This is a genomic window from Streptomyces sp. NPDC046860, from assembly GCF_040645115.1.
Lineage (GTDB): Bacteria > Actinomycetota > Actinomycetes > Streptomycetales > Streptomycetaceae > Streptomyces.
On record NZ_JBEYXQ010000021.1, the window covers coordinates 56,346 to 102,595 of the forward strand.

48 protein-coding genes, 2 tRNA genes and 4 pseudogenes (1 of these 54 only partly in view) are annotated in these 46,250 nt (G+C 73.7%); 34 read left to right on the forward strand and 20 right to left on the reverse strand.

What is annotated here, in order from left to right:
* The 7 genes from ABZ898_RS25130 to ABZ898_RS25160 all read left to right on the forward strand — a co-directional run.
* On the forward strand, positions 1-963 hold the 3' portion of the coding sequence (locus ABZ898_RS25130) for an alkaline phosphatase D family protein (protein ID WP_361663082.1). It extends 669 nt beyond the left edge of the window; 963 of the gene's 1,632 nt are visible here — the last part of the coding sequence; its start codon lies beyond the left edge, outside the window; its stop codon occupies positions 961-963.
* Between the two features lie 102 nt (positions 964-1,065).
* The gene (locus ABZ898_RS25135; RefSeq protein WP_361663085.1) at positions 1,066-1,605 is read left to right on the forward strand and encodes a winged helix-turn-helix domain-containing protein; all 540 of its coding nucleotides are present in this window, start codon (positions 1,066-1,068) and stop codon (positions 1,603-1,605) included.
* A complete protein-coding gene (locus tag ABZ898_RS25140; protein WP_361663088.1) occupies positions 1,602-2,930 on the forward strand; it encodes an MFS transporter in 1,329 nt (442 codons plus the stop codon). Before ABZ898_RS25135 ends, ABZ898_RS25140 begins: the two co-directional genes overlap by 4 nt.
* 324 nt (positions 2,931-3,254) lie before the next feature.
* The gene (locus ABZ898_RS25145; protein WP_361663091.1) at positions 3,255-3,656 is read left to right on the forward strand and encodes a hypothetical protein; all 402 of its coding nucleotides are present in this window, start codon (positions 3,255-3,257) and stop codon (positions 3,654-3,656) included.
* Positions 3,657-3,748: 92 nt separating this feature from the next.
* Complete coding sequence (locus ABZ898_RS25150) at positions 3,749-4,117, forward strand: DUF3040 domain-containing protein (protein WP_361663094.1); 369 nt, start codon at positions 3,749-3,751, stop codon at positions 4,115-4,117.
* Between the two features lie 102 nt (positions 4,118-4,219).
* The gene (locus ABZ898_RS25155) at positions 4,220-4,540 is read left to right on the forward strand and encodes a hypothetical protein (protein ID WP_361663096.1); all 321 of its coding nucleotides are present in this window, start codon (positions 4,220-4,222) and stop codon (positions 4,538-4,540) included.
* A 23-nt stretch (positions 4,541-4,563) separates the two neighbouring features.
* The gene (locus tag ABZ898_RS25160; protein ID WP_361663099.1) at positions 4,564-4,851 is read left to right on the forward strand and encodes a hypothetical protein; all 288 of its coding nucleotides are present in this window, start codon (positions 4,564-4,566) and stop codon (positions 4,849-4,851) included.
* An 18-nt stretch (positions 4,852-4,869) separates the two neighbouring features.
* Here the strand turns inward: ABZ898_RS25160 and ABZ898_RS25165 are convergent, their stop codons facing one another.
* Positions 4,870-5,631 carry an IclR family transcriptional regulator gene (locus ABZ898_RS25165; RefSeq protein WP_361663102.1) on the reverse strand — a complete coding sequence of 254 codons (762 nt, stop codon included), beginning with the start codon at positions 5,629-5,631 and terminating at the stop codon, positions 4,870-4,872.
* 100 nt (positions 5,632-5,731) lie between these two features.
* On the reverse strand, positions 5,732-7,060 hold the full coding sequence (locus tag ABZ898_RS25170) for an MFS transporter (protein ID WP_361663105.1): 1,329 nt from the start codon (positions 7,058-7,060) through the stop codon (positions 5,732-5,734).
* A 74-nt stretch (positions 7,061-7,134) separates the two neighbouring features.
* Between ABZ898_RS25170 and ABZ898_RS25175 the strand changes: the two genes are divergently transcribed.
* The gene (locus tag ABZ898_RS25175; RefSeq protein ID WP_361663108.1) at positions 7,135-8,085 is read left to right on the forward strand and encodes a 2-hydroxyacid dehydrogenase; all 951 of its coding nucleotides are present in this window, start codon (positions 7,135-7,137) and stop codon (positions 8,083-8,085) included.
* Between the two features lie 73 nt (positions 8,086-8,158).
* Here ABZ898_RS25175 and ABZ898_RS25180 read toward each other — a convergent pair.
* Positions 8,159-8,860, reverse strand: a pseudogene (locus ABZ898_RS25180) (DUF1684 domain-containing protein); the annotation flags it as partial.
* A 125-nt stretch (positions 8,861-8,985) separates the two neighbouring features.
* Here ABZ898_RS25180 and ABZ898_RS25185 point away from each other — a divergent pair.
* On the forward strand, positions 8,986-9,453 hold the full coding sequence (locus tag ABZ898_RS25185; RefSeq protein ID WP_361663111.1) for a hypothetical protein: 468 nt from the start codon (positions 8,986-8,988) through the stop codon (positions 9,451-9,453).
* 179 nt (positions 9,454-9,632) lie between these two features.
* Positions 9,633-9,947, forward strand: a complete 315-nt coding sequence (locus ABZ898_RS25190) for a hypothetical protein (RefSeq protein ID WP_361663114.1) — start codon at positions 9,633-9,635, stop codon at positions 9,945-9,947.
* 40 nt (positions 9,948-9,987) lie between these two features.
* Here the strand turns inward: ABZ898_RS25190 and ABZ898_RS25195 are convergent, their stop codons facing one another.
* From ABZ898_RS25195 to ABZ898_RS25215, 5 genes are all read right to left on the reverse strand, one after another.
* Positions 9,988-11,052, reverse strand: coding sequence for a zinc-dependent alcohol dehydrogenase family protein (locus ABZ898_RS25195; protein ID WP_361663117.1), 1,065 nt, complete (start codon positions 11,050-11,052; stop codon positions 9,988-9,990).
* Between the two features lie 164 nt (positions 11,053-11,216).
* On the reverse strand, positions 11,217-12,074 hold the full coding sequence (locus ABZ898_RS25200) for a universal stress protein (protein ID WP_361663120.1): 858 nt from the start codon (positions 12,072-12,074) through the stop codon (positions 11,217-11,219).
* A 17-nt stretch (positions 12,075-12,091) separates the two neighbouring features.
* The gene (locus ABZ898_RS25205; RefSeq protein WP_361663123.1) at positions 12,092-13,018 is read right to left on the reverse strand and encodes a universal stress protein; all 927 of its coding nucleotides are present in this window, start codon (positions 13,016-13,018) and stop codon (positions 12,092-12,094) included.
* Between the two features lie 146 nt (positions 13,019-13,164).
* Positions 13,165-13,701 (reverse strand): NUDIX hydrolase family protein, encoded by a 537-nt coding sequence (locus ABZ898_RS25210; protein ID WP_361663126.1) that lies wholly within the window; start codon positions 13,699-13,701, stop codon positions 13,165-13,167.
* Positions 13,702-13,779: 78 nt separating this feature from the next.
* Positions 13,780-14,592 carry an SAM-dependent methyltransferase gene (locus ABZ898_RS25215; RefSeq protein WP_361663129.1) on the reverse strand — a complete coding sequence of 271 codons (813 nt, stop codon included), beginning with the start codon at positions 14,590-14,592 and terminating at the stop codon, positions 13,780-13,782.
* 214 nt (positions 14,593-14,806) lie between these two features.
* Here ABZ898_RS25215 and ABZ898_RS25220 point away from each other — a divergent pair, with 214 nt between their 5' ends.
* Positions 14,807-15,667 (forward strand): Cof-type HAD-IIB family hydrolase, encoded by an 861-nt coding sequence (locus ABZ898_RS25220; RefSeq protein ID WP_361663132.1) that lies wholly within the window; start codon positions 14,807-14,809, stop codon positions 15,665-15,667.
* 14 nt (positions 15,668-15,681) lie between these two features.
* Here ABZ898_RS25220 and ABZ898_RS25225 read toward each other — a convergent pair whose 3' ends face one another.
* Complete coding sequence (locus tag ABZ898_RS25225; RefSeq protein WP_361663135.1) at positions 15,682-16,491, reverse strand: lysophospholipase; 810 nt, start codon at positions 16,489-16,491, stop codon at positions 15,682-15,684.
* Between the two features lie 176 nt (positions 16,492-16,667).
* Here ABZ898_RS25225 and ABZ898_RS25230 point away from each other — a divergent pair, with 176 nt between their 5' ends.
* The 4 genes from ABZ898_RS25230 to ABZ898_RS25245 all read left to right on the forward strand — a co-directional run bounded on the left by ABZ898_RS25230 (position 16,668) and on the right by ABZ898_RS25245 (position 21,044).
* Positions 16,668-17,855 carry a thiolase family protein gene (locus ABZ898_RS25230; protein WP_361663138.1) on the forward strand — a complete coding sequence of 396 codons (1,188 nt, stop codon included), beginning with the start codon at positions 16,668-16,670 and terminating at the stop codon, positions 17,853-17,855.
* A gap of 74 nt (positions 17,856-17,929) precedes the next feature.
* Positions 17,930-19,441, forward strand: a complete 1,512-nt coding sequence (locus tag ABZ898_RS25235; protein ID WP_361663141.1) for a long-chain fatty acid--CoA ligase — start codon at positions 17,930-17,932, stop codon at positions 19,439-19,441.
* Between the two features lie 47 nt (positions 19,442-19,488).
* The gene (locus ABZ898_RS25240) at positions 19,489-20,250 is read left to right on the forward strand and encodes a sulfite exporter TauE/SafE family protein (RefSeq protein ID WP_361663144.1); all 762 of its coding nucleotides are present in this window, start codon (positions 19,489-19,491) and stop codon (positions 20,248-20,250) included.
* A 20-nt stretch (positions 20,251-20,270) separates the two neighbouring features.
* On the forward strand, positions 20,271-21,044 hold the full coding sequence (locus tag ABZ898_RS25245; protein WP_361663147.1) for a cobalt-precorrin-6A reductase: 774 nt from the start codon (positions 20,271-20,273) through the stop codon (positions 21,042-21,044).
* Here ABZ898_RS25245 and cobF read toward each other — a convergent pair.
* The gene (gene cobF / locus ABZ898_RS25250; protein ID WP_361663150.1) at positions 21,001-21,774 is read right to left on the reverse strand and encodes a precorrin-6A synthase (deacetylating); all 774 of its coding nucleotides are present in this window, start codon (positions 21,772-21,774) and stop codon (positions 21,001-21,003) included. The genes ABZ898_RS25245 and cobF overlap by 44 nt on opposite strands.
* 118 nt (positions 21,775-21,892) lie before the next feature.
* Between cobF and ABZ898_RS25255 the strand changes: the two genes are divergently transcribed.
* On the forward strand, positions 21,893-22,771 hold the full coding sequence (locus ABZ898_RS25255) for an SDR family oxidoreductase (RefSeq protein ID WP_361663153.1): 879 nt from the start codon (positions 21,893-21,895) through the stop codon (positions 22,769-22,771).
* 4 nt (positions 22,772-22,775) lie between these two features.
* On the opposite strand, the gene ABZ898_RS25260 is transcribed toward ABZ898_RS25255, so the two are convergent.
* Positions 22,776-23,318 (reverse strand): DUF309 domain-containing protein, encoded by a 543-nt coding sequence (locus ABZ898_RS25260; RefSeq protein WP_361663156.1) that lies wholly within the window; start codon positions 23,316-23,318, stop codon positions 22,776-22,778.
* 106 nt (positions 23,319-23,424) lie between these two features.
* Here ABZ898_RS25260 and ABZ898_RS25265 point away from each other — a divergent pair.
* A tRNA-Pro gene (locus ABZ898_RS25265) sits at positions 23,425-23,498 on the forward strand.
* An 83-nt stretch (positions 23,499-23,581) separates the two neighbouring features.
* Here ABZ898_RS25265 and ABZ898_RS25270 read toward each other — a convergent pair.
* Positions 23,582-24,835 carry an acyl-CoA dehydrogenase family protein gene (locus ABZ898_RS25270; protein WP_361663159.1) on the reverse strand — a complete coding sequence of 418 codons (1,254 nt, stop codon included), beginning with the start codon at positions 24,833-24,835 and terminating at the stop codon, positions 23,582-23,584.
* A gap of 297 nt (positions 24,836-25,132) precedes the next feature.
* Positions 25,133-25,507, reverse strand: a complete 375-nt coding sequence (locus ABZ898_RS25275; RefSeq protein WP_361663161.1) for a VOC family protein — start codon at positions 25,505-25,507, stop codon at positions 25,133-25,135.
* Between the two features lie 194 nt (positions 25,508-25,701).
* Here ABZ898_RS25275 and ABZ898_RS25280 point away from each other — a divergent pair.
* The 6 genes and pseudogenes from ABZ898_RS25280 to ABZ898_RS25305 all read left to right on the forward strand — a co-directional run.
* Positions 25,702-25,938, forward strand: a pseudogene (locus ABZ898_RS25280) (LysR substrate-binding domain-containing protein); the annotation flags it as partial.
* A gap of 88 nt (positions 25,939-26,026) precedes the next feature.
* On the forward strand, positions 26,027-28,099 hold the full coding sequence (locus ABZ898_RS25285) for a SpoIIE family protein phosphatase (protein WP_361663164.1): 2,073 nt from the start codon (positions 26,027-26,029) through the stop codon (positions 28,097-28,099).
* 194 nt (positions 28,100-28,293) lie between these two features.
* Positions 28,294-28,653: a PRC-barrel domain containing protein gene (locus tag ABZ898_RS25290; protein WP_361663167.1), complete on the forward strand. Its 360-nt coding sequence runs from the start codon at positions 28,294-28,296 to the stop codon at positions 28,651-28,653.
* A 142-nt stretch (positions 28,654-28,795) separates the two neighbouring features.
* The gene (locus ABZ898_RS25295; RefSeq protein ID WP_361663170.1) at positions 28,796-29,020 is read left to right on the forward strand and encodes a twin-arginine translocase TatA/TatE family subunit; all 225 of its coding nucleotides are present in this window, start codon (positions 28,796-28,798) and stop codon (positions 29,018-29,020) included.
* Positions 29,021-29,063: 43 nt separating this feature from the next.
* Positions 29,064-29,450: a BlaI/MecI/CopY family transcriptional regulator gene (locus tag ABZ898_RS25300; RefSeq protein WP_361663173.1), complete on the forward strand. Its 387-nt coding sequence runs from the start codon at positions 29,064-29,066 to the stop codon at positions 29,448-29,450.
* 6 nt (positions 29,451-29,456) lie between these two features.
* On the forward strand, positions 29,457-30,395 hold the full coding sequence (locus tag ABZ898_RS25305) for a M56 family metallopeptidase (protein ID WP_361663176.1): 939 nt from the start codon (positions 29,457-29,459) through the stop codon (positions 30,393-30,395).
* A 19-nt stretch (positions 30,396-30,414) separates the two neighbouring features.
* Here the strand turns inward: ABZ898_RS25305 and ABZ898_RS25310 are convergent, their stop codons facing one another.
* Together ABZ898_RS25310 and ABZ898_RS25315 are read right to left on the reverse strand one after the other, a co-directional pair.
* Complete coding sequence (locus ABZ898_RS25310) at positions 30,415-30,870, reverse strand: TerB family tellurite resistance protein (protein WP_361663179.1); 456 nt, start codon at positions 30,868-30,870, stop codon at positions 30,415-30,417.
* Positions 30,871-30,945: 75 nt separating this feature from the next.
* A complete protein-coding gene (locus ABZ898_RS25315; protein ID WP_361663182.1) occupies positions 30,946-31,917 on the reverse strand; it encodes a sporulation protein in 972 nt (323 codons plus the stop codon).
* A 124-nt stretch (positions 31,918-32,041) separates the two neighbouring features.
* Between ABZ898_RS25315 and ABZ898_RS25320 the strand changes: the two genes are divergently transcribed.
* The 7 genes and pseudogenes from ABZ898_RS25320 to ABZ898_RS25350 form a co-directional block, all read left to right on the forward strand.
* Positions 32,042-32,419 (forward strand): (2Fe-2S) ferredoxin domain-containing protein, encoded by a 378-nt coding sequence (locus tag ABZ898_RS25320; protein ID WP_361663185.1) that lies wholly within the window; start codon positions 32,042-32,044, stop codon positions 32,417-32,419.
* A gap of 163 nt (positions 32,420-32,582) precedes the next feature.
* Complete coding sequence (locus ABZ898_RS25325; protein ID WP_361663188.1) at positions 32,583-34,370, forward strand: FAD-binding dehydrogenase; 1,788 nt, start codon at positions 32,583-32,585, stop codon at positions 34,368-34,370.
* Positions 34,371-34,624: 254 nt separating this feature from the next.
* On the forward strand, positions 34,625-36,022 hold the full coding sequence (locus ABZ898_RS25330; protein WP_361663190.1) for an amino acid permease: 1,398 nt from the start codon (positions 34,625-34,627) through the stop codon (positions 36,020-36,022).
* A 160-nt stretch (positions 36,023-36,182) separates the two neighbouring features.
* Positions 36,183-37,037: an alpha/beta hydrolase gene (locus ABZ898_RS25335; protein ID WP_361663192.1), complete on the forward strand. Its 855-nt coding sequence runs from the start codon at positions 36,183-36,185 to the stop codon at positions 37,035-37,037.
* A 147-nt stretch (positions 37,038-37,184) separates the two neighbouring features.
* Entirely contained in the window at positions 37,185-38,198 is a 1,014-nt protein-coding gene (locus ABZ898_RS25340; protein WP_361663195.1) for a sugar ABC transporter substrate-binding protein, read from the forward strand.
* Entirely contained in the window at positions 38,198-39,274 is a 1,077-nt protein-coding gene (locus tag ABZ898_RS25345) for an ABC transporter permease (RefSeq protein WP_361663198.1), read from the forward strand. Before ABZ898_RS25340 ends, ABZ898_RS25345 begins: the two co-directional genes overlap by 1 nt.
* Positions 39,275-39,279: 5 nt before the next feature.
* Positions 39,280-40,092, forward strand: a pseudogene (locus tag ABZ898_RS25350) (ATP-binding cassette domain-containing protein); the annotation flags it as partial.
* A 35-nt stretch (positions 40,093-40,127) separates the two neighbouring features.
* Here ABZ898_RS25350 and ABZ898_RS25355 read toward each other — a convergent pair.
* Positions 40,128-40,274, reverse strand: a pseudogene (locus tag ABZ898_RS25355) (IMP dehydrogenase); the annotation flags it as partial.
* A gap of 125 nt (positions 40,275-40,399) precedes the next feature.
* On the opposite strand from ABZ898_RS25355, the gene ABZ898_RS25360 reads away from it, so the two are divergent.
* A complete protein-coding gene (locus ABZ898_RS25360; RefSeq protein WP_361663230.1) occupies positions 40,400-40,945 on the forward strand; it encodes an AAA family ATPase in 546 nt (181 codons plus the stop codon).
* Between the two features lie 9 nt (positions 40,946-40,954).
* On the opposite strand, the gene ABZ898_RS25365 is transcribed toward ABZ898_RS25360, so the two are convergent.
* Positions 40,955-41,980, reverse strand: a complete 1,026-nt coding sequence (locus ABZ898_RS25365; protein WP_361663200.1) for an NAD-dependent epimerase/dehydratase family protein — start codon at positions 41,978-41,980, stop codon at positions 40,955-40,957.
* Between the two features lie 163 nt (positions 41,981-42,143).
* Between ABZ898_RS25365 and ABZ898_RS25370 the strand changes: the two genes are divergently transcribed.
* The gene (locus tag ABZ898_RS25370; protein WP_361663203.1) at positions 42,144-42,692 is read left to right on the forward strand and encodes a TetR/AcrR family transcriptional regulator; all 549 of its coding nucleotides are present in this window, start codon (positions 42,144-42,146) and stop codon (positions 42,690-42,692) included.
* Between the two features lie 4 nt (positions 42,693-42,696).
* On the opposite strand, the gene ABZ898_RS25375 is transcribed toward ABZ898_RS25370, so the two are convergent.
* Both ABZ898_RS25375 and ABZ898_RS25380 read right to left on the reverse strand, forming a co-directional pair.
* Entirely contained in the window at positions 42,697-43,701 is a 1,005-nt protein-coding gene (locus tag ABZ898_RS25375; protein WP_361663206.1) for a Gfo/Idh/MocA family oxidoreductase, read from the reverse strand.
* 44 nt (positions 43,702-43,745) lie between these two features.
* Positions 43,746-44,906: a Gfo/Idh/MocA family oxidoreductase gene (locus ABZ898_RS25380; RefSeq protein WP_361663209.1), complete on the reverse strand. Its 1,161-nt coding sequence runs from the start codon at positions 44,904-44,906 to the stop codon at positions 43,746-43,748.
* 139 nt (positions 44,907-45,045) lie between these two features.
* On the opposite strand from ABZ898_RS25380, the gene ABZ898_RS25385 reads away from it, so the two are divergent.
* Positions 45,046-45,564: a hypothetical protein gene (locus ABZ898_RS25385; protein ID WP_361663212.1), complete on the forward strand. Its 519-nt coding sequence runs from the start codon at positions 45,046-45,048 to the stop codon at positions 45,562-45,564.
* A gap of 77 nt (positions 45,565-45,641) precedes the next feature.
* Positions 45,642-45,715 (forward strand) — tRNA-Pro (locus tag ABZ898_RS25390).
* Positions 45,716-45,870: 155 nt separating this feature from the next.
* On the opposite strand, the gene ABZ898_RS25395 is transcribed toward ABZ898_RS25390, so the two are convergent.
* Positions 45,871-46,250 (reverse strand): sortase (locus tag ABZ898_RS25395; RefSeq protein ID WP_361663215.1); only part of this gene is annotated, 380 nt, incomplete at its 5' end.

Consider the following 46,250-nt stretch of genomic DNA (forward strand, 5'->3'; position numbering starts at 1 on the left):
CTCGCCGAGATGCGGGCGCTGCCCTGGTGGCGCGAGCGCCTGCTGAGCGGCCTGATGTCCTACTGGGTCCACCAGCACATCGGAAACCTCAGCCCCGCCGAGCTGGCCGCCGACCCGCTGTACGCCGAGGTCACCGCCGCCGCCGACGGCACCGACGCCCTGCGCGCCTTCGCCGCCGGGGCCGACGCGGACCCCGCCTCGACCCGCTGGAGCTACCGCCGCGACTTCGGCCGGGTGCGGGTGCTGATCGTGGACTCGAGAGCGGCGCGGGTGCTGGCGGAGGACGAGCGGGCGATGCTCGACCCGCAGGAGGAGCGGTGGCTGCGGGAACAGGTACTGGAGGACCGCGACGCCTGCGACCACCTGCTGATCGGGACCTCGCTGCCCTGGCTGATGCCCCACCTCGTGCACGACGCCGAGGCGTGGGACGCGGCCCTGTGCCGGGGTGAACGGGGCCCGCGCTGGGCCCGGTTCGGGGAGTGGCTGCGCCGGGCCGCCGACCTGGAGCACTGGGCGGCGTTCCCGGAGTCGTTCACCGCGCTGGCGGATCTGATCGCCGAGGCGGGGACCGGCCCCGACGCCCCGGCGACGATCGGCGTCCTGTCCGGAGACGTCCACCACGCCTATGTCGCCGAGCCCGCGTGGCGCTCCGCGCCGGTCGACTCCCGCGTGGTCCAGCTGACCTGCTCGCCGGTCCACAACTCGGTGCCGCGCTCGATGCGGTTCGGGTTCCGCTTCGGCTGGAGCGGTACGGCACGCGCACTGGGCCGCGTGCTCGCCCGGCACGGCCGGTCGGCCCGACTCCCGCTGACCTGGCGGCGTACGGGAGGCCCGTGGTTCGGCAACCAGCTCATGACCCTGACCCTGCGGGGCCGTTCGAGCCGGCTCCGGCTGGAACAGGCGCGGTCGACGGAAGGCGGGCGGGCCCGCCTGGAGACGGTGACGGAGCGCGAACTCTCGTAGCGCTTCCTGGCAATCCCCCTGCTGCACAAGCCCCTTGTCGGACAAGCCCTTGGCCGAACAAACCCCTTGTCCAATGGTCAAGAAGTGTTGACCATTGGGGGCATGCCTGAAGACGAGCTCCCCGAGACCTTCCACGTCACCACCGACGACCAGTTGCGCGCCGTCTCCAACCTCACGCGTCACCGGATCATGGCCGTGCTCCGCTTCGAGCCCGCCACGATCACGCAGATCGCCGAGCGGGTGGGCCTCGCGAAGGGAAGTTCCAGCTACCACGTGCGGCTGCTGGAGCGGGCCGGCCTGGTGAAGGTGGTCCGGACGCGGAAGGTGCGGGGCGTCACCGAGCGGTACTACGCGATGGCCGCGCGGGCGATCGTGCTGCCGGACCCCGGCGAGGGAGGGCCCGATGTGCTGATGCGCCATGCCGTGGCCGACCTGGAGGCGTCGCCGGTGGACGCCGAACGACACGTACGGATGGCCCATCTGCGGCTCACCGAGGAGCAGTTCGCGGAGCTGGGGGCCCGGCTGGAGGCGCTGGCGGACGAGTACCGGGAGCTGTCCGACCCGGCGCTGCCGGACGCGTCCCTGGTCTTCGCGCTGTTCCACCCGGCACCGCGCCGTCAGGCGGAGGGGGATGCGAAGTGAGCACAGACAGAGTCAAGTTGCCGACCGGCTTCGGGCGGCTGTGGACCGCGCAGACGGTGTCCTCGCTCGGGGACGGGGTGTCGCACGCCGCCCTCCCGCTGCTCGCGCTGACGTTGACGCGGGACCCGATGGCGCTCGCCGTCGTCACGGCCGCCGGAACGCTGCCGTGGCTGCTCTTCGGGGTGCTCGGCGGTGCGCTGGTGGACCGCTGGGACCGCCGCCGCACGATGTGGGTCATGGACGCGGCGCGTGCGGCGCTGCTCGCCGCGCCGGCGGCCGCGGCCGCGCTCGACGCGCTGAGCATCCCCCTGCTCGCGGCCGTCGCCTTCCTGCTCGGCCTCGGCGGCCTCTTCTTCGACACCGCCGCCACGGCCTACCTGCCGGACCTGCTCGGCCGCGACCCCGCGCTCCTGGAGCGGGCCAACTCCCGCCTGCGTGGCGCCCAGACCGCGATGTCCGGCTTCGCGGGACCTCCCGCGGGCAGTGCGCTGCTCGCGCTCGGGCGGGCGGTTCCGCTGCTCGCCGACGCGGTGTCGTTCCTGATCTCGGCCCTGCTCGTGCGGTCGCTCCCCGCCATGCCCCGCCCCGTGCCGGAGGTCCGCGAGTCGCTGCTCCGGCAGGCGCGGGCCGGAGCCTCGTACGTCTTCCGGGACCGGCTGCTGCTCGGGCTCGCGCTCCGCCCGGCGGTCGGGAACGTCGCCTTCATCGCCGTGGAGACCGTCCTCGCCCTCTTCGCGCACGACCGTCTCGGCATCGACACCTACGGCTTCGGCCTGCTCCTCACGGCGGAGGCGACCGGCGGCCTGCTCGGCGCGGGCATCGCGTCCTTCCTCGGCCGACGGCTCGGCACCGGCACCGCTCTGACCTGCACGGCAGCCGTCGAAGGGCTGGCCGTCCTGGGCCTGGCCGCCGCCCCGGACCCGTACGTGGCCGGGCTGGCGCTCGCCGTCTGCGGGGCGGGCATGGGCGCCACGATGGTGCTCGGGCCCTCCCTCAGGCAGGCGATCGTCCCGGCCCGCCTCATGGGCCGGGTCGCCTCCACCTCCCGCATGCTCGCCATGTGTGCCGCCCCCTTCGGAGCCTTCCTCGGCGGCTGGCTGGCCACCGCCTATGACGTACGCACCCCGCTCTACGCGGCCGCCGGCCTCCTCCTGGCGATGACGGCCGTCACGGCGTCCATGACCGGCAACCGCCGCGTCGAGGCGGCGCTGCGGGCGGCCGCCCCGGCCGCCGCTCCGCCCCACGCCCCGGATCGCCCGGCTTCGCGGGCGCCGGTCCAGGAGGGCGCCATCCAGGACGGCGCCATCCAGGACGGCGCCGTCTAGGGCGGTGCCGTCCAGGGCCCCGCGATCGCCCTCGGATTCGGCCATTCCGTATCTCTCCCCGCCTCGCACGACGCGAGCGTGCCCGGAGCCGGGGCGGCACTGTCGACCCCGGATGCCGAGCCGGGCGTACCGGTGGCGAGCAGGTGCGACGGATGCCTCGGAGGGCGTCGCGCGCAGCCGCACCCCCCTTGCCCGAACGGGTGGCCGATTAGCTGCGCCGCCGCTGGGACCGGAGTGGTTACGGAAGGACTGCGGGTACTCGCGCCGCATCCCAAGTCCCGTACCTCGTGCGGGGCTTCACGTCCTACCCGAGGGAGATGAACGATGAACCGCAAGCTCTTCAGGACCGGGCTGCCGCTGCTGGGCGCCGTGGCGCTCGCCGCGGTCCCGGCCGTGACGGCGCAGGCCGCGCCCGCGCAGGCCGCGCCCTGTGTCCAGAAGGTCGCGGTGGTGAACAACTCGGGGTTCGTGCTCTCCTGGGCCGCGAGCACCCGCACCGGCGAGCAGTCCCCGTCGACGGACGCGTACCCCGTGAACCAGACCCGGACCATCGACCTGACGACGACGTCCTTCCCGGAGGGCACCGACCTGCGCCCGGTGGTCGACGCCGTCGCCGGGACCACGGCCTACGGCAACCGGTACGTCTCGTACTGCGACAACGGCCAGACCGCGACGTACACCGTCACCGGTACCACGCTCGACTACTCGGTCACCCTGCTCGACTAGCGGGCGGTGCGTACCGCGAGGGGCCGCGCCCGACCGGCGCGGCCCCTCGCGCGGGAGCTGCATCCGGGGACGTGCGGACGGCGGAAGGACAGGTGACGGCTTCCGCGTGTCTGGTGGGGGAGGTGCTCACCGTGAAGGAAGTCCGCCTGTCCGCGCGAGAGAGGCGCGTACTGGCCGAGATGGAGCGCACCCTCAGCCGTGACCGCGCGCTCGCCCGGCGATTCGCCGCGGCCCGCGCCGTCCGCCCCGACCCGTCGGCCGGCCGCCCCCGCGCGCTCCCCGTCGCCGTGGCCGCCTTCGCCGCCGTCTCCCTCACCCTGCTCGCCGTCGCCGTCGCCTACGGGCACCCGGTCCTGCTCTGGATCTTCGCGGCCACCTGGCTGCTCACCCTGGCCGGCCTCATCCGCCTGACGCTCCGCTGGAGCCGGGGGTGGAGATCGGCTCCGCCGCCCATTCGGTGAAGCGGCACGCGAGCCGCACGCGATCTGTTGCGGGCATGTCAAACAGGGCTACGGTTTACCCGCGTCAACCTGCACCTTCCCCCACGAAGGAGTCGATGCGCCGTGCCCGTCTCCGGACGAGTCCTCGCTCTCGCCGCGCCCGCGCTGGCGGTCGCCGCGCTGCTTCAGGTTCCGGCCCCGGCTCATGCCGCGGTCGTGCCGGAGCACGCGGTCATCGTGTGCCAGAGCGCCAGCTTCTACGCCAACTACGACAGCTCCTCCGGGCCCACCGGCCTGGTGCGGACGCTGTACAAGGGCGACAAGGTCGGCCACACCCGGGGCGCGCACCCCGTCTACAACGGCTGGGCCGCCACCTTCGACTTCGGCCCCAACGACTGGGGTTACGTGCGCGACGAATGCATCGGCGGCTACGGCTCATGGTGAGCCGGGACCAGGGAGGCAAGGACATGTCCGTACCCCGTATCGTCCGCGGCGCCGCGCTCGCGGCGGCCGTCGGCGCCATGCTGCTGGCGGGCTCCGGTTCCGCCCAGGCCGCCGACGGGACCGTCGGTACCCGCGAGACCGTCTGCGCCCAGGACCTCTTCGTGCGGACCGAGCCGCTGGGCGCCTGGATGGGCACGCTCAGCAAGGGCCAGACGTTCCTGGTGGAGAGCAAGCGGTCCGGCTGGGCCTACGGGTTCGCCTACGGCGACATCAACCGCCGGGGCTGGGTCCAGGACGGCTGGTTCTGCTGACGCAGGGAAGGGCGGTGCTCAGGGTGACATCCGTGCCGCCACCTCCTCCGCGCACTCCCGCAACGCGGGCGCGTATGCGCGGAGTTGGTCCGCGTCCGTCAGGATGACGGTCGCGGCGAGGGACAGGGCGAGCGGCGGGGTTCCCGCGGGGGTGCCGGGCAGCGCCACCGCGATCGAGCGGACGCCGATCTCGTTCTCCTCGTCGACCTCCGCCCAGCCCCGCTCCCGTACGAGGACCGACTCGGCGCGCAGCAGGCCGGGTTCGGTCACCGTGCGCGGGGTCACCGCCGGGAGCGGGCCGGCGAGCAGGCGTTCGCGTTCCTCCTCCGGGAGCCAGGCGGCCAGCACCTTGCCCAGAGAGGTGGCGTGCCAGGGGTTGCGGGTGCCCTCGGCGTTGCGCAGTTGCAGGTGCTGGGTGCCCTGCGCGGAGAGGACGAGCAGCACCTCGGCGTCGTCCAGAATGCCCGCGATGACGGGCAGCCCGGTGCGCGCGGCGAGCCGGTGCATCGGGGCCGCGGCGGCGGAGTAGCCCGCGGGGGAGCGCTGGAAGCCGCGGGACAGCTCCAGCACGCGGGAGCCCAGGGCGTAGCGCCGGGTCTCCTCGTCGTAGGTGGCGAACCGTTCCTCGATCAGCCGGCCCAGGATGCGGTGGGCGCTGCTCACCGGCAGCCGGGCGGCGCGGGCGGCGGCGCTGACGCCGAGACCGGCGGGATGCTCGGCCAGCACGGTGAGCAGCCGCAGCCCCCGGCCCAGCATGTCGTCGCCGGATGAGGTGGTCACCGTGCGCGCCTCCGTCGTTCGCCGCGGCTGGATCGGCCTGCGTGGGGATGGGGTGCGGCGGCGGCCCGTACGTATGCCGGGCCGCCCGCCGCTTCGGTGATCACCGTACCGGGACCGGGCCGGCGTTCTCCGCGGGCTCGGGCGCCGCGAGGGTCAGCGCCGCCGCGACCAGGGTGCAGACCGCCATCAGCCCGAAGGCGCCCGCGTCGCCCAGCTCGGTGCCGCGCACCCAGCCGACCAGGTAGGTCCCGGCGAACGAGCCGAGCGCGCCGAAGGAGTTGACCAGCGCGACGGCCGCGCCCGCGATCCCGGGCGGCGCCAGGGTGGTGACGAGGGCGAAGTAGGGGCCGTACGGCGCGTACAGGCAGACCGCCGCCACCACGAGCAGGGCGAGGGCCAGCGGGAAGTGAGAGCCGGCCAGGTAGGAGCCGAGCAGGGCGAGACCGCCGCACGCCAGCCACGGCCACACCGCCACCCGGCGGCGCCCGCTGCGGTCGGACAGGCGGGAGTTGAACAGCATCGCCACGGCCGCGCAGGCGTACGGGATGGCGGTGAGCAGTCCGGTGGCGCCGATGCCCTCGCCGGAGCCCTTCTTGATGATGGCCGGCAGCCAGAACACGAATCCGTACATGCCGAAGGACCAGAAGAAGTACTGCGCGGCCATGGTGAGCACCGCAGGGGAGCGCAGTACGCGGCCGTACCGCTCGCGCAGGGTGCCGGTCACCGGCGGCGCGGCAGCGCGCTCGGCCGCCAAGTCGTCCTGAAGAAAAGCGAGTTCGGGCGCCGGGAGGTTGCGTGCCTGCTCCGGGCGGTCCTTGATGAGCCACAGGCAGCACACGCCCCACACCACCGAGGGCACACCTTCGGCGATGAACATCACCCGCCAGTCGGACACCGACACCAGCCAGCCGGAGACCGCCGACAGCCACATCACGGTGACCGGATTGCCCAGAATGAGCAGGGTGTTGGCGCGGCCGCGCTCGCCGCGCGTGAACCAGCGGCCGAGCAGCATGACCATCGACGGCAGTACCGCGCCCTCGACGACCCCCAGCGCGAAGCGGACCGCGATGAGCTGGCCGGGGCTGCTGAGCAGGCCCTGCAGCACGGCGAGCAGGCCCCAGGTGACGGTCGACCAGGCGACCAGTCTGCGCGCGCTGCGCTGCTCGGCGTAGATCGTGCCGGGGATCTGGAAGAAGAAGTAGCCGAGGAAGAACGACGCGGCGATGAGGGAGTCGGCCCCGGCGGACAGCCGCAGGTCCTCGGCCATGCCCCCGGCGGACGCGATCGCGTAGTTGGACTTGTCGAGATAGGCGAGCGAGTACGTGACGAACGCGACCGGCATCAGATACCGGGCGCGCGAGGACCGCCAGAAGCCTGGCTGTTCGGGTGCCGCCGCTGCCGTGTCGGTGGCGGGTGACGTCGCTGTCATCCCGGACCCCCTGTTTTCCGTGTGGTGGAAAGTGTTTCACTGGACGGAAAGCACGGTACGAGACGGAGGGTCCGATGACCAGAGATCTGCACCACACCCCCACGGGCGTCCTGCTGCCCTGGCCCGGTCTGGACCGGCAGCACGGCCCCTTCCCCGAGGGCGTGGAAGTCCTGGTGTGGGACGGCGTCACCCCCGGCAGCGAGCCCTCCGACGACGCGCTCGCCCGCGTCGGCCTGTGGGTGATGCCCTACGCCGTGCCCGACGCCGTACGCCTGCTGCCGAAGCTGCCGAATCTGCGCGCGGTGCAGTCGCTCAGCGCCGGGGTCGAGAAGCTCGTCGCCCACATGCCCGCCGGGGCCACCCTGCACAACGGCCGCGGCCTGCACGACGCCTCCACCGCCGAACACGCCCTCGGGCTGATCCTCGCCGCCCAGCGCGACCTCCCGCAGTGGGTCGCCGACCAGGGCGCCGGGCGCTGGGAGCCGCACTTCACCCGCTCCCTCGCCGACGCCCGCGTCACGATCGTCGGCTACGGCTCCATCGGCGCGGCACTGGAGCGACGGCTGCTGGCCTGCGAGGCGGACGTCGTGCGCGTGGCGCGGCGCGCCCGGCCCGAGGAGGGCGTGCACGCCGTGGCCGGCCTGCCCGGCCTGCTGCCCCGGACGGACATCGTCGTGCTGGTGCTGCCCGAGAACCCGGACACCGTCGGCCTGTTCGGCGCGAAGGAGCTGGCCGCGCTGCCCGACGGCGCGCTCGTCGTCAACGTCGGCCGCGGCCGCACGCTGGACACCGAGGCCCTGCTCGCCGAGACCCGCGCGGGCAGGCTGCGGGCGGCGCTCGACGTCACCGACCCCGAGCCGCTGCCCGCCGACCACCCCCTGCGGCACGCCCCCGGTGTGCTGCTCACCCCGCACGTGGCGGGCGGTTCGGCGGCCTTCCGGCCCCGTGCGGAGCGCCTGGTCGTCGAGCAGGTACGACGGTTCGCCGCCGGGGAGCCCCTCCACCACCTCTTCCCGCGCGACTGACCTGGCGCGCTATACCGAACCGGCGCGCGTCAAGGGCCTTACCGCGGAGGGCTTTTGACGCGCGCGTGTCCGGTCAGGCCCCGCCGCGCTCGCGCGGGATCCTCAGGCCCGCCTCGACCGGCAGCGGGAGCCGGTTCTCCGCCGGGGGCAGCGGGCAGGTGGCCAGGTCGGTGTAGGCGCACGGCAGGTTCGCCGCCCGGTTGAAGTCGAGCACCACCGTGCCGTCGGCGGCGGGCGGCGCCAGGGAGAGGACCCGGTTCGCGGCGTACGTGGTGCGGCCGGAGGTCCCGTCGGTGAACAGCACCGTCAGCCCGCCGGGCGCACTGCCGGGGAACGCGGTCAGGGACAGTGTGCGACCCTCCAGCTCGAACGTGATCCGGCCGGGCGCGTCGTACACGTGCTCAAGACCCTCCACGGCGGCCCCCACGGTGGTCGGACGGGGCTCGGGGAAGGGCTCGTAGCGGCCCGTCACCACCCAGCGCGGGTCCGGCACGTAGGCCGGGGTGCCGGCGAAGGCGGTGCGCAGCGGGGCCTCGGGGTGGCGCGGACGCACGATGTCGTGCCCGCCGCGCCGGGCCACCTCGATCACGGCGTCCCCCCCCCACACCGCCTCGACACCGCCGCGCTCCGGGATGACGCCGAAGCGGTGTTCACCCCGCACCGGCGTCCCGGCCACGGTCAGTTCCTCGTCGTCCGCCAGGGCGACGCTGACGCCGCCGGGGCCGGTGCGCCAGGTGCCCGGGGCGTCGGGGAAGCGGCGCGGGCGCTCGTCGAGCGGCCGCGGCCGGAGGGCGCATTCCGGTCCCTGTGCGACAGGTTCGTCGCGGGTGTGTGGAGACCGGTCACCCGGTGCCGCGCCCTGAACGGTTCGCGTGCGGGGTTCAGGGAACTCGGGGGCGCATGATGCACAGCATTCTGCGAGGGGGAGCGGCGGGCGCCGCCGGTACCACGGCCCTCGACATCGCCAGTTACGCCGACATGGCCCTGCGCGGCAGGTCCGCCAGTGACGTGCCCGCCGAGGCCGCCGACCGGCTCACCGAGGACGTGGGACTCCATGTCGGCGGGAACGGGGAGCGGCGGGAGAACCGGCTGGCCGCGATCGGGGCGCTGAGCGGCATCGGCGTCGGCGTGGCCACCGGTGTGGCCGTCTCCGTGGCGCACCGCGCCGGCCTCCGTATGCCGTGGTGGCTGGGGAGCGTGGTGACCGGTGTCCTCGCCATGGCGGCCACCGACGCCTCCATGACGGCCCTCGGCGTCACCGACCCCCGGATGTGGTCGGCCACGGACTGGGTGTCGGACCTGGTGCCCCACCTGGTCTTCGGCGCCGTCGCCTACGGCGTGGTGGTCGGCGCGGACCCTCGCCGCTGACCCCCGCCGCTGACCCGGCTCCGCCCCGGCGCGCGCCGCCGGGCCGGTCGTTCGCGCATGTGCAGAACGGCCGTGCGGCAGGCATGACCCGCAACCTCTCCCCAGGGCCTCGCTGTTAGGCAGGCAAAGGCCCTGGCTTTCGCAACCTGACGCGGTGGCCCCCGCGCTCACGGAGTGACATGAGAGACGACCGGGACGACCAGGACGACCGGCACGGCAGGAACAACCGGCACGAGCGGCACGGCAGGGAAGGCAGCGACGACCGGGACGCGAGCCGCCCCCGCCGCCCGCCGCCCCCTCGCGCGGAGATCCACTGGCTGCCGCCGCACCGGCGGGACGACGAATGCCCCTGGTGCCGGCTGCTCATCGCACCGCCGGGCCCGCCGCCCGCGCCCGGCCCCGCCCGATGGCCCGCCCGCCTCAGAACGCTGATGGTGGCCTTCTCCGCCCTCGTCACCCTCGTCGCCGCCGCGGTCACCCTCTGGCGCGCCTGACCGGGAGCCACGCCCGCCCGGACGCGCCCGGGCGGCCTCGTCACATCGGGATCGCCACCTCGTGCCGGTCCGCGCCCAGCACCACCTTCAGCGCGCCGGTCTCGGCCGCGTGGGCGAAGACGTCGTACGCCTCCGCCATGTGGTTCAACGGGAAGGTGTGGGTGACCAGTTCCGCCGTCGGCAGGCGGCCCGCCGCGGCCATCCGCAGCAGGGTCGAGGTGGAGTACGTGTCCACCAGGCCCGTCGTGATGGTGACGTCCCTGATCCACAGGTTCTCCAGGTGCAGCACCGCCGGGGCGCCGTGCACACCGATGTTGGCCACATGCCCGCAGGGCCGCACCACACGGGTGCACAGCTCGAAGCTCTCCGGAGCGCCGACCGCCTCCACGGCCACGTCCGCCCCGAGCCCGCCGGTGAGATCGTCCACCAGCGACCGCGGGTCCTCCCCGGCCAGGGCGACGACGTCCGCGCCCAGCCGCCGGGCCGCCTGCAGCCGGGTCCGGGCCAGATCCACCACCATGATCCGCTCGGGCGCGAACAGCCGCGCCGCGACCACCGCCGCCAGACCGATCGGCCCGGCGCCCACGATCACCACCGTGTCGCCCGCCCTGACCCGGCCGTTGAGCACGCCCACCTCGTAGGCGGTCGGGAAGATGTCGGCCAGCAGGACCGCGACCTCGCTCGGGACGGACGCGGGCAGCGGGTGCACGGACAGGTCGGCGTGCGGGACCCGGACGTACTCGGCCTGCGTGCCGTCCACGAGATGACCGAGAATCCAGCCGCCCCCGCCCAGGCACTGCCCGTACCGCCCCTCCCGGCAGAAGCGGCACCGGCCGCACGACGTGATGCACGAGACGAGCACCCGGTCGCCCGGCCGCACGTTGCGCACGGCGCTGCCCACGTCGACGATCTCGCCGACCGCCTCGTGGCCGAGCACCGTGCCGGGCGGCACCTCGGGCACATCGCCCTTGAGTATGTGCAGGTCGGTCCCGCAGACGGACACCATGCCGACCTTCACGATCGCGTCGGTCGGCTCCCCGATCTCGGGGTCCGGGACCTTGTCCCAGGACGCCCGGCCCGGTCCGTGAAAGACGAAGCCCTTCATGACGCTCCTCACCTCGTCGGCCGGCCCGCCGCCCGCCCCGCGTCCGCCGTGACGGCGGGAACCGGTACCTGTCTCCAGCTTGGCCGCCGAACCGCTCCGCCGCACGGGCCGCCGGGACGGGACACCCCCCAGGGCCGTCTCCCCGCTCCTCGCGGCGGCGGACGTCACGCCTGTTCCGGGACCACCGCCACCGGGCAGGGGGCGCGGTGCAGCACGCCGTGGGCCACCCGGCCGAGCTGGAGGCCGAAGCCGCCGTGCCGGTGCCGGGCGCCCACCACGAGAAGGGTGGCGCCACGCGCCGCCTCGACCAGGGCGTCCCGGGTGTGTCCCTCCAGTGTCCGGACGACCGTCGCCACCCGTTCCGGCACGTCCCGCAGCGCCGCGGCCACCGCCTCCCCGGCCGCCTCCTCCGGATCGCCGTCGTGCGGCTCGTGGCCGGTGAACAGGCCCGAGGGGCGCCGCCAGACCCGTACCGCCTCCAGGGGCAGTCCGCGCAGCTCGGCCTCCCCGGCGGCGAACCGGGCGGCGGCCATGTCCTCGGGTCTCTCGCCGACCCCCAGCACGATCCTCGGGGTGCCGACGGCCTCCTCCCCGGCCGGGTCGTCGCGCAGCACGAACACCGGGCAGTGCGCGTGCCCGGCCACCGTCAGGCTCACGGAACCGAGCAGTGCCTCGGCCACCCCGCCGCGGCCCCGGCTGCCGAGCACCACCACCCGAGCGGAACGGCTCTCCCGGACGAGCGCGTACTCCGCTTCGCCGGGCAGCACGTCCGTGCTCACCTCCACCTCGGGGCGCCGCTGCCGGGCCCGCGCCTCGGCGGTGCCCACCACGTCCCTCGCCATGACCTCCTCGACGGGACGGTTCAGCTCCTGGGCGATCAGCTCACCCTCGTAGCGTTCCCAGAGCGAGGCGTACACGAGGCGCAGCGGGGCGCCGCGCAGGGCCGCCTCCTCCACACCCCAGTCCACGGCGCGCAGGCTGGGCGCGGAACCGTCCACGCCGACCACGACCGGCTCGTCCATCGGCTTCTCCACTTCGGTCAGGGGTGCGGGACGACGGCGACGGGGGCGGGGGAGTGGTGCAGCACGGCGTGCGCCGCGTGCCCGATGCGCGTGCCGAGCCGCCCGCTGCGCGCCCGCCGGCCGACCACGACGAGGCAGGCGTCGCGCGAGGCGTCCACCAGGACCGACGCCGCTCCGCCCTCGACGGCCGCCTCGGCCACGTCCACCTCGGGGAACGACTTCCGCCACGGCTCCAGCGCCCGGGCGAGCATGAAGGCGTCGCGCGGTTCGAGCGCGTCGGCCGCCGCCGGGGGCGTCTCGGGGTCGAAGGAGTAGCCGGGCGTGTCGTACGGGGGCGGGGGCTGCGGCACCCAGGCGTGCACCACCCGCAGCGGGGCGCCGCGCAGCGCGGCGGTGCGGAAGGCGAACTCCAGCAGGGCCGCGTGCGGCGCGGTGATGTCCAGGCCCAGGACGACCGGCCGGAACGGTGTCGCGGCCGACGGGATGCCCGTCGGGTCGGCCCGGTGCTCGTCGGCCGCCTGCTCGCCCGCCCGCACCAGCACCACCGGGCACCCGGCGCGGCCGGCGACCGCCATGCCGACCGAGCCGACGAGGAACCCGTGGAGCCCGCCCAGACCGCGCGAGCCCAGTGCCAGCAGTTCGGCGTCCCCGGCGACCTCGCAGAGCACGTCCACGGGGTCGCCGGACCGCTGCCCGGCGATCACCTCGACGCCGGGGTGGCGCAGCCGGAGCCCCTCGGCGCTGTCGCGCGGCACCCGCTCGGTCCACTCCCGCTGGGCCTCGGCGCCCAGGAGCGGGGCCTGGGCCAGCGGGTCGGGCAGCGGCTCGCGCACGTGCAGGAGCCGCAGCGGCAGCCCGCGCAGCCCCGCCTCGCGCGCCGCCCACTCGGCGGCGGCCCGGCTCTCTGCGGAGCCGTCCAGTCCCACGGTCACGGTCCGGGGCATCACGTCCACCTCCCTGGCGCCGTACAGGCCCACCTACTAGCCTGACCGCAAAGGCCCGCCCGGGCCACGGCCACGGGTCCCTCCGGGGGACCGCGGGCCGAGGCCTCCGGTCCCTCCAGGGGACCGGAGGGGCGGACCGGAGGGGGCTAGAACACGATGCCGACGTGCGCCAGCGCCTGCTTCAGCAGCGCGCCGTGGCCGCCGGGCATCTCGCCGTGCAGCGCGGCGGAGGCCGCTTCCTGGGGGGTGAACCAGACCAGGTCCAGCGCGTCCTGCCGGGGGCGGCAGTCACCGGTCACCGGCACGATGTAGGCGAGCGACACCGCGTGCTGGCGGGGGTCGTGGTACGGGGTGACCCCGGCGGTGGGGAAGTACTCCGCGACCGTGAAGGGCTGCGTGGACGCCGGGACCCGGGGCAGCGCGACCGGCCCGAGGTCCTTCTCCAGGTGCCGCAGCAGCGCGTCGCGCACCCGCTCGTGGTGCAGGACGCGGCCGGAGACCAGGGTGCGGCTGACCGTCCCGTCCGGCCCGATGCGCAACAGCAGCCCGATGCTGGTGACTTCGCCGCTGTCGTCCACCCGCACGGGCACGGCCTCGACGTACAGGATCGGCATCCGGGCCCTGGCCATCTCCAGCTCGTCCGTGGTCAGCCAGCCGGGCGTGGTCTCGGTGATGTCAGACATTGCTTGATCATACTTTCCGGGTGGGGACCCGCCGCGGGTGCGCACGGGCTCGGGCAGATGCGGTCGCGGCCGGCCGTCTCACGGCTTGACCGCGACGGCACCGAACTGCGGTACGGGGGCCGCCGCCCCGGCGTCCGGGCGCCACTGCGAGCACGGCACCAGGCCCGGCCCGACCAGCTCCATACCGTCCAGGAACGCGGCGATCCGGGCGCGGCCGCGGGCGGTGACCGGCGGGGTGGCGTTGGCGTTCCAGAACTCCATCGCGGCCACGTTTCCCTCGCCGCCCACGTCGGCGTCGAAGGTCGGGTGGGTCAGCACCAGCGCGCTGCCGGAGGGGACGGCGGCCATGATCCGCCGGACGACGTCCCGCGCCTCCTCGTCGTCCGGGACGAAGTTGAGGACGCCCAGCATCATCACCGCGACGGGTTCGGACGTGTCCAGGGTCCGTCCGGCGCGCGCGAGCACGGTGTCCGGGTCGCGGACATCGGCGTCGACGTAGTCCGTGAGGCCCTCCGGGGAGCCGGCGAGCAGGGCACGGGCGTGCGCCAGGACGGCCGGGTCGTTGTCGACGTACACGACTCTCGCCCCGGGGAGCACGCGCCGGGCGATCTCATGGGTGTTGTCCGCGGCCGGCAGGCCGCTGCCCAGGTCGAGGAACTGCCGGATGCCGTGCCCGGCGGCCAGGTGACGCACCGCGCGCGCCAGGAACTCCCGGTCCGCGCGGGCCACGTCCCGGATCACCGGGAACATCCCGGCCACGTGGTCACCCACCCGCCGGTCGGCCTCGTGGTTGTCCGTGCCGCCGAGCCAGTGGTTCCAGACCCGCGCGTTGTGCGCCACGGAGGTGTCCGGCCGTGCCGCCCCGGCCGTGGCGGAGCCGTCGTCCCTCAACTCGCCGCCTTCCCGCGTGCGGCCGTGCGCCGCCCCTTGATCACGCCTTCCCGCGTCATTGTGCCGCCCGGCGATCGCGCTGTCCCGGGAATCGCGCACGGTACGCGAACGGGCACCGAACGGGCATCCCCGGACCGCGTACCCCACCGCCGCGGACCCCGTCCGGGGCATGAGGAACACTGGGGGCGTCCCGCGAACCGACCGGAAGCAGCACATGTCAGCCACGCCCGCGCCCCTGCTCGACGTCCCCGGCGAGCCCTCCGGCCCCGCCGACATCCGCCTGGTAGTGACCGACATGGACGGCACCCTGCTGGACGACGACAAGCGCCCGCCCGTCACCCTGCGGCCGCTGCTCGCCGAACTCCGGCGCCGGGGCGTGCTGTTCAGCCCGGCGAGCGGCCGCCAGTACGCCACGCTGGCCCAGGAGTTCGCCGACGTGGCCGACGGCATGGTGTTCATAGCGGAGAACGGCACCTACGTGGTCCGCGACGGGGTGGAGCTCAGCTCCGACCCGCTGGACCGGGAGTCCGCCGCCGAACTGGCCCGCACGGTACGGGGACTGGCCGCGCGGGGCGTGGACGCGGGCGCCGTGGTCTGCGGCAAGCGGGCCGCGTACGTGGAGCGGACCGACGAGGCGTTCCTCGCGGAGGTGCGCAAGTACTACGTCTCGCACCGCGTGGTCGAGGACGTGACCGCGGTGGACGACGAGATCATCAAGGTCGCCGTCTACGACTTCGGCTCCGCCGAGACCGGCGCCGCCCCCGCCCTGGCGCCCTTCGCCGCGACCCATCAGGTGGTGGTGTCCGGGGAGCACTGGGTGGACGTGATGAACCGCACCGCCAACAAGGGCGCCGCCCTGCGCGGCCTCCAGCGCGAACTGGGCATCACGCCCGCCCAGACCATGGTCTTCGGCGACTACCTCAACGACCTGGAGATGCTGGACGCCGCCGACTGGTCCTTCGCCATGGCCAACGCCCACCCGGACGTCATCCGCCGCGCCCGCCACCTGGCGCCGTCCAACAACGACCACGGGGTGCCGCGCACGGTCGCCCGGATTCTCGGCATAGAGCTGTAGGGAGAAGCCGCCTCCTAGGGGGCGAGCACCGAGTCCAGGAAGGCCGTCAGCTCGGCGAAGGCCTTGACGCGGTCGGTCTCGTGGAACACCTCGTGGCGGGCGCCGGGGAAGATCCGCTCGGTGGCGCGGCCGGCGCCCAGGTGCGCCACGCCGGTACGGCTGCCCCCGACGGGCACCAGCCGGTCGTCGTCGCCGTGCAGCCAGAGCAGGGGCAGGTCCCCGGTGCCGTCTCCCGCGGCCACGGCCGCGAGCCCGCGTTCGAAGGCCAGCAGGGTCGGCCGCTTCATCCGGCCGTGCCAGACCAGCGGGTCGGCGGCGTAGGCCGCGCCCACGGCCGGGTCGCGGGAGAGCGCGGCCGGGCTGATGGGGAGGTCCGGGATCTCGTCCAGCGCGAGCAGCCGGCCGGGCAGGTCCCACTCGCCGATCACCGGCCCCGACAGCACCAGCGCGCTCAGCTCGGACCCGTACCGCTGGGCGTACCGCGCCGCGATCAGGCCGCCCATGGAGTGGCCGACGATGACCAGCGGCAGGCCGGGGTGTTCGGCGCGGGCCAGGTCCGCCGCCGTGCGTACGTCGGTGACCACGTCCTCGAAGTCCTCGATCAGCACCCGCTCGCCGGCCGACCTGCCGTGCCCTTGGTGGTCGGGCGCGTACACCGCCGCGCCGTGGCCGGTGAGCACGCCGGCGACCTCGTCGTACCGGCCCGCGTGCTCGCCGTAGCCGTGCACCAGCAGCGCGAGGTACCGGGGCGCGGGGTGCGGCCAGGCGCGGATGTTCAGGGCGCCGTGGACGCCCTGGCGGGTGTGTTCGCGTACGGGGGTCATGCGCGCTCTCCTCCGGCCGGGTGACGTGGCTCGCTCCGGGGGATCTTCCCAGCGGACCGGTGCGCGGTCTATAGTCCGGTAGAGCCCAAAACTAGCAGTGCTAATTAAGTTGGCCCCGTCCCGGCGGGGCGTAGGTTCGTGCTGATCAACAGCGTCGTCGGTCAGGAGTCCTCACGTTGCGTCCCGTCCACTTCGCGGCCGCCCGCCGCACCCCCATCGGCAAGCTGCGCGGCTCCCTGTCCTCCGTACGGCCCGACGACCTCGCCGCGGCCGTGGTCCGTGACCTGGTGGGCCGGGTGCCCGCCCTCGACCCGGCCCGCGTCGACGACGTCTACTGGGGCGCCGCCAACCAGGCCGGCGAGGACAACCGCAACATCGCCCGCATGGCCGCGCTGCTCGCCGGGCTCCCCGACTCCGTACCCGGCGCCACCGTCAACCGGCTGTGCGCCTCCGGTCTCGAAGCGGTCACCACCGCCGCCCGCGCCATCGCGGCGGGCGAGGCCGACATCGTGATCGCGGGCGGCTCGGAGTCCATGAGCCGCGCCCCCTTCGTGCTGCCCCGCCCCGACGAGGCCCTCCCGCAGCGCATGGAGACCTACGACACCCGCCTCGGCTGGCGTCTGACCAACCCGGCGATGAAGGACCTGCACGGTGTCCTCGCCATGGGCGAGACCGCCGAGGAGGTCGCCCGGAAGTACGGCATCTCCCGTGACCGGCAGGACGAGTTCGCCCTGCGCAGCCACCGACTCGCCGCCGAGGCGCGGAAGAACGGCCACTTCGACGCCGAACTCCTGCCCGTGGAACGCCCGGACGGCGTCACCGTCGACCGCGACGAGTGCGTGCGCGAGGACACCTCCCTGGAGAAACTCGCCCGCCTCAAGCCGGTGTTCCGTAAGGACGGCACGGTCACCGCGGGCAACGCCTCCCCCATGAACGACGGCGCCGCCGGACTCCTCCTGGTCAGCGAGGACGCGCTGGCGGAACTGGGCCTCGAATCCCTCGGCCGGTACGCAGCCGGAGCCTCGGCGGGCGTCCACCCCGACGTGATGGGCATCGGCCCGGTACCCGCCACCCGCAAGGCGCTCGCCCGCGTCGGCTGGAGCGTGGACGACCTCCAGGAGGCCGAGTTCAACGAGGCGTTCGCCGCCCAGGCCCTCGCCTCCGTCGACCAGTTGGGCATCGACCCCGCCCTGGTGAACCCCACCGGCGGCGCCATCGCCCTCGGCCACCCCCTCGGCTGCTCCGGCGCCCGCATCCTCACCACCCTGCTGCACCGCATGCGCCGCACCGGCGCCGGACGCGGCCTCGCCACCATGTGCGTCGGCGTCGGGCAGGGCAGCGCGGTCCTGGTGGAGCGCCCCTGAACCATCCCGGCGGAACCTCCCCACACGTGAGTTCCGCAGCACGACTCGCACCACAGGAAACGGAGCCGCACCTCATGGCAACCCTGTCCGTCGCCGCCATCCTGGCCGAGAACGCCCGCCGCCGCCCCGACCGGACGGCCCTCGTCGAGGGCGATCTGCGCCTCACCTTCGCCGAGGCGTGGCGGCGCTCCCTCGCCCAGGCCGGCGCGCTGACCGGCCTCGGCGTGCGGCCGGGGGACCGGGTCGCCCTGATGGCCCCGAACACCACCGAGTTCCCCCTCGCCTACTTCGCGGCCATGGCGGTGGGCGGGGTCGTCGTCCCGGTCCACCTGCTGCTCTCGGCGGCCGAGGTCGGACATGTGCTCAAGGACAGCGGCGCCACCCTCCTGCTCGCCCACCCCGCCCAGGAGGCCACCGCCCGCGCGGCCGCCGACCCGCTGGGCGTCCGCGTGGTCCTGCTCGGCGAGGAGCTGGAGAAGCTCGCGGTGGACGCCGAGCCGCCGCAGTCGTACGTCACCCGGTCCGCCGACGACCCGGCCGTCGTCTTCTACACCAGCGGCACCACCGGCGTCCCGAAGGGCGCCGTGCTCAGCCACTTCAACATTGTGATGAACGCGACCGTCAACGCCTTCGACGCCAACGACATCCGCCCCGACGACATCGTCCTCGGCGCGCTCCCGCTCTTCCACGCCTTCGGACAGACGGTCTCCCTCAACTCCACCTGGCGTGCGGGCGCGACGCTCGTCCTGATGCCCCGCTTCGACGCCGCACGCGCCATCGAGATCATGGTCGCCGAGCACGTCAACACCTTCCACGGCGTCCCCACCATGTTCGTCTCCCTGGCCGCCGCCGCGGCCGGCGCCGACGCCCTGCCCGGGCTGCGGCTGTGCGTCTCCGGCGGCGCCTCGCTGCCGGTGGCGGTGCTGGAGAGGTTCGAGTCGGCGTTCGGCGCGCGGATCTACGAGGGCTACGGCCTCTCGGAGACCTCCCCGGCCGCCACCGTCAACCAGCCGGTCTTCGGCACCCGCGCCGGCACCATCGGCCACCCGCTGTGGGGAGTGGACGCCGAGATCGCCCGCGCGGACGCCGAGGACCGCGTCGAACTCCTCCCGCCCGGCGAGCTGGGCGAGGTCGTCATCCGGGGGCACAACGTCTTCTCCGGATACCTGAACCGCCCCGATGCCACCGCCGAGGCGCTCGTCGACGGCTGGTTCCGCACCGGCGACCTCGGCACCAAGGACGAGGAGGGGTTCCTGCGGATCGTCGACCGCAAGAAGGACGTCGTCATCCGGGGCGGCTACAACGTCTACCCCCGCGAGGTCGAGGAGGTCCTCGCCCGGCACCCGGCCGTCGCCCAGGTCGCCGTCGTCGGCCTGCCCGACGACCTGCACGGCGAGGAGATCTGCGCGGTCGTCGTGCCCGCACCGGGCGCCGCGCCCGACGCCGAGGCGATCACCGAGTGGTCCAAGGAGCACCTCGGCAGGCACAAGTACCCGCGCCGCGTGGAGTTCACGGACGCGCTGCCCCTCGGCCCCAGCATGAAGGTGCTCAAGCGGGAACTGCGCGCCCGGTACGCCGGGCGCTGAGCCCCCGGGCGCCCGGCCGGACGTGTGCACATAGCATCGGTCTCCGCATGAACATGATGACGCTCTGGCACATATCCGGCTGGGAGTTCGCCGCCCTGGCCCTCGCCGCCCTCCTGGTCGGCTTCTCCAAGACCGCGGTCAGCGGGGCCAACACGGTCAGCCTCGCCGTCTTCGCGGCCGTCCTGCCCGCCCGCGCCTCCACCGGCGTCCTGCTGCCGCTCCTCATCGCGGGCGACACCTTCGCCGTCCTCACCTACCGGCGGCACGCGCACTGGCCCACCCTGTGGCGGCTCTTCCCCGCCGTCGCGGCCGGGGTGGTGGCGGGCACGCTCTTCCTCGTCCGCGCCGGGGACGGGATCGTACGGATCTCCATCGGCGTGATCCTGCTGCTGATGACCGGGATCACGCTGTGGCGCAGGCGCCAGGAGGCCGCGGAGGACACCGGCCCGCGCACCGGCCGCGCGACGGCGGGCGCGTACGGCGTGATCGGCGGCTTCACCACCATGGTCGCCAACGCGGGCGGCCCGGTGATGTCGATGTACCTGCTCTCCGCGGGCTTCAGGAAGATGGGCTTCCTCGGCACCTCCGCCTTCTTCTTCCTCATCGTCAACGTGGCCAAGATCCCCTTCAGCGCGGCACTCGGCCTGATCGACGGCAAGTCGCTGCTGCTCGACGCGGCGCTGCTCGCGTTCGTCATCCCCGGCGGGTTCCTCGGCAAATGGGCCGTCCACAAGATCAACCAGCGGCTCTTCGACCGCATCGTCATCGTGGCGACCCTCGTCGGGGCGGTCGAACTCCTGCTGACCTGACCGGTGCGTACGCTCACCCCATGCCCGCGCACGTCCTGATCCTCGGCGGCACCACCGAGGCCCGCCGCCTCGCCACCGCCCTCGCCGCCCGTACCGGCATCCGGGTCACCACCTCGCTCGCGGGGCGGGTGAGCCGGCCGGGAGCGGTCGACGGGGAGGTACGGACCGGCGGGTTCGGCGGCCCGGAAGGGCTGGCCGGGTGGCTGCGCGCCCACCGGGTGACCGCGCTCGTGGACGCCACCCATCCCTTCGCCGAGCGCATCACGGCGAACGCGGCGGAGGCGGCACGGCTGACCGGTGTTCCGCACGCGGTCCTGCGCCGCCCCGGCTGGGACCTCGACGACGACTGGCACCCGGTGGCCTCCCTGGAGGAGGCCGCGCGGGCCCTGCCCCGCCTGGGCCGACGGGTGTTCCTCAGCACGGGACGGCTCGGCCTTGCCGCCTTCGCCCACCTGACGGACACCCGGTTCGTGATCCGCTCGGTTCAACCACCGGAGCCCCCGATGCCCCCGCACTGCGAACTGATTCTGGCGCGCGGCCCGTTCAGCCTCGCCGACGAGCTGGACCTGCTCCGGGCGCACCGCATCGACGTACTCGTCACGAAGGACAGCGGGGGAGCGGCGACGGCCCCGAAACTGGCCGCCGCCCGCCGGCTGTCCCTGCCGGTCGTGGTGGTACGCCGCCCTGGACTTCCCCCCGGCGTACGGGAGTCGCGCGACGTCGACGGCGTACTGGACTGGCTGGCCGGGGTCATTCCCCCCGGGGGTGCCTGCGCAGCAGATACGTGTCCATGATCCAGCCCTTGCGCTCCCGCGCCTCCGCGCGCACCCGCTCGATGCGCGGCCCGGCCTCCGCCAGCGGCCCCGACACCAGGATCTCGTCCGGGGTGCCTATGTACGCGCCCCAGTAGATGTCGATGTCGTCGCCGGTGTACTCCCGGAACGCCTGGTGCGCGTCGAGCATCACCACGACGTCGTCCACCCCCTCCGGGAACCCCTCCGCCAGCCGCCGCCCCGTGGTGATCTGCACCGGCCGCGCCACCCGGTTCAGCCCCGTGCGATGCCGGGCCACCAGCGCGGAGACGCTGCTGATGCCGGGCACCACGTCGTACGAGAACTCCACCGCGCCCGTGGCCAGCACCTCTTCCAGGATGCCGAGCGTGCTGTCGTACAGCGACGGGTCGCCCCACACCAGGAACGCGCCCGTGCCGTCCTCGGCCACCTCCTCGGCGATCAGCCGCTCGTAGATCCCCGCGCGGGCCGACCGCCAGTCCCCGACGGCCGGGGAGTAGGCCGCGCCGCCCGCCCGCCGGTCCCGCTCCGGGTCACGGGCCGCCACCACCCGGTACGACCCCTCGGGCAGATGCGCGTCCAGGATGTCCCGGCGCAGCCGCGTCAGATCACTCTTCACCTCGCCCTTCTCGAGCAGGAAGAACACGTCCGTGCCGCGCAGCGCCTTGACCGCCTGCAAGGTGAGCTGGTCGGGGTCGCCCGCGCCGATACCGATGACATGAATCTTTCGCACGCGCCGAGTCTGCCGCACGCCTCAGCGGCGGCGCCGAGGGGGGAGGCGCCCGGCTGGGTACTCGGCCGTTCCGGTGCGCCCGGCACGGGCCGGGTCCGGCGAACGGAGGCAGCCCGCCATGTACGACAGCCCCCTCGCAGGCCGTACCGTCGTCGTGACGGGAGCCGCGCGCGGACTGGGCGCGGCCCTCGCCCGCGCCTTCGCAGAGCGCGGCGCGCGGCTCGCCCTGCTCGGCCTGGAGAGAGCGGAACTGGAGAAAGTGGCCGCGTCCCTCCCTCCGCCGGTGATCGCCCTGGAGGTCGACGTCACCGACTTCGGGGCCCTGGAGCGCGCCGCCGCCGAGGTACGGGAACGGCTGGGCCGGCCGTCCGTCGTCGTCGCCAACGCGGGGATCGCCGAGGGCGGCCCGTTCGCGGAGGCCGCCCCCGAGTCCTGGCGGCGGGTGATCGAGGTCAACCTGATCGGCAGCGCCCTCACGGCACGGGCGTTCCTGGCCGACCTGCGGGCGACATCCGGCTACTTCCTCCAGATCGCCTCCCTGGCCGCCTTCGGCACGTCACCGATGATGAGCGCCTACTGCGCCTCCAAGGCGGGCGTCGAGTCCTTCGCCCACGCCCTGCAGGCCGAGGTCGCGCACGAGCACGTCGGCGTGGGCATCGCCTACATCAACTGGACCGACACCGACATGGTCCGCGACGCCGACCGCTACCCCGTGCTGCGCGAACTCCGCGCCCACATGCCGGCCCCGGCCCGCAGGGTGTACCCGGCCGGCCTGGTCGCCGAGCGGCTGGTCCGCGCGGTGGAGGGGCGGCGCGACGCCGTCTACGTGCCCCGGTGGCTGCGGCTGGTGCAGGTGGTGCGTGCCGCGCTGCCGCCGGTCGTGCTGCGGGTGTCCCGCCGGGTGCTGCCCCGCCTGGAGGCGGAGCGGGCACTTCCGGCGACCGGCCTGCTCGGGGCCGGGGGCGAGGCCGACGAGGAGCTGCGGGGCAGGGCGTGAGCGGTCACGGGTGCCGGAGGCGGGGAGCCTCGGCGCCCGCCTCCACCGGGCCGGACGCCGTCTCCACCCGGTCGGCGAGGTCCGTGGCCCAGGCCGCCAGTCCGGCCAGGTCGAGACCGTGGGGGCGCGGGCTGTCCTGCCGCAGCGACCACTGCGACACCGCCGCCGCGCCGCGCCGCAGCAGGCGGGCACCGCCGGTGGCGTTGCCGCGCGCGGAGTGGGTGAGCCCCACCGCGAGCTGGGCCAGGCCGCGCCACAGCTCCCGCTCGGCCTCGGGGCCCGACTTCCAGGCGTCCTCGAACACCTCGTGCGCGTGGAAGGGCTTCCCGCCGTCCAGCAGCTCCTGCGCCTCCGCCAGCGTCTCGGCCGGGCTGCGTACAATTCCCTCCGGCTGCCGTTCGACCCCGTCGGACCCGTAGGGCAGCGGCCGCCCCAGGCCGTCCCGAGGCCGCGCGTTGCGAGCCCGCCCCTCCTGGTCCCGGTCCCGCCCGCCGGCCGTCCCGTCCGGCCCCGCGCCGATCTCTCCACCCGCGTCCGTGTCTGCCATGGGGCCGATTCTCCCCCTCCCGGCCCACAACCCGCTTCGGAGGAGTCCCCTACGTGGGGTAAAGTGCTGTTCGCGCGATCACGCGGGTCACCGCGAGTGAGCGCATCGGGACGTGGCGCAGCTTGGTAGCGCACTTGACTGGGGGTCAAGGGGTCGCAGGTTCAAATCCTGTCGTCCCGACTTTGCGAAGTCGCAGATCAGGGCCGGTTACGGAGAAATCCGCAACCGGCCCTTGATCATGGTGGGAATCAGGTACGGGCCTCTCAGACGAACGCGCTGATCCCGGTCGCCGCCCGGCCGACGATGAGGGAGTTCATGTCGCGGGTGCCCTCGTAGGAGTACAGGGCCTCGGCGTCGGCCCAGAAGCGGGCCACCTCGTGGTCCAGCAGAATGCCGTTGCCGCCCAGCAGCTCACGGGCATGCGCGACGACCTCGCGGGTCCGGGTGGTGCTGAACATCTTCGCCATGGACGCCTGCTGGTCGGTGAGGTGGCCGGCGTCCTGGAGCTGTGCCGCGCGCACGTTCATGGTCTGGCAGGCGGTGATGTCGGCCAGCATCCGGGCCAGTTGGTCCTGCACCAGCTGGAAGGCGGCGATGGGCTTGCCGAACTGCTCGCGCTCCAGGGTGTAGGCACGGGCGGCCTCGTACGCGCCCATGGCGCAGCCCACCGCGTTCCAGGAGACACCGAGCCGGGTGGCGCGCAGCACCTTCGCGGTGTCCTTGAAGGAGTTCGCCTCCTGGAGCCGGTCCGCCTCCGGAACCCGTACGTCGCGCAGTTCGATCTCGGCGTTCTGCACGGTGCGCAGCGAGACCTTGCCCTCGATGCGGTGAGGTGTGAAACCCTCGGCGCCCTGCTGCACCACGAAACCCTTGACCTCGCCGTCGGCCTCGTCCTTCGCCCAGACGATCACCAGGTCGGCGAAAGTGGCGTTGCCGATCCACTTCTTGCGCCCGTTCAGCACCCAGGTGTCGCCCTCCCGCCGGGCGGTGGTCGTCAGACCGCGAGAGGTGCCGGAGCCGACGCCGGGCTCGGTCAGGGCGAACGCGGCCAGCCGCTCCCAGCGCAGCATCTCCGGTATCCAGCGCCGCTTCTGCTCCTCGGAGCCGCATTCCATGACCGAGGCGATGCCGAGTCCGCTGTGCACGCCGTGGAAGGTGGCGAACGAGGGGTCGACGCGGGCGAGTTCCATGCTCACGAGACCGGCCACCAGCGCACCCCGGCCCGGTGCGCCGTGACCGCTGAACTGAAGTCCCGCGATGCCGAGTCCGGGCATGTGCGGGATCAGCTCGTGCGGGAACTCGCCGCGCTCCCAGTAGTCGTCCGCGACGGGGGCGAGATGCTTGAGCGCCCAGTCGCGCACCGTGGCCAGCAGCTCCTGGTCCTCGGGGCCGACCGTCGCGCGTACGTGGTAGAAATCCGCCTCCACGGCCGCCGGGTCCGCTTCGTGCACCGTGACGCCGGGCCACCCGTGCTCGTGGCCCGGCCCGGTGTGGTCGGGCTGCTGCTGTCCGGTCATGACGACCCCTCTTTCTCCTCAAGTGGCCCACGGCGCACAGGTGGTACGGGTCCACCCGGCCGCCGCGCCCGTCCCGCCGCCCAGTCGGTGCAGCGGCGTGCTGCTCACCGGTGCCCGCGATTCCGTGCGCGTAGACCTTGCCGGAGATCTTGAGTGAGGGAGCCCACAGGGAGACCCCGGCGCGGTGAGGGGGTGGTGCGCCGGGGGAGGCGGATCGGTCCGCCGTCCGGCCCGGGCGGCACGCCACCGGTGACGAGCCCTCCGGCTCCGAGCCCGCGGGGCAGCGCCCGGCGCCGCTCAGGCGCCGGAGAGGAAGAGGCAGAACAGGTGGCCGTGGGGGTCGCGCAGTACGCGGACGTCGCCCTGGGGCTGGTGCTCCTCCAGCGTCGCGCCCAGGGCGCACGCGCGCTCGGTCTCGGCGTCGAGGTTGTCGACCTGGAGGTCGAGGTGGGCCTGCATCTGCTGGTCACCGGGGCCGGCCGGCCACTTCGGCGGGCGGTGGTCCCGCTCCAGCTGGAAGCTGAGGCCGGGGCGTTCGCGCTCCGGGGCCCTCAGGCGGACCCAGTCGGGCTCCCGGTCGACCTCGACCCAGCCCAGCAGCGCACGGTAGAAGTCGGCCAGCGCGGGCGGATCGGGGGTGCCGAGCACGAAGGCGGCGAGCAGCGTCGTCATGGCCCGTCCCTGCCCGGGAGCGGTTGGTCCTACGCGTCCGCGGAGCCGCCCGGAGGCGGGAGCCGGGCGCGACCGGAAGTCACGACATCCCGGCCTCCGCGGGGTCCCGCACCCCGCTGACCACCGGGTGCCCCCGCTGCCGTGACGGGTCCCGCCGCCCGGCGCCGAGGGGCGAAGGAGGCCAGTGCCACCCCGCCGACGAGAACCCGACCCTGGTCGCCCTGATCGCCGCCGGGCTCGGCATCGGCCTCGTCCCCCGCCTGGGCCGCGGCCCGCTGCCGCCCGGCGCGGTGGAGGTGCCGCTCGACCCCGTCCCCGTACGCCGCCTCTACGCCCTGTGGCGCACCGGCGCGACCCGCCGCCCGGCGATCATGGAGACGGTGCGGGCGCTGAAGGAGGGGTGGGCCACGCTGGAGGGGGAGACGGTGTGAGGGCGTGGCGGAGATGGGCGCCGCGGCCCGCCGACGCCCCCGGAGTGCGTACCGTCGGCGGCGTGCGCATGCTGGTTGGGGAGGTGCCATGGAAGGCGACGCCCGACGCGAGCGGACCCTTGAGACCTGCCCCGAGGCCATGCGCGTGGCCTGTGAGGCCCTCGCGGCCTCACCCCTGGCGATCTGCCTCCTCGACGACGATCTGCGCGTCACCGACTGCAACGAGTCCGCGCACCGCCTGCTGTCCGGCACCGACCCCACCGGCCGGGCGCTCACCGACGTGCTCCCGCTGCGCGACCCCGAGGCCGAGACGGCCCACGCGCACGAGGTCCGTACGACCGGCGTCGCCTCCCTGAACCGCCTGGTGCGCACCCGCCGGACCCCGCGGTGGGGCCCCCGGACCCTGTCCCTCTCCCTCTTCCCCGCGCCCCCCGGCCATGAGGGTTCCGGGCTCGTCTGCACCATCGCCGACATCACCCCCGACGAGGCGGACGAGACCGGCCCCGACCCGCTGCGGCGCCTCGCGGACATCCAGGGCGAGGTGGGGGACACCCTCGACCACGACACCACCTGCACCGAACTGGCCGAGGCGCTCGTCCCCTCCGCAGCCGACACCGTCGTCATCGCCCTGGCCGAACACCTCACCCAGGGCGAACCCCCGCCCCTGACCCGGCACCACCCCGAGCCGCTCTGCCCGATCGCGTGCGGCGGGGCCGTCGCCGAGGACAGCGGCGTCTGGCCCGTGGACCAGAGCCCCTTCGCCCCGCTGCTCGCCGCCCGCACCCCGCGGGCCACCGACATCGACGCCGACCCCCGCTGGCTGGACGCCGAGCCCGCCCTGAAGCGCCTGCTGCACGCGGCCGGGGCGCACGCGCTGCTCGCGGCGCCGATCACGCGCGAGGGCGTCGTGCTCGGCCTGCTGCTGCTCTACCGGGGCGAGACGCCCGCCCCCTTCTCCCGCGAGGACATCGCCCTGGTGGAGAAGGTCTGCGCGCACACCGCGCGATGCCTGGACCACGCCCGGCGCTTCCACCGGGAGCACACCATCGCGCTGGCCATCCAGCACTCGCTGCTGCCGAGGCACCCGCCGACCGGAGCCGCCCTCGACATCGCCGACCTGCGGCTGCCCGGCGAGGAGAGCGGCGGGGGCTGGTTCGACGTGATGCCGCTCTCGGGAGCCCGCACGGGCCTCGCCGTCGGGCAGGTCACCGGGTTCGGGGTGCGTACGGCCACCACCATGGGCGAGCTGAGAACGGCCGGCCGCTCCCTCGCCACGCTCGACCTCCAGCCCGGGGAACTGCTGGCGCGGCTGAGCCGTACGACCGCCACCCTCGCGCGCGACCGCAGCGAGGCACGACCGGACTCCGGGCCCCTGCGCGCGGGATGCACCTACGCGGAGTGGGACCCGCTGTCGTGCGAGGTGACCGTCGCCCGCGCGGGCGGGCCCGAGGTCGTGCTCGTCCGCCCCGACGGCACCGTCGACACCGTCGCCACGCCCGAGGGGCCGCCGCTCGGCAGCGCGGCCGGACCGATCCCGTCCGTCACCGCCGCCGTGCCGTCCGGGTCGCTGCTGATCCTGCACACGCCCGGCCTCACCGAGGACCCCGCCGCCGTACCGGACCTGCTGCGCCGGGCCCTCGACCGGCTTCCCGATTCGGCCGCCGCCGAGCCGAGGGCCCTCTGCGACGAACTGGGCGCCCTGCTCACCGCCGGCCCGCGGACGGTCGAGGCGCAGGTGCTGGTCTGCCGGGTCATGGCCTTCCCCCACGAGCGCGTCGCCACCCTCGTCCTGCCCGACGGCCCCCAGGCCGCGGAGGCCGCCCGCGCCTGCTGCGAGCGGCACCTGAGCGAATGGGGTCTGGACGAGGACACCCGCTTCAACGGCCAGCTCATCGTCAGCGAGTTCGCCGGCAACGCCGTCCGCCACGGCTCCCCGCCGGCCCGCCTGCGCCTCATCTTCGACCAGGCCCTCACCATCGAGGTCTCCGACGCCGGCGGCAACGCCCCCCTCCTGCGGCACGCCCAGGAGGGCGACGAGGGCGGCCGCGGCCTGTTCATCGTCTCCCAGCTCGCGGACCGCTGGGGGACGCGGTACGAGAGCGGGGGCGGCAAGACGATCTGGGCGGAGGTGGACACGCCGGAGGAGGGCGAGGGGGTGTGAGCGTTCGAAGGGGGCGAGGGGGTGTGAGCGTGCGAAGGGGCGCGCTCGTGTGTCCCTGGCCGTCGGAGTGCCGGAAGAGGGATGTCGGGTTTGCGGGGCGGTGCCGCAGGACACCTGGGCCTGGAGCCCCGGGCGGGAGCCGTGACACGGGAGTCGTGTCCATCTCCTGGGGCCTCAGTGTGGAGGTGTCGCACATGGCCGCCGACAACATGTGGAGCTACGGTCCGACCGCCGGGCACACCCCCGACGCCGATCTGTCCGGGTACCGGGTCGAGGCGCTCGACGGGCACATCGGAAAGGTGGACAAGCACTCCAACGACGTGGGGGCGCAGTACATCGTCGTGGACACCGGGGTGTGGATCTTCGGCAAGGAGGTGCTGCTGCCGGCCGGGACGGTCACCGGGGTCGACCACGCGGAGCGGACCGTGCGGGTGGCGCGCACCAAGGAGCAGATCAAGGACGCGCCCGAGTTCGACAAGGACCGGCATCTGGGAGACCCGGCGTACCGGGACCAGATCAGCGGTCACTACGGCGAGCACGGCTCGGGGCACTGAGCGGGGCCCGCTCGGGCGCAGGTGCGGTCTCCCGTCAACGGAACGATCATGCTCCACACGAGACTTCTACAGCAATGTAGACAATGATGGGGGCGGGACCGGCCGGTCCCGGCCACCGTCCCGCTGGGAGGAACCGCTTCCGATGTTCGGCCTGAGTGAAGTCGCCCTGCTCCTGCTCGTGTTGATCGTCCTCCTCGGTGCCAGGAAACTGCCCGGACTCGTCCGCTCCGCCGGCCAGGCCACGCGCATCTTCAAGAGCGAGACCAGGGCCCTGCGCGAGCAGGACGCGCCGTCCGCGGCCACGCCCGCCGCCGGACCCGTCGTCGAGGGCACCGTCCTGCGCCGCGACGAGCCGGGGCGGCACTGAGCCACGGCCTACGATCTACGCACGGCGGCGGAAAGGAGAGGGCGTGAACGACCAGCGGCGGGCCCGGCGAAGGGGACAGGGCGAGCTGGAGGGGCTGGTGCTGTCCGCCCTGCGCGAGGCGCGGGAACCCGCGTCCGCCGGGTGGGTGCAGGAACACCTCGGCGGCGACCTCGCCTACACCACCGTCATCACCATCCTCACCCGCCTGCTCGCCAAGGGCGCCGTCACCCGGGAACGGGCGGGCCGCTCCTTCGTGTGGACGCCGGTCTCCGACCAGGCCGGCCTCGCCGCGCACCGGATGCGCAAGGTGCTCGACGGCGAGCACGACCGCGAGGCGGTGCTGTCCCGCTTCGTCACCTCCCTCGAACCCGGTGACGAACGTCTCCTGCGCAGCCTGCTGGGCGAGCCGGGCCCGGACGGAGAAGGCTGAGAGTCCATGGGCGTGTTCGTCCTCCTGCCGCTGGTGCTGCCCCTGACGGCATGGCCGGTCGCCCGGCTGGCCGAACAGCGGCTGCATCCCCGCGCCGCCACCTGGCTGCTGACGGTCACCGCCGGGGCGCTGGCCCTGTGCAGCACCCTCTGCCTGACCCTGCTCATGGTGGTCGGCACCGCACAGCTCCCCGGTAACCCGCTCCCGGACGCCTGGTCCGACGACGAGGTGCGTGAGGCCGTCCCGTACGACGAGGTCGCGGGCCAGGCCGCCATCCCCGCCCTGCTCGCCGTCGTCGCGGGCTGCTCGCGCCTGCTCTGGCGCCGTCACCGGGTACGGCGGCACGCCGAGCGGAGCCTCGCGGGCCTGCCCCCGCGCACGGTCGCCGTACTGCCCGACCCGGAGCCGTACGCGTACGCGCTGCCGGGCCGGGGCGGGCGCCGGGGGCGGGTGGTGGTGTCGGACGGCATGCTGTCCCGGCTGGCCGCGCGGGAGCGGCGGGCGCTGTTCGCGCACGAACGCGCCCACCTGGCGCACCGTCACCAGCGTTTCCTGCTGCTCGTCCAACTGGCCGCGCGGGCCAACCCGTTCCTGCGTCCGCTGCGTACGGCCGTGTCCTACACGGTGGAGCGCTGGGCCGACGAGGAGGCGGCCGGGGTGGTGGGCAGCAGGCGGACCGTGGCCCGCGCCATCGGCAGGGCGGCGCTCGTCTCCCGGCCCCGGCCGGACCCGGCGCCGGCCGGGTTCGCCGCCCCCGGACCGGTGCCCAGGCGCGTGGCCGCGCTGCTGGGGCCGGCCCCGGCCGTGCACGCGTGGCCCTCGCTGTTCACCGCCGTGGGCGCGGCGGCGTGGACCGCGGCGGCCGGGACGATGATGTCCGCGCTGTCCTCGGCCAACTCGGCGGTGACGCTGTTCCTCGTGCTGAAGGCGGCCACCCCGCTGTAGAGGTGACCGCCCGCGTCACTCAGAGGTCGAACTCGTGGGGCGGCAGGCCGAGGGCGAAGCACGCCTCGCGGACCACGGCCTGCTCGTCCTTGTCGAAGTCGCCGTCCGCGCCGCCGATCACGATGCCGATCTGGACGACCGCACGCGCCTCGGCCGGCTTCTTCTTCGCCTTGGCGATCTCCTGGAGCACGCTGACCCTGCCGAAGTCGCGGTCGGCGGTCAGCCTGCCGAGATTGTCCTCGAACCGGCGTTGCAGATCCGTCGCGTCGAAGTTCCGCAACACCTCGTTCGCGGCGATGAGCTGCGCGACCCGGCGGCGCTCGGACGGGTCCACCGTGCCGTCGGCGGCGGCCACCAGCGCGCACATCGCCATCGACGCGTCACGGAAGGCGCCGCTCTTCAGGTCGTTCTTGCGCGCCACCAGCTGCGTCTGCATGGTGGCGGCGGATTCCTTGACGCGGTCCCACAGGGCCATGAGCACTCCATTTCTCGTACGGGAGGAGCCGCGCGGCCGCCCGGCTCCCGGATGGGTCTGTGACCGGGCGGTTCCTCAGTCCTCTTCGTCGCCCTCGAAGAAGTCGCCCACCTCGTCCACGACTTCGGCCGCGACCAGGCCGCCGGCCACGCCGACCGCCAGCCCGGCCGCGCCCGCGGCGACGGCGGTGCCCATGCCGGGGCGCCCACCGCCATGCGCGTGGTGCGGCCCGGCGTACCCCGGCTCCCCGTGGCCGTGGTGGGGCGCGGGGTACATCGCCGGTCGGCTCTCCAGGAGTTGGCGGAACCAGCCGTCGACCAGCGAGGTCCAGTCCTGGCCGGTGTCGTGCGAGACGGTGAAACGGCCGAGCGTGTCATGCCCGCCGCCCAGGAATCCGCCGCGCTTGTCGGCCTCCACCACGACCTCCATGCCGCCGGGGTGGGCGAGGAACGTCAGCTCGAACTCACCGGCCCCGTGGGCGAACCGCGGGGCGGGGGTCAGCTCGATCTCCTGGTAGAAGGGCAGTTGCTGGCCCGTACCGCCGATGCGGCCGTATTCGAGGTCAGCGGACCGGAAGCCGAAGCCCAGTTGTCCGAGCGCCTCCAGAACCGCTTCCTGAGCCGGCAGCGGGCGGACGGCCAGCGGGTCCAGGTCGCCCTTGTCCCGTGCCCCGGTGACCGCCAGCTCGGTCCGCACTCCGAGGACGACGCCGAGCGGCTGGCCGTGCAGTTCGGTGACCGGTGTCTCCCACGGCAGCGGCACCCCGAACGGGATCGTCCGCTGCTCGCCCTCCGCGAGGCGGAACCCGCCGCCCACGGTGAACCGCTCGAAGACGACGGTGCCTTCGCTCTCCCCGTGCTCGTGCTCCGCCTCGACGCGGGCGACCAGTTCGAGCGTGATGTGGTCGATGTCGAAGGCGGCGGAGCCGCCCGTGAGGCGGACCTCGCCCGACAGGGTGCCGCCGGGCAGCACCGCGCCGGGTGCCAGGACGGTGTCCACCGCGGGCCCTCCCACGCCGAGCGAGCCGAGCAGCCTCTTGAACACCATGGGGCGCCCACTTCCCTTCTTGCTTCTACACGTATGTAGAAGCATAGGCCGGGCCGAGGGCGCGGTCCACCACCGGCCGGGGGCGGTGCTGACGGTCCGCCAGGACGGATGCGACGATCCCGCCATGCCCGAGATACGACCCGCCGTGCCCGAGACGCGCCCCGCCCCCGCCCCCTGCCGGATCGTGGTCTGCCGGGACTGCTGCTGCGGAAGTCCCAAGGTGACCGGTGTCGATCACGCCGCGCAGACCGTCCGGCTCGCCGAGGAGGCTCCCGTACGGATCTCCGCATGCCTCGACGTGTGCGACCAGGCCAACGTGATCGTCGTCCAGCCCTCCGCCGCCGGGCGCGCGGCCGGGGGCCGGCCGGTCTGGCTCGGCCTCGTCAACGACCCCGACGCGACCGAGGACATCCTCGCCTGGGTGCGGGCCGGCGGGCCGGGTGTCGCACCCCGCCCCGGCATCCTCGATCTGTACACCTTCAGTCCGCCCCGTAGGCGGTAACTCGCCTATGGCACAACAGAGTTGAAGCATGACTCTGGTCGCCCCGCACCCCCTGGGCTACCGTCGGTAACACCTGCCGACGGCGATCGTCAGCACGTCCTTGCTGCCTCGGCAGCCTTCGTTCGTCCCCCCGCACCGCCGGACCCCCCGACGAAAGGCAGCCATGGACAACCCCACCGCCCCCACCGGGATCACCCGCCGCCGCGCCCTCACCGTCACCGGGGGTGTGCTCGCCGGGGCCGCGCTGGCCGCCCACGCCGGTCCGGCCTTCGCCGGGGAGTCGCAGGACGCGGACGCGATCGTCGTCGGCCACGGCCTCGCGGGGCTGGTCGCCACGGCCGAACTCGCCGCCGCGGGACGCAAGGTGCTGCTGCTCGACCAGGAACCGGAGGCGAGCATCGGCGGTCAGGCGTTCTGGTCCTTCGGCGGGCTGTTCTTCGTCGACTCCGAGGAACAGAGGCTGATGGGCGTCAAGGACACCCATGAACTCGCCTGGCAGGACTGGCAGGGCAGCGCCGGTTTCGACCGGGGCGTGGACGACCCGGCGGGCCAGGACCACTGGGCGTACAAGTGGGCGGAGGCGTACGTCGACTTCGCCTCCGGCGAGAAGCGGTCCTGGCTCGCCGGGCTGGGCGTGCAGTGGTTCCCGATCGTGGGCTGGGCCGAGCGCGGCGGCGGCCTCGCCGACGGGCACGGCAACTCGGTGCCGCGCTTCCACGTCACCTGGGGCACCGGCCCCGCCGTGGTCGAGCCGTTCGAGAAGAAGGTGCGCGCGGCGGTGGCGGCCGGCAAGGCCGCCTTCAGATTCCGGCACCGGGTCGACGGCATCGTCACTACGGGCGGCGCTGTGACCGGCGTACGCGGGGCCGTCCTCGAACCCAGCGGCGCGGCCCGCGGCAAGCCCAGCTCCCGTACCGTGATCGGCGAGTTCGAGCTGCGCGCGCCGGTCGTGGTCGTCACCTCCGGCGGCATCGGCGCCAACCACGACCTCGTACGCCAGAACTGGCCCGCCCGGCTCGGCACGGCGCCCAAGTCCATGATCACCGGCGTGCCCGCGCACGTCGACGGGCGGATGCTCGCCATCACCGAACGGGCGGGCGGCCGCATCGTCAACCCCGACCGCATGTGGCACTACACCGAGGGGCTGCGCAACTACGACCCGATCTGGCCCAACCACGGCATCCGCATCCTGCCCGGACCGTCCTCCATGTGGTTCGACGCCACCGGCAAGCGCTTCGGCACCCCCGACATCCCCGGCTACGACACCCTGCACACCCTCGGCTCGATCACTGCCTCCGGGTACGACTACTCGTGGTTCGTGACCACACAGAAGATCATCGCCAAGGAGTTCGCGCTCTCCGGCTCCGAGCAGAACCCGGACCTCACCGACAAGAACATCTGGCAGCTGCTCTCCCGGATCTGGCAGACGCCCGAGCCGATCGAGAAGTTCAAGAAGAACGGCGCCGACTTCGTGGTCGCCGCCACGCTCTCCGAACTGGTCGCCGGGATGAACAGGCTGACCGGCGACAACCTGATCGACCTGGCCCGGCTCAAGCGGCAGATCGAGGCCCGCGACCGCGAGATGGACAACCCGTACACCAAGGACGTGCAGGTCATGGGCATCCGCAACGCCCTCGCCTACATCGGGGACTCGCTCAGCCGGACCGCCCCCGCGCACAAGATCCTCGACCCGTCGGCCGGACCGCTGATCGCCGTGCGCCTGAACATCCTCACCCGCAAGACCCTCGGCGGGCTCCAGACCGACCTGTCCGGGCGCGTGCTGAACGCCGCCGGGCAGCCGGTTCCGGGACTGTACGCGGCCGGGGAGGTCGCGGGCTTCGGTGGCGGGGGAGTGCACGGCTACCGCTCGCTGGAGGGCACCTTCCTCGGCGGCTGCCTCTTCTCCGGGCGCCAGGCGGGCCGGGCGGCGGCCGCCGCCACGGCGACCTGATCCCGGACAGGGGTTCGAGCGCGGGGGCGGACATCTGCCGGTGTGAAGCCCGCACAAGCGCGGTTTTTGCGTGATCACATGGGCGGGACGGGACAAGAAGCGGTGATTTGTCGGCGACTCGGGGCATCACGGACCATAGGACTCGGCCCGGTGCTCCGGGAGGGCCGTTCACCTGGCCTTTTCCGTGAGCCAGGTCACCGCCCGTCCCCCGCTCGGCCTGTCACGGCCGGCTCCGCGAGAGGTAACACCCACCCATGCAGGTCACCGGGACCGCTCAGCCGCCGGCTCCGGCGACGGGCCCCCTCGGCGCCCCGGCCGAGGAACCGGGCGGCAACGCGAACAAGCACGTCCGCCGCTTCGGGCTGCCCGTCGCCACCGCCCTGGTCATGGGCAACATCATCGGCGGAGGCATCTTCCTGCTCCCCGCCTCCGTCGCCCCCTACGGCACGGTCAGCCTGGTCGCCCTCGGCGTCCTCACGGTCGGCGCCATCGCGCTGGCCCTGGTCTTCGGCCGGCTCGCCGAGCGCGACCCGCGCACCGGCGGCCCGTACGTGTACGCCCGCGAGGCGTTCGGCGACTTCGCCGGGTTCCTCGCCGCCTGGGCGTACTGGATCACCACCTGGGTGTCCAACGCCGCGCTCGCCGTCGCCGCCGTCGGCTACCTCGACGTGCTCATCCCGGTCAGCGGCCACCGCTGGACCGCCTGCCTGGCCGCCCTGGTCATCCAGTGGCTCCCGGCCCTCGCCAACTTCGCCGGCACCCGCTGGGTGGGTGCCGTGCAGCTCGTCTCCACGGTGCTGAAGTTCGTCCCGCTGCTGCTCGTGGCCGTCGGCGGGCTGTTCTTCTTCGACCCGGACAAGCTGGGCCCGTTCAACGCGGGCGGGGGCAGCCCGATCGGCGCGATCTCCGCGTCCGCCGCGCTGCTGCTCTACTCCTACCTCGGCGTGGAGTCCGCGGCCGTCAGCGCGGGCGAGGTCCGCGACGCCCGCCGCAACGTCGGCCGGGCCACCGTGATCGGCACCGCCGGCGCCGCGCTGGTCTACCTCCTCGGCACGGTCGCCGTCTTCGGCACCGTCTCCCACAGCCACCTGGTGAAGTCGACCGCGCCGTTCTCCGACGCCGTGAACTCCATGTTCGGCGGCACCTGGGGCGGCTGGGCCGTGGCCCTGGCCGCGCTGGTCTCGATGACCGGCTGCCTCAACGGCTGGACCCTGCTCAGCGCGCAGACCCCGTACGCCGCCGCCCGTGACGGGCTCTTCCCGGCCGCCTTCACCCGGCGCCGGCGCGGTGTGCCGACCGTGGGCGTCGGCGTCACGGTCGTCCTCTCCTCGCTGCTGACCGTCTACAACTTCATGGCGGGCTCCGCGCACGTCTTCGAGGTCCTGGTCCTCGTCACCACCTTCACGGCGACCGTGCCGTACCTGCTGGCCACCGCCGCGCAGCTCTACCACCTCGCCTCCGGCCGCCGCGACGCGGTCGACGGACGGCGGCTGGTGCGCGACGCGGTGATCGCCGCCGTCGCCGCGGGCTTCTCCGTCTGGCTGGTCGCGGGCGCGGGCTACGCGGCGGTCTACCAGGGAGTGCTGTTCCTGTTCGCCGGCGTCCTCGTCTACGCCGTGATGGCCGGGCGCCGCCGCCGCGCCGAAGCCTGACCCGCCCCGCATGAGCCCGGTGGTCCCCGTGGGGCCGCCGGGCTCTCGCGTACCGGTTAACTGCACAAGCGGATCAGCTCCTACCGCTAGTGCCGGTGATCTTCGGCTGCGTACCGTGGCGCACCGATGACGGGCCTCGCGGGCAGGGAGTGAGCAGACGGTGCAGCCGACGTTCGTACTGGTGCATGGAGCCTTCGGCAACTCCTTCGCCTTCGCGCCGCTCCAGGCCGAACTGGGACTGCTCGGGCACCGCTCGGTCGCGGTCGACCTGCCCGGCCACGGCTTCGCGGCGACCTACCCCGACGCCTACCAGGCCCCGCAGGACGCCGAACGGCTCGCCGCCGCACCGGGCGCGATCAAGGGCGTCACGCTCGCCGACAACGCCGCCCACCTGATCCGGGTGCTGGAGCGGGCCAAGGAGAACGGGCCCGTCGTCCTCGTCTCGCACAGCCGGGGCGGCGCCACGGCCACGGCCGCCGCCAACGCGCGCCCGGACCTGATCGACCGGCTCGTCTACGTCTCCGCCTGGTGCCCGGTCGACCTGGCCGTGGGCGACTACTACGCCGAGCCCGAGATGGCCGGGGTCGACACCGCCTCCCTCACCCTGGCCCTCGCCGGGAACCCGGCCGAGCTGGGCGTGCTCCGCGTCAACTTCCGCACCGCCGACCCCGGAGCCCTCGCCGCACTCAAGGCCGCCTTCCTCGCCGACGGCACCGACGACGAGTTCCGCGCCTTCCTGAACACCTTCCAGCCCGACGAGAACCTGGACGCGGGCACCGCCGCCGACCGCGCGCGGGCCGCCACCTGGGGCCGCGTCCCGCGGACGTACGTACGCCTCGCCGACGACGCGAGCCTGCCCCTCGCGCTGCAGGACCGGCTGATCCGCGAGGGCGACGCGCTGACCCCGGACAACCCCTACGACGTACGCACCCTGCCGGGCAGCCATCTGAAGTGGCTGGTCGACCCGGCGCCGGCCGCCCGCCTGCTCGGCGAACTCGCCCCGCCCACCGGCTGACCGGGGAAACACCCCTTTGTGCTTACATGCCGAACCGCCCCGCACGGCATGTCTGGACAAACCATTGACAGCGGACGGCACAGGGACTTGTATCCCGTCCCAGCACAGCAGCGCACACCCTCCCCAGCACAGTGAGGTGCAGGAACGATGGACCGCTCTTCTCGCTCGCGCGCACTGGCCCCCGTCGTGGCGGTGGCCGCGGCGGCAGCCCTCACCCTCGCCGGCTGCTCCAGCGGGTCCGGCGGGAAGAAGGCCGAGGAGGGCGGCGCGGGGGCACCGGCCGGCAAGGCCGACACCCCCCGGATGACGGTCGCCCTGGTCACCCACCAGTCGCCCGGCGACACCTTCTGGGACATCGTCCGCAAGGGCGCCGAGGCCGCCGCGGCCAAGGACAACATCAAGCTCGTCTACTCCGCCGACCCCAACGCGGGCACCCAGGCCAACCTGGTGCAGAACGCCGTCGACCAGAAGGTGGACGGCATCGCGGTCACGCTGGCCAAGCCCGGCGCGATGAGGGACGTCATCGCCAGGGCGAACGCGGCGAAGATACCCGTGGCCGGCCTCAACTCCGGGCTCAGCGACTGGAAGAAGCTCGGACTGCTCCAGTTCTTCGGACAGGACGAGACCGTCGCGGGCGAGGCGCTCGGCAAGAAGCTGAACGACGTCGGCGCCAAGAACATCGTCTGTGTGATCCACGAGCAGGGCAACGTCGGCCTCACCCAGCGCTGCGACGGCGTGAAGACTACCTTCTCCGGCAAGACCGAGACGCTGTACGTCAACGGCACCGACATGCCGTCCGTGAAGTCCACCATCACCGCCAAACTGAAGCAGGACGGCTCCCTCGACCACGTCGTCACCCTCGGCGCCCCCTTCGCGCTGACCGCCGTGCAGTCCGTCGCCGACGCGGGCGGCAAGACCGAGGTCGCCACCTTCGACCTCAACAAGGACCTCACCGGCGCCATCAAGAAGGGCACCATCGAGTTCGCCGTCGACCAGCAGCCCTACCTCCAGGGCTACCTGGCCGTCGACTCGCTGTGGCTGTACAAGAACAACGGCAACTACAGCGGCGGCGGTGAGCAGCCGGTGCTGACCGGCCCCGCCTTCGTGGACAAGTCCAACGTCGACCGGGTCGCCGAGTTCGCGGCGAAGGGCACCCGCTGATGAGCGGCGCCCCGCAGGCCGGGCCGGCGACCGCCCCGGCGCCGGCTCCCGGACCCGGCCCCGCCGCTGGGAGCGCCGGCCGGCGCGCACCGGCGCTGCGGCTGCTGGCCCGGCCCGAGGTGGGGGTCTTCCTGGGCGCGGTGGCCGTCCTGGTCTTCTTCCTGGTCGCGGCACCCTCGCTGCGCCAGGGCGGCTCCATGGCGACCGTCCTCTACCAGTGCTCCACCATCGGGCTCATGGCGCTGCCGGTCGCCCTGCTCATGATCGGCGGGGAGTTCGACCTCTCCTCCGGCGTCGCCGTCATCACCTCCGCGCTCACCGCCAGCATGCTGAGCTACCAGCTGACGGTGAACGTCTGGAGCGGCGTCCTCGTCTCCCTCGTGCTCTGCCTGGCCATCGGCGCCCTCAACGGCTGGATGGTGGTGCGGACCGGGCTGCCCAGCTTCCTGGTCACCCTCGGCACCTTCCTGATCCTCCAGGGCGTCAACCTCGCCGTCACCAAGCTGGTCACCGGCAACGTCGCCACCGACGACATCAGCGACATGGACGGCTTCGGCCAGGCCAAGGCGGTCTTCGCGTCCTCGGTCGGCATCGGCGGCGTCCAGGTGAAGATCACGGTCTTCTACTGGCTGGCCTTCGCCGCGCTCGCCACCTGGGTGCTGCTGCGCACCAGATACGGCAACTGGATCTTCGCCGTCGGTGGCAGCGAGGAGAGCGCCCGCGCGGTCGGCGTCCGGGTGGACTTCACCAAGATCACACTGTTCATGCTGGTGAGCTTCGGCGCCTGGTTCACCGGCATGCACAACCTGTTCTCGTTCAACACCGTGCAGTCCGGCGAGGGCGTCGGACAGGAACTGATCTACATCGCCGCCGCGGTGATCGGCGGCTGCCTGCTCACCGGCGGCTCGGGCTCCGCGATCGGGCCGGTCTTCGGCGCGTTCATGTTCGGCATGGTCAACCAGGGCATCGTCTTCGCGGGGTGGAACCCCGACTGGTTCAAGGCGTTCCTCGGCGTGATGCTCCTCGGCGCCGTCCTGATCAATCTGTGGGTCCAGCGCACGGCGACCCGGAGGTGAATGCGATGACCGACCAAGACACCGGCCCCCTGGTGGAGTTGCGCGGCGCGGGCAAGTCGTACGGCACGGTGCGCGCCCTGCACGGCGTAGACCTGACCGTGCGCACGGGCCGGGTCGCCTGCGTGCTCGGCGACAACGGCGCGGGCAAGTCCACCCTGATCAAAATCATCTCGGGACTGCACCGGCACACCGAGGGCCAATTCCTCGTCGACGGAGCGCCGGTGAGCTTCGGCAGCCCGCGCGACGCCCTCGCCCAGGGCATCGCCGCCGTCTACCAGGACCTCGCCACCGTCCCCCTCATGCCGGTCTGGCGCAACTTCTTCCTCGGCTCCGAACTCACCAAGGGCCCCTGGCCGCTGCGCCGGCTGGACATCGCCCGGATGAAGGAGACCGCCGACCGGGAACTGCGCGGCATGGGCATCGTCCTGGACGACCTGGAGCAGCCCGTCGGCACCCTCTCCGGCGGCCAGCGCCAGTGCGTCGCCATCGCCCGCGCCGTCCACTTCGGCGCCCGGGTGCTGATCCTGGACGAACCCACCGCCGCGCTCGGCGTCAAGCAGTCCGGCGTGGTCCTCAAGTACATCGCCGCCGCCCGCGAACGCGGTCTCGGCGTCGTCTTCATCACCCACAACCCGCACCACGCCTACATGGTCGGCGACCACTTCACCGTCCTGCGCCTGGGCACCCTCGAACTCAGCGCCGCACGCGGGGACATCACACTGGAGGACCTGACCGCGCACATGGCCGGCGGCACGGAACTCGCCGCCCTCAAGGACGAGCTGGCCGAGGTGCGCGGCGTGGACGTGGCCGAGCTGCCGTGACGCACCGCCGCCCGCTCAGGGGCGGACGAGCGCCCCGCCGTGAGCGCGCCGTGGTGGCCGGTGGTCATCACGTCGGACAGGGTCAGCAGCAACGGCACCAGCGCCGAGTCCGCCGCCACGGGCAGCTTCACCAGGGTGCCGTCCGCGTGCGGAATTCGGACCGCCTCACCCTGACGACCCCCCTCACGCCCGCCCCCTGAGGGACACTCGGGGTATGGCATCGACGAGCGCGCGCGGCGAGAGCGCCGAACCGGGCCGCTGTCCGCGCCCGCCGCACCCGGACCAGCCCCGCGCACGCCGCGTCATGACCACCGGTACCGAACAGACCCGGCTGATCGTCGTACGGGGCAACAGCGCCTCGGGCAAGTCCTCGGTCGCGGCCGGGCTCCGCGAGCGGTTCGGGCGCAACCTCGCCGTCGTCGGGCAGGACAACCTCCGCCGCGACGTCCTGCGCGAGCACGACCGCCCCGGCGCGGCCAACATCGGCCTGATCGGCGTGACGGCCCGCTACGCGCTGGACGCCGGGTTCCACACCGTCGTCGAGGGCATCCTGTACGCCGACCGGTACGCCACGATGCTCACCGACCTCGTGCGCGAGCACCGGGGTGTCTCGCGCTGCTACTACCTGGACGTGCCGTTGACGGAGACATTCGTCCGGCACGCGACGAAGGGCGACGCGGCCTACCTGGCCCAGGTCACCGACGACCACCTGCGCGACTGGTACCGCGAGCGGGACCTGCTGCCCGGCGGACTGGAGACCGTCATCGACGCGAGCAGCGTCCTCGCGGACACGGTGACCCGGATCATGCGGGAGTCGGGGCTGGACACGCTGCCGGCCGTCGACCGCTGAGGGCGTCTCTCAGCCCCGCCGATCCGCCAGGCCCTGGCCGATCAGGCTCCGCGCACAGTCCAGCACCGCCTCCTCGGCGGGCCGGGGACGCCAGCCGAGGAGGCGGTGGGCCTTCTCCGTGCTGTGACGGTTGCGGCGGCCGAGGGCCGGGAGGATCTCTCGGAGCGCGGGGTCGCCGAAGCGGGCCGCCAGACGGACCGACAGGTCGGGGAGCTGACGGGTCGGCACGTGCCGCGCCTGATCGCCCAGGCCGTCGCGCAGCACGCGGGCCATGTCCGCCATCCACAGGAACTCGCCGGTGCCCAGAAAGCGTTGTCCGGCGGCGGCCGGGTCGGTCATGGCCCGCAGGTGGAGGTCTACCAGGTCGCGTACGTCCACGATCTCCAGCCCGATCCGGGGCAGGCCGCGCATCGCTCCGGTGAGCATCCTCGCGACGATGCCGACCGAGCCCTCGGCGTTCGGGGTGAGGACCGGGCCGAACACGGCGCCGGGCAGCACGGTCGTCAGTTCGGTCGGACCGTCGTGGCCCGCCATGAAGTCCCAGGCGGCCCGCTCGGCGAGGGTCTTCGCACGACGGTAGGGGATCAGCGCCGGGTCGTCCGGGTCGGTCCACAGGCTCTCGTCGGTGACTCCCTCGTCCGCGTACGAGGACGGGCTGGCCGCGTTGGCGGCGGAGGTCAGCACGACCCGCTTCACCCCGGCAGCCGTGGCGGCGCGCAGCACCCGCAGGGTGCCGTCCCGCGCGGGTGTGAGGAGGTCGCCGGACTCTCTCGCCCCGAGGGGAGAGGCCACGTGCAGGACGCGGTCGGCCCCGCGCACGGCGTCGGTCCAGCCGGCGTCCGCGGTGAGGTCGGCGACGGCGAACTCCAGCCGGCCGCCGGGATCGGTGACCGCAGACACGGCATCGATCACTGCCTGTTCGCGGCCGGGGGCGCGCACGGTGGCGCGGACGGTGTGGCCGCGGCGCAGCAGCTCGGCGACGCACCAGCCGCCGATGTAGCCGCTGCCGCCGGTGACCAGGACTGTTTCGGGCATGGCTGTCATGGCTGTCCTTGGGCGCAGAGGGGTGGGGTATGCCAGAATGGCGAAAACGGAGGGGGCTCCGCTATGTCGACCAACGTACCGGAGGGCCCTCCGCTTGGCAATCCGTGACGGCACCCCGGACCGGAACCCAGAAAGAACGGAAGACGGCACGCCCGTGAGCGCCAGACCCATCCGGAAGGACGCCCGCGACAACCGCGAGCGCATCCTCACCGTCGCCCGCGAGGAACTCGCCGCGTCGAGCAGCGCCTCGCTCACGGCCATCGCCAGGCGGGCCGGTGTCGGCATCGGCACCCTCTACCGGCACTTCCCGACCCGCGAAGCCCTCGTCATGGAGCTGTACCGGCACGACCTCCAGCACCTCATCGACCTCGCGCCCCGACTGCGCGACGAGCAGCCCCCGTTGACCGCCCTGCGCATGTGGTTCGACGAGGTCGCGCGTTACGGCAGGCTGAAGTTCGGTGTCGCCGAGGTCATCCACGCGGCGACCGGCAGCGCCCAGGAGGACCCGTTCTACCGCCCGTTCGTCCAGGCCATCGGCACCCTGCTGGAGACCGGCGCGGCCGAGGGCACCCTCAAGGAAGGGGTCGACCCGGAGGACGTGCTCCTCCAGCTCAGCGTGCTGTGGCGGATCGACCCCACGCGGGACGGCGAGGCGCGGGCCGCCCGCATCCTGACCCTGATCGTGGACGGCCTGCGCGCCTGAGACCTCAGCCGGTGCGGACCTCCGCCAGGGTCACCGGCCGGTGCTCGCGCAGCGAGAGGGTGCACGCCTCCGCGATCCAGCCCGCCTCCAGCGCCTCCGCCACCGTGCACGGAGAGGGGCGCGTCCCGGCCACCAGCTCGGTGAACGCGGCCAGTTCGGCACGGTAGGCGTCGGCGAAGCGGTCCAGGAAGAAGTCGTGCGGGACGCCCGACGGGAAGCCTGCCCCCGGCTCGGCCGAGCGGATCGGCAGCCGGTCGTCCAGGCCGACCGCGAGGGAGTCCTCGAAGCCGAGCAGCTCCATGCGCACGTCGTGACCCCGCGCGTTGTGACGGGAGTTGGACACCACCGCGATCGTGCCGTCGTCCAGCGTGAGCACCGCGCTCGTGGTGTCCGCGTCGCCCGCCTCCCCGATGTACGCGGCACCCCGGTTGCCGCCGACCGCGTACACCTCGGTCACCTCGCGGCCGGTCACCCAGCGGATCATGTCGAAGTCGTGCACGGAGCAGTCGCGGAAGATGCCGCCGGAGGCGGCGACGTACGCGGCGGGCGGCGGCGCCGGGTCCAGGGTGGTGGAGCGCACCGTGTGCAGCCTGCCCAGCTCCCCGGAGCGCACGGCGGCCCGCGCGGCCGTGAAGCCCGCGTCGAAGCGGCGGTTGAAGCCGATCTGGACCGGCACCCCGCTGTCCCGCACGTCCTGAAGCAGCGCCACGCCCTCACCGATCGTCCGGGCCACCGGCTTCTCGCAGAACACCGGCACCCCCGCCGCGACCCCGGCCCGGATCAGCTCCGGGTGGGCGTCGGTGGCGGCCGCGACCACCAGGCCGTCCACCCCGGCCGCCAGCAGCGCCTCCGGCGAGTCGGCCACCTGGGCCCCGTACCGCTCGGCGGCCGCCTTGGCCGCGTCCGCGACCGGGTCGGCGACTACGAGGGAGGTGACGGCGTCCAGCACGGACAGGGTCCCGGCGTGGAAGGCGCCGATGCGGCCGAGGCCGAGAATTCCGATACGCATGTGCTCAAGTGCTCCTCACGTGTGCTGTGACAGGGCCCCGCGCTTCAGCTCACCGGCAGCTCCACCCACCCCCGCCCCCCGGCCGACACCGTCATCGCGTCCAGCACGGCCGCCGCGCGCACCGCGTCCGTCAGCGTGGCGCCGTACGGCTTGCCCTCCGCGACCGAGCGGAGGAACCGGTACGCCTCGACCACCTTCAGGTCGTCGTAGCCCATCGCGTTGGCCGCGCCCGGCTGGAACGCGGCGAACTCGCCGTCGCCCGGGCCGACGTACACCGTGCTCACCGGCTGGTCCTGGTAGGTGCCGCCCCGGCTCACCCGGAGTTCGTTCATCCGCCGGAAGTCCCAGAACACCGCGCCCTCGGTGCCGTGCACCTCGAAGCCGTAGTTGTTCTGCTCGCCCACCGAGACCCGGCACGCCTCCAGCACGCCGCGGGCGCCGGAGGCGAAGCGCAGCAGGCAGCTAACGTAGTCCTCGTTCTCCACCGGCCCGCGCTCACCGCCCGCCGCGAGGGTGTGCCCGGCGGTGGCGCCGGCGGGCCGGGAGCGCTCGGGGACGAAGACCGCCGTGTCGGCGGCCAGCGAGGCGATGTCGCCCAGCAGGAAGTACGCGAGGTCGGCGCCGTGCGAGGCCAGGTCGCCCAGTACCCCGCTGCCGCCCCGCTCCCGCTCGTAACGCCAGGTCAGCGCGGAGTCCGGATGGGCGGCGTAGTCGCTGAGCAGGCGGACCCGGGCGTGGGTGACCCGGCCGATCCCGCCGGAGGCGATCAGCTCGCGCGCGCTCTCGACGGCGGGCGCGTTGCGGTAGTTGAAGCCGACCGCCGTCTGCACGCCCGCCCCGGCGGCCGCGTCCGCGACCGCGCGGGCGTCCGCGCCGCTCAGCCCGACCGGCTTCTCGATCCAGAGGTGCTTGCCCGCCCGTGCCATCGCCACGCCGATCTCGCGGTGCAGGAAGTTCGGCGCGGTCACGCTCACGGCCCGCACCCGCGGATCGGCGGCGACCTCGCGCCAGTCGCGGGTGGCGGAGGCGAACCCGTACCGCTCCGCCGCCTCCTCGGCCAGGCCCGGCACCTCCTCGGCGACCGTGATCAGCTCGGGGCGCAGGGGCAGCCGTGGGTAGTGGTGCGGCAGGCGGGCGTACGCCCGGGTGTGCACCCGGCCCATCCAGCCGAACCCGACGACGGCGACACCCAGCGCATCCACCATGACAGCCCTTCTCCGGACCGGATCACATCTGCCGGGCCCACCTTTGTGCGGACAAATGCCGGGTGTCAACCCTGGTGCGCGCTCCCGACCGGGGCACACCGGCGTGCGGGGGCGCGGAGCCCGGGTGATCGTGGGAGGCATGGCTGCTGACCCGACGGCGGAGACCGGCGCACCCCGGCGACGGCACGACACCCGCGAATCCGTCCTGTTCGGCGGGGTGTACGGCGCGGTCCTCGCCAGCTCCCTGGTCGCCGCGCTGACCCAGCACGGCCACAGCTCGGCGGCCAGCCGCCGCTACGACGCCCTGTGGGTGCTGGTCACCGGCTTCGCCTCCGCCCTCGCCCACGGCTACGCCCACCACGTCGCCGAGCGCGGCCCCCGGCGCCGCGGGGAGGTGCTGCGCGCCCTGCGCGACGAGTGGCCGCTCGTGGCGGCCGTGCTGCCGACCGTGTTCCTGCTGGCGGGCGCGGGCTGGGGATGGTGGCCGCCGGGCGACGTCGAGTACCCGGCGCTGTACCTCAACATCGCCCTCCTGTTCGTCCTCGGAGTGATCACCGCCCGCTGGGCCTCCCGCCGCTGGCCGTCCGCGCTCCTCACCGGCCTCGCCGACGCCCTGCTGGGCTTCGTCGTGGTCATCGCCAACGCCCTCATCAAGTAGCGCCCGGCACGGGCACCGGTCCGGGTGGGGTAGTGTTGACCTGCGTGATCAGGCGGAACGCTCCGCCGGTGACGCATCGGGACGTGGCGCAGCTTGGTAGCGCACTTGACTGGGGGTCAAGGGGTCGCAGGTTCAAATCCTGTCGTCCCGACTTCGCGGAAACGCAGGTCGGAGGTCGTTCTCTCATTCATGGGAGGGCGGCCTCTTTCGTGCGTTCCGCTGTCCGGGCGCCCGCCTGACGAGGGCGGGGCGCGCCGCCGGAGGAGATCCGGCAGCGCGCCCCGTACGGAGGAGCAGCGGCTCGGCCTAGGTCACCGCGGTCAGCGTCGCGTAGACCACGACGTTGCTCTGGTAGCCGGTGCCCTTGACATAGCGGCCGCCGCAGGTGATCAACCGGAGTTCGGGCCGGCCGGTGCTGCCGTAGACCTTGTCGCTGGGGAAGTTCTTCCGGTCGTGCAGCTCGACGGCGCGGACGGTGAACACCGCCGTGCGCCGGTCCGCCCGGCTGATCTCGATGGTCGCGCCCTCGGCCAGGTCGCCCAGGTCGTAGAAGACGCCGGGCCCCCCGGCGGGGGTGTCCACATGCCCGGTGGCGACGGCGGTACCGGCCGAGCCGGGAGCCGTGCCGTCGCCGTACCAGCCGGCGACGCCGGGCCTCGACGCGGCCGGGGCCCTGCGGGCCCCGG

Bases quoted from the DNA above. Each gene is read 5' to 3' on its own strand.
- ABZ898_RS25135 (WP_361663085.1), top strand. From the start codon at position 1,066: ATGCCTGAAGACGAGCTCCCCGAGACCTTCCACGTCACCACCGACGAC.
- ABZ898_RS25145 (WP_361663091.1), top strand. From the start codon at position 3,255: ATGAACCGCAAGCTCTTCAGGACCGGGCTGCCGCTGCTGGGCGCCGTG.
- ABZ898_RS25160 (WP_361663099.1), top strand. From the start codon at position 4,564: ATGTCCGTACCCCGTATCGTCCGCGGCGCCGCGCTCGCGGCGGCCGTC.
- ABZ898_RS25170 (WP_361663105.1), bottom strand. From the start codon at position 7,060: ATGACAGCGACGTCACCCGCCACCGACACGGCAGCGGCGGCACCCGAA.
- ABZ898_RS25175 (WP_361663108.1), top strand. From the start codon at position 7,135: ATGACCAGAGATCTGCACCACACCCCCACGGGCGTCCTGCTGCCCTGG.
- ABZ898_RS25185 (WP_361663111.1), top strand. From the start codon at position 8,986: ATGATGCACAGCATTCTGCGAGGGGGAGCGGCGGGCGCCGCCGGTACC.
- ABZ898_RS25190 (WP_361663114.1), top strand. From the start codon at position 9,633: ATGAGAGACGACCGGGACGACCAGGACGACCGGCACGGCAGGAACAAC.
- ABZ898_RS25195 (WP_361663117.1), bottom strand. From the start codon at position 11,052: ATGAAGGGCTTCGTCTTTCACGGACCGGGCCGGGCGTCCTGGGACAAG.
- ABZ898_RS25200 (WP_361663120.1), bottom strand. From the start codon at position 12,074: ATGGACGAGCCGGTCGTGGTCGGCGTGGACGGTTCCGCGCCCAGCCTG.
- ABZ898_RS25205 (WP_361663123.1), bottom strand. From the start codon at position 13,018: ATGCCCCGGACCGTGACCGTGGGACTGGACGGCTCCGCAGAGAGCCGG.
- ABZ898_RS25210 (WP_361663126.1), bottom strand. From the start codon at position 13,701: ATGTCTGACATCACCGAGACCACGCCCGGCTGGCTGACCACGGACGAG.
- ABZ898_RS25220 (WP_361663132.1), top strand. From the start codon at position 14,807: ATGTCAGCCACGCCCGCGCCCCTGCTCGACGTCCCCGGCGAGCCCTCC.
- ABZ898_RS25225 (WP_361663135.1), bottom strand. From the start codon at position 16,491: ATGACCCCCGTACGCGAACACACCCGCCAGGGCGTCCACGGCGCCCTG.
- ABZ898_RS25235 (WP_361663141.1), top strand. From the start codon at position 17,930: ATGGCAACCCTGTCCGTCGCCGCCATCCTGGCCGAGAACGCCCGCCGC.
- ABZ898_RS25240 (WP_361663144.1), top strand. From the start codon at position 19,489: ATGAACATGATGACGCTCTGGCACATATCCGGCTGGGAGTTCGCCGCC.
- ABZ898_RS25245 (WP_361663147.1), top strand. From the start codon at position 20,271: ATGCCCGCGCACGTCCTGATCCTCGGCGGCACCACCGAGGCCCGCCGC.
- ABZ898_RS25255 (WP_361663153.1), top strand. From the start codon at position 21,893: ATGTACGACAGCCCCCTCGCAGGCCGTACCGTCGTCGTGACGGGAGCC.
- ABZ898_RS25260 (WP_361663156.1), bottom strand. From the start codon at position 23,318: ATGGCAGACACGGACGCGGGTGGAGAGATCGGCGCGGGGCCGGACGGG.
- ABZ898_RS25270 (WP_361663159.1), bottom strand. From the start codon at position 24,835: ATGACCGGACAGCAGCAGCCCGACCACACCGGGCCGGGCCACGAGCAC.
- ABZ898_RS25275 (WP_361663161.1), bottom strand. From the start codon at position 25,507: ATGACGACGCTGCTCGCCGCCTTCGTGCTCGGCACCCCCGATCCGCCC.
- ABZ898_RS25285 (WP_361663164.1), top strand. From the start codon at position 26,027: ATGGAAGGCGACGCCCGACGCGAGCGGACCCTTGAGACCTGCCCCGAG.
- ABZ898_RS25290 (WP_361663167.1), top strand. From the start codon at position 28,294: ATGGCCGCCGACAACATGTGGAGCTACGGTCCGACCGCCGGGCACACC.
- ABZ898_RS25295 (WP_361663170.1), top strand. From the start codon at position 28,796: ATGTTCGGCCTGAGTGAAGTCGCCCTGCTCCTGCTCGTGTTGATCGTC.
- ABZ898_RS25305 (WP_361663176.1), top strand. From the start codon at position 29,457: ATGGGCGTGTTCGTCCTCCTGCCGCTGGTGCTGCCCCTGACGGCATGG.
- ABZ898_RS25310 (WP_361663179.1), bottom strand. From the start codon at position 30,870: ATGGCCCTGTGGGACCGCGTCAAGGAATCCGCCGCCACCATGCAGACG.
- ABZ898_RS25315 (WP_361663182.1), bottom strand. From the start codon at position 31,917: ATGGTGTTCAAGAGGCTGCTCGGCTCGCTCGGCGTGGGAGGGCCCGCG.
- ABZ898_RS25320 (WP_361663185.1), top strand. From the start codon at position 32,042: ATGCCCGAGATACGACCCGCCGTGCCCGAGACGCGCCCCGCCCCCGCC.
- ABZ898_RS25325 (WP_361663188.1), top strand. From the start codon at position 32,583: ATGGACAACCCCACCGCCCCCACCGGGATCACCCGCCGCCGCGCCCTC.
- ABZ898_RS25330 (WP_361663190.1), top strand. From the start codon at position 34,625: ATGCAGGTCACCGGGACCGCTCAGCCGCCGGCTCCGGCGACGGGCCCC.
- ABZ898_RS25340 (WP_361663195.1), top strand. From the start codon at position 37,185: ATGGACCGCTCTTCTCGCTCGCGCGCACTGGCCCCCGTCGTGGCGGTG.
- ABZ898_RS25345 (WP_361663198.1), top strand. From the start codon at position 38,198: ATGAGCGGCGCCCCGCAGGCCGGGCCGGCGACCGCCCCGGCGCCGGCT.
- ABZ898_RS25360 (WP_361663230.1), top strand. From the start codon at position 40,400: ATGACCACCGGTACCGAACAGACCCGGCTGATCGTCGTACGGGGCAAC.
- ABZ898_RS25365 (WP_361663200.1), bottom strand. From the start codon at position 41,980: ATGCCCGAAACAGTCCTGGTCACCGGCGGCAGCGGCTACATCGGCGGC.
- ABZ898_RS25375 (WP_361663206.1), bottom strand. From the start codon at position 43,701: ATGCGTATCGGAATTCTCGGCCTCGGCCGCATCGGCGCCTTCCACGCC.
- ABZ898_RS25380 (WP_361663209.1), bottom strand. From the start codon at position 44,906: ATGGTGGATGCGCTGGGTGTCGCCGTCGTCGGGTTCGGCTGGATGGGC.
- ABZ898_RS25385 (WP_361663212.1), top strand. From the start codon at position 45,046: ATGGCTGCTGACCCGACGGCGGAGACCGGCGCACCCCGGCGACGGCAC.